The sequence below is a fragment of the Meiothermus sp. genome (genome assembly GCF_025060375.1).
Classification (GTDB): domain Bacteria; phylum Deinococcota; class Deinococci; order Deinococcales; family Thermaceae; genus Meiothermus.
The window spans coordinates 1-52,053 of sequence record NZ_JANXCG010000006.1; the positions used below are offsets into that span (position 1 = coordinate 1).

The 52,053-nt window shown below is 64.2% G+C and carries 52 protein-coding genes, 1 tRNA gene, 1 rRNA gene and 1 riboswitch; of the genes, 24 read left to right on the plus strand and 30 right to left on the minus strand.

Features of this window, described 5'->3' with window-relative positions; all coding sequences use genetic code 11:
* Positions 1–144, minus strand: a 16S ribosomal RNA gene (locus NZ849_RS00705); the annotation flags it as partial.
* Between the two features lie 91 nt (positions 145–235).
* On the minus strand, positions 236–1,369 hold the full coding sequence (locus NZ849_RS00710; protein WP_295403060.1) for a site-2 protease family protein: 1,134 nt from the start codon (positions 1,367–1,369) through the stop codon (positions 236–238).
* A gap of 81 nt (positions 1,370–1,450) precedes the next feature.
* On the opposite strand from NZ849_RS00710, the gene rsmI reads away from it, so the two are divergent.
* Together rsmI and pfkA are read left to right on the plus strand one after the other, a co-directional pair.
* Positions 1,451–2,245, plus strand: a complete 795-nt coding sequence (gene rsmI, locus NZ849_RS00715; protein WP_295387432.1) for a 16S rRNA (cytidine(1402)-2'-O)-methyltransferase — start codon at positions 1,451–1,453, stop codon at positions 2,243–2,245.
* Between the two features lie 71 nt (positions 2,246–2,316).
* Positions 2,317–3,285 (plus strand): 6-phosphofructokinase, encoded by a 969-nt coding sequence (gene pfkA, locus NZ849_RS00720; RefSeq protein ID WP_295387429.1) that lies wholly within the window; start codon positions 2,317–2,319, stop codon positions 3,283–3,285.
* Here the strand turns inward: pfkA and NZ849_RS00725 are convergent.
* The 3 genes from NZ849_RS00725 to NZ849_RS00735 are packed head-to-tail and all read right to left on the minus strand — an operon-like array spanning position 3,282 to position 5,440.
* Positions 3,282–4,424 (minus strand): MFS transporter, encoded by a 1,143-nt coding sequence (locus tag NZ849_RS00725; protein ID WP_295387425.1) that lies wholly within the window; start codon positions 4,422–4,424, stop codon positions 3,282–3,284. The genes pfkA and NZ849_RS00725 overlap by 4 nt on opposite strands.
* The gene (locus NZ849_RS00730; RefSeq protein WP_295387422.1) at positions 4,421–4,921 is read right to left on the minus strand and encodes a cupin domain-containing protein; all 501 of its coding nucleotides are present in this window, start codon (positions 4,919–4,921) and stop codon (positions 4,421–4,423) included. The genes NZ849_RS00725 and NZ849_RS00730 overlap by 4 nt, the downstream gene beginning before the upstream one ends.
* Before the next feature lie 3 nt (positions 4,922–4,924).
* Positions 4,925–5,440, minus strand: a complete 516-nt coding sequence (locus NZ849_RS00735; protein WP_295387420.1) for a metal-binding protein — start codon at positions 5,438–5,440, stop codon at positions 4,925–4,927.
* 154 nt (positions 5,441–5,594) lie between these two features.
* On the opposite strand from NZ849_RS00735, the gene NZ849_RS00740 reads away from it, so the two are divergent.
* From NZ849_RS00740 to NZ849_RS00750, 3 genes are read left to right on the plus strand one after another with little or no spacing between them, the layout of a single operon-like run.
* Positions 5,595–6,158: a TetR/AcrR family transcriptional regulator gene (locus NZ849_RS00740; RefSeq protein ID WP_295387417.1), complete on the plus strand. Its 564-nt coding sequence runs from the start codon at positions 5,595–5,597 to the stop codon at positions 6,156–6,158.
* Positions 6,155–6,649, plus strand: coding sequence for a CarD family transcriptional regulator (locus NZ849_RS00745; protein ID WP_295387414.1), 495 nt, complete (start codon positions 6,155–6,157; stop codon positions 6,647–6,649). Before NZ849_RS00740 ends, NZ849_RS00745 begins: the two co-directional genes overlap by 4 nt.
* Before the next feature lie 35 nt (positions 6,650–6,684).
* Positions 6,685–7,527: a transglutaminase family protein gene (locus NZ849_RS00750; protein WP_295403063.1), complete on the plus strand. Its 843-nt coding sequence runs from the start codon at positions 6,685–6,687 to the stop codon at positions 7,525–7,527.
* On the opposite strand, the gene rbsK is transcribed toward NZ849_RS00750, so the two are convergent.
* Genes rbsK through NZ849_RS00765 form a run of 3 tightly spaced genes read right to left on the minus strand, consistent with a single transcriptional unit; the run spans position 7,524 to position 9,798 of the window.
* On the minus strand, positions 7,524–8,471 hold the full coding sequence (rbsK, locus tag NZ849_RS00755; RefSeq protein ID WP_295387408.1) for a ribokinase: 948 nt from the start codon (positions 8,469–8,471) through the stop codon (positions 7,524–7,526). The genes NZ849_RS00750 and rbsK overlap by 4 nt on opposite strands.
* A 3-nt stretch (positions 8,472–8,474) precedes the next feature.
* Entirely contained in the window at positions 8,475–8,690 is a 216-nt protein-coding gene (locus tag NZ849_RS00760) for a CDGSH iron-sulfur domain-containing protein (RefSeq protein ID WP_295403066.1), read from the minus strand.
* A 37-nt stretch (positions 8,691–8,727) separates the two neighbouring features.
* On the minus strand, positions 8,728–9,798 hold the full coding sequence (locus tag NZ849_RS00765; RefSeq protein WP_295387404.1) for a [LysW]-lysine hydrolase: 1,071 nt from the start codon (positions 9,796–9,798) through the stop codon (positions 8,728–8,730).
* Positions 9,799–9,934: 136 nt separating this feature from the next.
* Between NZ849_RS00765 and NZ849_RS00770 the strand changes: the two genes are divergently transcribed.
* On the plus strand, positions 9,935–10,174 hold the full coding sequence (locus NZ849_RS00770; RefSeq protein WP_295387401.1) for a ferredoxin: 240 nt from the start codon (positions 9,935–9,937) through the stop codon (positions 10,172–10,174).
* A 45-nt stretch (positions 10,175–10,219) separates the two neighbouring features.
* Here the strand turns inward: NZ849_RS00770 and NZ849_RS00775 are convergent, their stop codons facing one another.
* Positions 10,220–11,173: a branched-chain amino acid transaminase gene (locus NZ849_RS00775; RefSeq protein WP_295387399.1), complete on the minus strand. Its 954-nt coding sequence runs from the start codon at positions 11,171–11,173 to the stop codon at positions 10,220–10,222.
* A 52-nt stretch (positions 11,174–11,225) separates the two neighbouring features.
* Positions 11,226–12,026 (minus strand): DUF721 domain-containing protein, encoded by an 801-nt coding sequence (locus NZ849_RS00780; protein WP_295387397.1) that lies wholly within the window; start codon positions 12,024–12,026, stop codon positions 11,226–11,228.
* A 244-nt stretch (positions 12,027–12,270) separates the two neighbouring features.
* Between NZ849_RS00780 and NZ849_RS00785 the strand changes: the two genes are divergently transcribed.
* The 8 genes from NZ849_RS00785 (at position 12,271) to NZ849_RS00820 (ending at position 20,809) form a co-directional block, all read left to right on the plus strand.
* A complete protein-coding gene (locus NZ849_RS00785; RefSeq protein ID WP_295403070.1) occupies positions 12,271–13,767 on the plus strand; it encodes an ABC transporter substrate-binding protein in 1,497 nt (498 codons plus the stop codon).
* Between the two features lie 73 nt (positions 13,768–13,840).
* On the plus strand, positions 13,841–14,788 hold the full coding sequence (locus NZ849_RS00790) for an ABC transporter permease (RefSeq protein WP_295387393.1): 948 nt from the start codon (positions 13,841–13,843) through the stop codon (positions 14,786–14,788).
* Positions 14,781–15,608, plus strand: a complete 828-nt coding sequence (locus NZ849_RS00795) for an ABC transporter permease (protein WP_295387391.1) — start codon at positions 14,781–14,783, stop codon at positions 15,606–15,608. Before NZ849_RS00790 ends, NZ849_RS00795 begins: the two co-directional genes overlap by 8 nt.
* 19 nt (positions 15,609–15,627) lie before the next feature.
* On the plus strand, positions 15,628–16,419 hold the full coding sequence (locus tag NZ849_RS00800) for an SDR family NAD(P)-dependent oxidoreductase (protein WP_295387389.1): 792 nt from the start codon (positions 15,628–15,630) through the stop codon (positions 16,417–16,419).
* A gap of 98 nt (positions 16,420–16,517) precedes the next feature.
* Positions 16,518–17,351 carry a carbohydrate ABC transporter permease gene (locus tag NZ849_RS00805; RefSeq protein ID WP_295387387.1) on the plus strand — a complete coding sequence of 278 codons (834 nt, stop codon included), beginning with the start codon at positions 16,518–16,520 and terminating at the stop codon, positions 17,349–17,351.
* Between the two features lie 37 nt (positions 17,352–17,388).
* A complete protein-coding gene (locus NZ849_RS00810) occupies positions 17,389–18,183 on the plus strand; it encodes a carbohydrate ABC transporter permease (RefSeq protein WP_295387384.1) in 795 nt (264 codons plus the stop codon).
* A gap of 86 nt (positions 18,184–18,269) precedes the next feature.
* On the plus strand, positions 18,270–19,469 hold the full coding sequence (locus NZ849_RS00815) for an ABC transporter substrate-binding protein (protein ID WP_295387381.1): 1,200 nt from the start codon (positions 18,270–18,272) through the stop codon (positions 19,467–19,469).
* A gap of 143 nt (positions 19,470–19,612) precedes the next feature.
* A complete protein-coding gene (locus NZ849_RS00820; RefSeq protein ID WP_295387378.1) occupies positions 19,613–20,809 on the plus strand; it encodes an ABC transporter substrate-binding protein in 1,197 nt (398 codons plus the stop codon).
* A 4-nt stretch (positions 20,810–20,813) separates the two neighbouring features.
* Here the strand turns inward: NZ849_RS00820 and NZ849_RS00825 are convergent, their stop codons facing one another.
* From NZ849_RS00825 to NZ849_RS00855, 7 genes are all read right to left on the minus strand, one after another.
* Positions 20,814–21,182 carry an acyl-CoA thioesterase gene (locus NZ849_RS00825; RefSeq protein ID WP_295387376.1) on the minus strand — a complete coding sequence of 123 codons (369 nt, stop codon included), beginning with the start codon at positions 21,180–21,182 and terminating at the stop codon, positions 20,814–20,816.
* Positions 21,179–22,471: a class 1b ribonucleoside-diphosphate reductase subunit beta gene (gene nrdF / locus NZ849_RS00830; protein ID WP_295403073.1), complete on the minus strand. Its 1,293-nt coding sequence runs from the start codon at positions 22,469–22,471 to the stop codon at positions 21,179–21,181. Before nrdF ends, NZ849_RS00825 begins: the two co-directional genes overlap by 4 nt.
* The gene (gene metE / locus NZ849_RS00835; RefSeq protein WP_295403076.1) at positions 22,468–24,783 is read right to left on the minus strand and encodes a 5-methyltetrahydropteroyltriglutamate--homocysteine S-methyltransferase; all 2,316 of its coding nucleotides are present in this window, start codon (positions 24,781–24,783) and stop codon (positions 22,468–22,470) included. The genes nrdF and metE overlap by 4 nt, the downstream gene beginning before the upstream one ends.
* 53 nt (positions 24,784–24,836) lie before the next feature.
* Complete coding sequence (gene nrdE / locus NZ849_RS00840) at positions 24,837–26,915, minus strand: class 1b ribonucleoside-diphosphate reductase subunit alpha (protein ID WP_295403081.1); 2,079 nt, start codon at positions 26,913–26,915, stop codon at positions 24,837–24,839.
* A complete protein-coding gene (nrdI, locus tag NZ849_RS00845; protein ID WP_295403083.1) occupies positions 26,902–27,363 on the minus strand; it encodes a class Ib ribonucleoside-diphosphate reductase assembly flavoprotein NrdI in 462 nt (153 codons plus the stop codon). The genes nrdE and nrdI overlap by 14 nt, the downstream gene beginning before the upstream one ends.
* 115 nt (positions 27,364–27,478) lie before the next feature.
* Positions 27,479–27,592, minus strand: a riboswitch (cobalamin riboswitch).
* 85 nt (positions 27,593–27,677) lie between these two features.
* A complete protein-coding gene (locus NZ849_RS00850; RefSeq protein ID WP_295403087.1) occupies positions 27,678–31,784 on the minus strand; it encodes an LAGLIDADG family homing endonuclease in 4,107 nt (1,368 codons plus the stop codon).
* Between the two features lie 185 nt (positions 31,785–31,969).
* Entirely contained in the window at positions 31,970–33,424 is a 1,455-nt protein-coding gene (locus tag NZ849_RS00855) for a glycoside hydrolase family 13 protein (protein WP_295387362.1), read from the minus strand.
* A gap of 110 nt (positions 33,425–33,534) precedes the next feature.
* Here NZ849_RS00855 and gmk point away from each other — a divergent pair, with 110 nt between their 5' ends.
* Entirely contained in the window at positions 33,535–34,203 is a 669-nt protein-coding gene (gene gmk, locus NZ849_RS00860; protein ID WP_295387359.1) for a guanylate kinase, read from the plus strand.
* A 19-nt stretch (positions 34,204–34,222) separates the two neighbouring features.
* Here gmk and NZ849_RS00865 read toward each other — a convergent pair whose 3' ends face one another.
* The 7 genes from NZ849_RS00865 to rpmF form a co-directional block, all read right to left on the minus strand.
* A complete protein-coding gene (locus NZ849_RS00865) occupies positions 34,223–34,696 on the minus strand; it encodes a GNAT family N-acetyltransferase (protein WP_295387356.1) in 474 nt (157 codons plus the stop codon).
* 126 nt (positions 34,697–34,822) lie between these two features.
* Positions 34,823–35,050 carry a cold-shock protein gene (locus tag NZ849_RS00870; protein WP_295387353.1) on the minus strand — a complete coding sequence of 76 codons (228 nt, stop codon included), beginning with the start codon at positions 35,048–35,050 and terminating at the stop codon, positions 34,823–34,825.
* A 232-nt stretch (positions 35,051–35,282) separates the two neighbouring features.
* Entirely contained in the window at positions 35,283–35,519 is a 237-nt protein-coding gene (gene acpP / locus NZ849_RS00875; RefSeq protein WP_295387351.1) for an acyl carrier protein, read from the minus strand.
* Positions 35,520–35,571: 52 nt separating this feature from the next.
* Positions 35,572–36,309, minus strand: a complete 738-nt coding sequence (gene fabG / locus NZ849_RS00880) for a 3-oxoacyl-[acyl-carrier-protein] reductase (RefSeq protein ID WP_295387348.1) — start codon at positions 36,307–36,309, stop codon at positions 35,572–35,574.
* 15 nt (positions 36,310–36,324) lie between these two features.
* On the minus strand, positions 36,325–37,239 hold the full coding sequence (fabD, locus tag NZ849_RS00885; RefSeq protein ID WP_295387445.1) for an ACP S-malonyltransferase: 915 nt from the start codon (positions 37,237–37,239) through the stop codon (positions 36,325–36,327).
* A gap of 74 nt (positions 37,240–37,313) precedes the next feature.
* Entirely contained in the window at positions 37,314–38,291 is a 978-nt protein-coding gene (locus NZ849_RS00890; RefSeq protein ID WP_295387346.1) for a beta-ketoacyl-ACP synthase III, read from the minus strand.
* A gap of 160 nt (positions 38,292–38,451) precedes the next feature.
* Positions 38,452–38,643, minus strand: a complete 192-nt coding sequence (rpmF, locus tag NZ849_RS00895) for a 50S ribosomal protein L32 (RefSeq protein ID WP_295387342.1) — start codon at positions 38,641–38,643, stop codon at positions 38,452–38,454.
* A 127-nt stretch (positions 38,644–38,770) separates the two neighbouring features.
* Here rpmF and NZ849_RS00900 point away from each other — a divergent pair, with 127 nt between their 5' ends.
* From NZ849_RS00900 to NZ849_RS00920, 5 genes are all read left to right on the plus strand, one after another.
* On the plus strand, positions 38,771–39,871 hold the full coding sequence (locus tag NZ849_RS00900) for a PQQ-dependent sugar dehydrogenase (protein WP_295387340.1): 1,101 nt from the start codon (positions 38,771–38,773) through the stop codon (positions 39,869–39,871).
* Positions 39,872–40,017: 146 nt separating this feature from the next.
* Complete coding sequence (gene glnA / locus NZ849_RS00905; RefSeq protein WP_295387337.1) at positions 40,018–41,376, plus strand: type I glutamate--ammonia ligase; 1,359 nt, start codon at positions 40,018–40,020, stop codon at positions 41,374–41,376.
* Positions 41,377–41,398: 22 nt separating this feature from the next.
* Entirely contained in the window at positions 41,399–42,907 is a 1,509-nt protein-coding gene (locus NZ849_RS00910) for a PASTA domain-containing protein (RefSeq protein ID WP_295403090.1), read from the plus strand.
* The gene (locus NZ849_RS00915) at positions 42,904–43,233 is read left to right on the plus strand and encodes a YraN family protein (protein ID WP_295387332.1); all 330 of its coding nucleotides are present in this window, start codon (positions 42,904–42,906) and stop codon (positions 43,231–43,233) included. Before NZ849_RS00910 ends, NZ849_RS00915 begins: the two co-directional genes overlap by 4 nt.
* A gap of 23 nt (positions 43,234–43,256) precedes the next feature.
* Positions 43,257–44,225, plus strand: coding sequence for an NADPH:quinone oxidoreductase family protein (locus NZ849_RS00920; RefSeq protein WP_295387331.1), 969 nt, complete (start codon positions 43,257–43,259; stop codon positions 44,223–44,225).
* Between the two features lie 3 nt (positions 44,226–44,228).
* Here NZ849_RS00920 and NZ849_RS00925 read toward each other — a convergent pair whose 3' ends face one another.
* The 5 genes from NZ849_RS00925 to NZ849_RS00945 are packed head-to-tail and all read right to left on the minus strand — an operon-like array spanning position 44,229 to position 48,886.
* The gene (locus tag NZ849_RS00925; RefSeq protein ID WP_295387327.1) at positions 44,229–45,593 is read right to left on the minus strand and encodes an acetyl-CoA hydrolase/transferase C-terminal domain-containing protein; all 1,365 of its coding nucleotides are present in this window, start codon (positions 45,591–45,593) and stop codon (positions 44,229–44,231) included.
* A 37-nt stretch (positions 45,594–45,630) separates the two neighbouring features.
* Positions 45,631–46,281, minus strand: a complete 651-nt coding sequence (locus NZ849_RS00930; protein WP_295387325.1) for a DUF502 domain-containing protein — start codon at positions 46,279–46,281, stop codon at positions 45,631–45,633.
* 57 nt (positions 46,282–46,338) lie between these two features.
* A complete protein-coding gene (locus tag NZ849_RS00935) occupies positions 46,339–47,253 on the minus strand; it encodes an LptA/OstA family protein (RefSeq protein ID WP_295387321.1) in 915 nt (304 codons plus the stop codon).
* Positions 47,250–47,819 carry a hypothetical protein gene (locus NZ849_RS00940; protein WP_295387319.1) on the minus strand — a complete coding sequence of 190 codons (570 nt, stop codon included), beginning with the start codon at positions 47,817–47,819 and terminating at the stop codon, positions 47,250–47,252. Before NZ849_RS00940 ends, NZ849_RS00935 begins: the two co-directional genes overlap by 4 nt.
* Positions 47,820–47,863: 44 nt before the next feature.
* Positions 47,864–48,886: a peptidoglycan bridge formation glycyltransferase FemA/FemB family protein gene (locus NZ849_RS00945; protein ID WP_295387316.1), complete on the minus strand. Its 1,023-nt coding sequence runs from the start codon at positions 48,884–48,886 to the stop codon at positions 47,864–47,866.
* A gap of 68 nt (positions 48,887–48,954) precedes the next feature.
* On the opposite strand from NZ849_RS00945, the gene pheA reads away from it, so the two are divergent.
* Both pheA and NZ849_RS00955 read left to right on the plus strand, forming a co-directional pair.
* Positions 48,955–49,803, plus strand: coding sequence for a prephenate dehydratase (gene pheA / locus NZ849_RS00950; RefSeq protein ID WP_295403096.1), 849 nt, complete (start codon positions 48,955–48,957; stop codon positions 49,801–49,803).
* A gap of 3 nt (positions 49,804–49,806) precedes the next feature.
* On the plus strand, positions 49,807–50,736 hold the full coding sequence (locus NZ849_RS00955; RefSeq protein ID WP_295387313.1) for a GTP-binding protein: 930 nt from the start codon (positions 49,807–49,809) through the stop codon (positions 50,734–50,736).
* A 24-nt stretch (positions 50,737–50,760) separates the two neighbouring features.
* Here NZ849_RS00955 and NZ849_RS00960 read toward each other — a convergent pair.
* Positions 50,761–50,835 (minus strand) — tRNA-Ala (locus NZ849_RS00960).
* Between the two features lie 168 nt (positions 50,836–51,003).
* On the opposite strand from NZ849_RS00960, the gene rpsB reads away from it, so the two are divergent.
* Both rpsB and tsf read left to right on the plus strand, forming a co-directional pair.
* The gene (rpsB, locus tag NZ849_RS00965; protein WP_295387311.1) at positions 51,004–51,741 is read left to right on the plus strand and encodes a 30S ribosomal protein S2; all 738 of its coding nucleotides are present in this window, start codon (positions 51,004–51,006) and stop codon (positions 51,739–51,741) included.
* Positions 51,742–51,768: 27 nt separating this feature from the next.
* Positions 51,769–52,053: translation elongation factor Ts (gene tsf, locus NZ849_RS00970; protein WP_295403093.1), on the plus strand; the 285-nt coding region annotated here is incomplete at its 3' end.

A 52,053-nucleotide genomic window follows, 5' to 3' on the forward strand; every position in this document is an offset into this window, starting at 1 on the left:
CTCCTGGTTGTCCCAGTCTTTGGGGTAGGTCACCTACGTGTTACTCACCCGTCCGCCACTGGCTGCAAAAACAGCCCGTTCGACTTGCATGTCTTAGGCATACCGCCAGCGTTCACCCTGAGCCAGGATCAAACTCTCCAAAAAAATCAACGTGGCTTAGACCACGTGAGGATCGGTTTCACTGGCCTTCCCTTGTCAAGGTTCCCCGCCGCCTTCCGGCAGCGCAACGAGAAGTTTAGCGGCCCCCCAGTGGCCTGTCAAGCCCCCCCACTAGGCTCATCTGCGCTGAGCGAAGCTGCAGAGCCCTCAGAAGGTCGGTTTTGCTCAGGATGCCGACCAGGTTGCCCGCCTCGTCCACCACCACCAACCTAGAAAAGCCCTCCTGGGCCATGCGCTGTAGGGCAACGAGGGCCTCCGCCTCTGGGCCTATTTGTGCTGGTGGGCGCATGCGCTCCAGCACCTGGGTCTGTGGGGTAGCCCCGCGTAGGTCCTCCAGGCTGATAAGGCCCAAGAGCCTCCCTTCCTCCACCACGGGGTAGCCCACATGCCGCTCCTGCATCATCTTGTCCAAAAGCTCAGCCACACTCAGGCTCGGAGGGACCGTGCTCACCTGGCGGGTCATCAAATCGCCCACCCTAAGACCTTCCAAGGTGCGGTTCAGGATGGACTGCTCCGCCTCAGCGCTGGCCGCCATGTAGACAAAAAACGCCACCAGAAGCATGAAGAGGTTACCAATCAAAAGCCCCAACAAGCCCAGGGCAAAAGCCAGCACCTTGCTCACCGCAACAGCCGTCTGGGTAGCCTCGAGGTAGGGGCGGTACAAGGCCAACAGGCTCCGCAGAATACGCCCGCCGTCCAGCGGCAAAGCGGGCAACAGGTTGAAAAGGGCCAGGCTCAAGTTGATGAAGGCTAGGTATCCCAGCAAAAACTGCCCTATCGTCCCCTCAACCAAACCCCGCAACCAGGCGCTCACCCCTGAAAGGAGAAAGCTCACGATGGGGCCAGCGATGGCAATGACCGCCTCAGCCCCCCGGGTCCGGGGTATGGCCTCGAGCTGGGCCACCCCCCCCAGGAGCCAGAGGGTTATCTCGCGGGTCCTCACCCCATAGGCCCGCGCCGCCACGGCGTGGCCCAGCTCGTGCAAAAGCACGCTCAGGAAAAGCCCTAGAGCTGCCATCAACCCCAGCAGGTAGGGCGTGGCCCCCTCAAGAAGCCATGGGGAAGGCTCTATTCGCAGGAGGCGAAGGTACAAAGGGAGCTGGCTGCCTATCAGAAAGGCCAAAAGCGGCAGCACCACCAGGAAGCTCAGATCAAGCGATAGGGGTATACCCAGTGGACGAAAGGGGAGTTTGAGGGTCCGGGAGAACATCCAGCCTATGTTACATCAGGGCATGGGAGCCTCAGAGGCAAACCCCAACGGCCGACCCCCTAGAAGCACTAGACTGGTGGTGTGCGCTTGGTGCTCGTGCCGACCCCCATAGGCAACCTCGAGGACATCACCCTACGGGCACTACGGGTGCTCAGGGAAGCAGATGTGGTGGCCTGCGAGGACACCCGGCGCACCGGAATACTGCTCAAGCACTTCGGCATTGCCAAGCCCACCATAAGGCTTGACCAGCACACCATGGGCCAGGCCAAACGCCTCTTGGAGCGTTACGGGCAGGTGGCCTACACCACCGACGCCGGCACCCCGGGCATTTCCGACCCTGGGGCTGAGCTGGTCTCCTTGGCCCTGCGGGAGGGTTGGGAGGTGGAAGTGCTGCCCGGACCCACCGCTTTCGTTCCCGCCTTGGTGGCCTCGGGTCTGCCCACCGCTCGCTTCACCTTTGAGGGCTTTCTGCCCCAAAGGCGCTCGGAGCAGAGGGAGCGGCTTTCACGGCTTGCCCCCGACCACACGCTGGTGCTCTATGAGGCCCCCCACCGCCTGCGGAGCACCCTGCAAGCCCTGGCTGAATTCTACGGCCCCGAACACCCCATTGCCGTTGCCCGAGAACTCTCCAAAAAGCACGAGGAGCTCTGGAGGGGCACCCTGCAGGCGGCGCTGGAGCGCTTCAGAGAACCTCGAGGCGAGTTCGTCCTGGTGGTGGGGCCCAAAGGGTCTAAGCCCACCCCAGAACAACCCGAGGCCACGGAGCTCGCCGCCCAGCTCCGGGCCCAAGGCCTAAAGGGCAGAGCGCTGGTCAAGGCCCTGGTGGAAGCCGGTGTACCCCGCAACCAGGCCTACGCCCTGGCTCACCTGACATAAGCGCGCGGTTTCCCGGTAAACTAACTGGCGGCTTTTGGCCTGTCGTTCCTGAGTCCTTTTGCGGAGCCTGCATGAAGCGAATCGCAGTGTTTACCAGTGGAGGGGACGCCCCGGGAATGAACGCGGCCATCCGGGCGGTGGTGCGCAGCGGGGTTGCCCACGGCCTGGAGGTCATCGGCATACGCAACGGCTACCGAGGCATGATAGAGGGCGATTTTGTGCCCCTGGGGCCGCGGGACGTGGCCAACATCCTTCAGCGGGGGGGCACCATCCTGCTCACTGCCCGCAGCAAGGAGTTTATGAGCCCCGAAGGCCGGGCCAGAGCCGCGGAGAACCTAAAAAAAGCCCGGATAGACGGGGTGATCGCCATCGGCGGAAACGGCACCTACACCGGAGCGGCCAAGCTGATTGAGGAGCACCACATCCCAGTGGTGGGCGCCCCCGGCACCATTGACAACGACCTGTACGGCACCGACTACACCATTGGCTTTGATACAGCCGTAAACACCGCCCTGGAGGCCATCGACCGTATCCGCGACACCGCCGCCAGCCATTCCAGGGTTTTCTTCATCGAGGTAATGGGCCGCCATGCGGGTTTCATCGCGCTCGAGGTGGGCATCGCCGGCGGAGCTGAGGTCATCGTGATTCCCGAGATTCCCACCGACGCCAAAACCTGCGCTGAGGTCATCAACAAATCGGCCGAAAGGGGCAAGCGCTCCTCTATTGTGGTGGTGGCCGAGGGAGGCTATGAGGGAGGGGCCGAGCAACTGGAGAAGGACGTGCGCCAGTACTCCGGCTTTGAGGGTCGGGTCTCGGTCCTGGGGCACATCCAGCGGGGCGGCAGCCCCACTGCCAAGGACCGGGTGCTGGCCAGCCGGCTGGGCGCAGCAGCGGTGGAGGCCCTGCTCCGCGGGGCCAGCGGGGTGGCGGTGGGCGAGGTAAACGATGAAATTCGCCTCACCCCCTTTAGGGAAGCCATTGAGCGGCGCAAAGAAATCCGCCATGAAAAGTTCGAGCTAGCCAAGGTGTTGGCCCTCTAACCGGCCCTGCGGGGGTGCAGCAGTCCCGCCATTGCGGCAATCAACAAGGACAGCCCCGCCACCAAAGCCAGTGAAACCCGCAAAGAAGTGGCCTCAGCGATAAGCCCTATTACGGGTGGCCCGGCCAGAAAGCCTAGATAGCCCATGGTAGCCACCGAGGCCAGGGCCACCCCGGCCGGTACCCCTGGCACCCGCCCGGCTGCGCTGAAGGTTAGAGGGAAAAGCGTACAATACCCTAGCCCCACCACCGCAAAACCCAAGAGGGCCACCCCCGCATACTCGGTCAGCAGGACCAGCCCAAATCCCGAGGCCGCCAGCAGGCCGCCGGCTCGAGCCAGGGCCACCGGGCCGAAGCGGTGGGTGAGGGCGTCCCCACTCAGGCGCCCCACCACCATGGCCAGAGAAAAGGCCGAGTAGGCCAGGGCAGCCACGGCCTCGCTGCTGCCCAGCACCTGCCTCATGAAAACCGCGCTCCAGTCGCCCACCGCCCCTTCGCCCAAGCCCGTGCAAAACACGATCAGGCCAAGGCCCAGAAGTACACCCCGGGGCCAGACAAACCGCGGCCCCCCTGTAGTAGGCCGGGCCTCCAGCAGGTGACGGCTGGCCCAGAACAGGAGGACCGCCGACCCCACCGCAGTCCAGCCAAAAAAGGCCAGGGGCCCCATCCCTACCCCTGCAGCAGCCCCACCCAAGGCTGCCCCCACCAAGCCTCCCAAGCTGAAAAAGGCGTGGAAGCCGGACATAACGGGCCGGGCCAGCCGCCGTTCCGCCTCCACAGCCTGGGCGTTCATGGAAACGTCCATGGCTGCATTGGCGAAGCCAAAGAAGAAAAGGGCCAGAGCCAGCACTCCCCCGCTGCCCGACAGGGCCAGCAGGGGCAAGGCCAGGCAGTTAGCCAGGGCCGAGCCAATGAGCACAGGCCGGCTTCCCAGGTGGACGATGAGCCCTCCGGTAAGGGGCATGGCTAGCACCAGGCCCAAGGGGGCGCTGAGCAAGATTAGGCCCAGCTCTCCAGTGCTGAGGCCCAGGTTCTGCTTGATGGCCGGGATGCGGGAGACCCAGGCAGCGACAAGCAACCCACAGACAAAAAAGACCAGGTAGATGGCCAAGCGGGCCTGCAAAAGGTGCTCCCTGTTCATCGGGTGAGCCTTTCTATAAGCGCGCGGTGCTGGGGAAAGCGGCCAATAAGGGCATGCCGTTCGGCCAGCTCGAGGTCGGCAAAGTCAAAGCCAGGGGCCACGGTGCAGCCCACCAAGGCAAAGCTACGGGGCTCCTCGAGGCTCGCCGCAAACCAGTGGCCCGCGGGAACCACGGCCTGAAACTGCTGGCCGCGCGTGGGGTCGGGCCCCAAAGAAAAAACCTTCAGCTCCCCCGAAGGGGAGATGAGCCAGAGGGTAAGGGGAGCCCCCAGGTAGAAATGCCATACCTCGTCGCTTTGCAGGCGGTGAAAGGCCGAAAAATCGGGGTGCTCCAGTAGGTAGTAAATCGCCGTGGAAAAGGGCCGGCTCCCTCCGTAACGGGCAGGCAAGGCCGTGCCGTCCAGCTCCTCAGCGGCCCGGTAGGTCTGGCGGTAGTACCCTCCTTCGGGGTGGCGGATCAGCTCGAGCCTCTCTATCCAAAACGACGCACTTCGCATAGTTCAACGGCGGCGCTTGGCCCGCCACAGCGGGCTGGGATCAGGCCAGATCCCATCGGCCAGCAGGTGCAGCCACTGGGAGGCATAATACCCCATTACCAAAGCCCAGACGACCTCCTGCGGGGGGGCCTGGACGCTCGCCCTCAGGTCCAGGCCCAGCCCCAGGTAGCCGAACAAGGCCTGAACAGCCCAGCCCAGGACCAGCCCTACCCCTCCCAGGTAGAGCAGCCGGGTGAGCGGTCCCACAACCCAGGTGTGGGAAAGACCGCGGTGGGGAAACATCCACCCATACGGCACCCAAAGCCAGCCCAGCCAGCCCCACCGGCTCTTGGAGCGCACCCTCCGTTCGGCTAGGTCCAGGTCGGGGGTGATAAGGAAGGTGCCCGCCAGGTAGCTCCCCACGAAGGCCACCGCCACCGGCTCCGGCAGGGCAAGCTGCTCCCGATAGGCCCAGTAAGCGGCGGCGGCCAAGCCCAGCACGCTTAGGTTGATGGCCTCGTGTACCCGTCCCGATGGCACAGGGCTAGTCTAGCCTCCAGAAGACAAAGCGGCCACCGGTTGCATAAAAATCGGGGAAAACTAAGCGCAGGAAACCTGCAAAAAACCGCGTACTTGGCAGATGGAAGGCCCCATCTCATCCACACCACCCGGCCCTCTGTTAGACTATATATTCGTGACCGTGGAGGCTCGGAGTGCCCCCAAGCGCGAGGCAATCCTCGAGGCGACCATCCGAGTCCTAAGGGACCGAGGGTTGTCGGGCCTAAAAATCGAGGAGGTGGCTAGGGAGGCCGAGGTCGGAAAGGGCACGGTTTACCTCTACTTCCGAGACAAACAGGACCTGCTCAAAGCGCTGGTGGAGCACCACACCTTTTCCTACTACCGCAAGGTGGAAGGCGTGGTGCGCCAGGAGGCCTCCTTCCGCCAGCGGCTGGCCGAGGTGGTGCGGCTTCGCATCGCTTGGGTGGAGGAATGGCGTGGGCTTTGGGCAGCGGTGGCGCGGGAGGCCCATCCAACCGACACCAGCGGATGGCTCCGGGGTATGCACGAACACTACCAGCACCTGCTGGAGAGGCTGGTGCGGGACGGCCAGGCCCGGGGCGAGGTGCGGCCTGACCTCGACGTGAGCCTCACCGCTGCCAGCATCGCCGCCCTGGCCTGCAGCCCGCAGCTCGAGTTTCCGCGGGAAACCTACCTCGAGCACCTGCTCGAGGTCCTTTTGAAAGGAGTGGCGTTGTGAGCGAGTACCGTCCAGGAGATAAGGTTGTTCTGCCGCCGTATGGCGTAGGCGTGGTGGCGGGGATAGCCCAACGTTCGGTGGCCGGCGCGGACAAGTCCTACTATCAAGTTGACTTTCCCGGAACCCGTTCTAAGGCTTATGTGCCGGTAGAGTCCCCCCAAAGCACCCGCCTGCGCCGGGCCTTGTCGCCGGACCAGGTAAGCGAGATCCTAGCCCTGCTGCGCGATGGCCGCCTGCCCTTACCCCGGCAGTGGGCCGCTCGGCATCGCAAAACCACCGAGATTCTGGCTGAAGGCGACCCCTTCCGCATCGCCACCCTGGCGGGCCAGCTCCGGGCTTGGGAGCTGGAAAAGGGCCTACCCGACCTAGACCGTCAGGCCCTGCGAAGGGCCCTGCACTTGCTGGCCGAGGAAATCTCCCAGGTGTTGGAGATAAGCCCCGAGGAGGCCCGAAAGATGTTTGAGGAGGCCGTAGGCGAGGGCCTCAACTGAGCTGAGCCCACCCCAAGGAGCCCCTAGAGGGCTCCTTGTGCTACTTTGGGGTTGTGCTCCTTTCGGTCTACCATCTGACCGAGTACAGCTACCCCGAAGCAGCCAAGGACTCCTACAACGAGCTTTGGCTCTGCCCAGCAGACGACCATCGGCAGGGGCTCCTCGAGTTCTGCCTCAACATCACCCCCCCTGCCCGAACCCAAAGCCGCCGGGACTACTTTCAAAACCGAGTCTACCAGTTCCACATCCCCCAGCCCCACCGGCAGCTAAGGGTGGAGGCGCGGGCCCGGGTGGTCACATTTCCTTCCCCCCAGCCCCACGAGGTAGCCCTTCAGGCCCTCCACCCGCTGAAAGGGCGGTTCTTTGACTACCTGACCCCCACCCCTCGTATCCCGCTTCACCACCCCTGGCTCGAGCTCCTGGACCTCCGCCAGCCCCACCCAAAGGAAGGGTTGCACGCCTACTTGCTCGAGGTCACCCAGCACATCCATCAGGTCTTCACCTACGACCCCGAGGCCACCCGGCTGGACACACCGCTTCACCAGGTGGTGCGGGGCCGGGCTGGGGTCTGCCAAGACTACGCCCAAGCCATGCTGGCGGCCTTGCGCAGCCTGGGCATTCCAGCCCGCTACGTCTCGGGCTATCTGGTCGGCGGGGTTGGTGCAGAGGGCAGCCACGCCTGGGTAGAGGTCTTCCTGCCGGGGACAGGCTGGCTCGGCTACGACCCCACCAACAACAGCGTGGTCGGCGAGGCCTACGTGAAGAAAGCTCATGGGCGCGACTACGACGACTGCCCGCCCCTGCGGGGCCAGCGCCGGGGCGGGGGTCTGGAGCAGCTTCGGGTCTCGGTCCAGGTGGAGGCTTTGGAGCACCTCTAGGAAAGCTGGGCCACCCCTTCCAACACCTCGGCCCGGCAGGGCAGGGCTGACTGGGCCCCCATCCGGGTGGTGGCCAGGGCACCGGCCACCACTCCCCAGCGCACTGCTTCGGCCAGATCGCGCCCCTCGTACAGGGCTGCTACCAGGGCACCCACAAATGCATCGCCAGCCCCTGTGTTGTCCACGCTCTTCACCCTGAGGGCAGGCCGGTAGCCCGAAGTTTCCGGCCCAGCCCAGACCGCTCCCTGCTCGCCCAAGGTAATCACCACGCTGGCCACCTTCTGGCTCAACTGCTGGGCCAGCTCGAGGGCCGCCTCGGGTGAGGCCGGCGCCACGCCGGTCAGACCCAGCGCCTCGCTTTCGTTGATGACCAGAACGTCCACCTGGTCCAAAAGCTTTTCGGGAAGCTTCTGGACAGGGGCAGCGTTCAAGACCACCCGGGCCCCAGCCGAGCGGCCCAGCTCCGCAGCCCGGCGCACGGTGTCCAGGGGGATCTCGAGCTGCAAAACCACCACTCTAGCGCCCTCAAACTCCGCCGGGGTCAGGTGCTCTGGGCGAAGGCGATGGTTGGCCCCGGGGGATACGATGATGGTGTTCTCTCCCTCTTCGTCCACCGCGATAAAGGCCACGCCGGTTGGAGCGGGAATGGGTAGGACGGCGTGGACATTGATCTGCTCACGCTTGAGGCCATTGCGGAGCCGCTGACCAAATTCGTCTTGCCCCACCCGACCGATCATGCGCACAAGGGGCTGGGCAGGGGCCCCGCTGGCCTTGGCGGGGGCCGTCTTCCCTAGCATCCGGGCAGCCGCCACGGCCTGATTGGCCCCCTTGCCCCCGCAGTGGGTTTCATAGTCCGAGCCCAAAACGGTCTCCCCAGGATGGGGGTGCCGCCTGACCCGCACCAACAAGTCCATGTTCAGGCTTCCTACCACCACCACGCCCATGGCCTACAGCTCAGCCTCCAACTCCATCTCCCCCGCCGGCGCTTGAAAGCCCACCCGCTTGTGGCTCCCGTCGCAAAGGGGTTTGGCACCCGACCAACCGCAGCGGCACAGGGCCAGCTTAGCCCTCTCCAATCGCCTCTCCTCCCCGTTGAGCAGGTACCGGCTTCCCTCGGGTAGGTCCAACACCAGCGACCCATTCTCCCGCAAGCGGATTTTCATACCCAAAGCCTAAGCGCTCCCCCAACAACCCACAAGTCTAAGACGAGGGTTTTCCAGCCTGCTCCGCCAAACGCACCAAGGCCAGACGCAGGACCTCGATGGCCTTGAGAAACTCGGGGATCTCCAGGTGCTCCGTGGGGGTGTGGTCAAGGGTGGAATCCCCAGGCCCATAGGCCACCATCGGTACCCTCCAGTGCGGGGCCACCACGTTCATATCCGAGGTTCCGGTCTTGTACTTAAACACCGGCTCACCCCCCACCTCGCGGATACCCGCACGGAGGGCCCGGGTCAGAGGGGTGTCCTTGGGGCCCACGTAGGGCACCTCGCGCCCCGAGAAGTCCAGGTCAAGGGTGGGGGGAGCATAGGCGGTGAGGTGGCGGATGGCCTCCTCCACCGGTAGCCTGGGCGGCAGGCGCAGGTCAAACCTCATCTCGGCGCGCTGGCGATTGTCGGGGTTCTCGATGTGGAACTCCCGCAGGCTGTACTGCACCTGGTGAAAGGGACCCTGACCTACATTCATAGCCTCAGCCCAGGCCTTGATGCTCACAAAGTAACTCACCAGTTCCTCGGCCGCGTTGGGCTCGTGGTGAGCTGAGTGGAAGTTGTCCTTTTCCCTGCGAACCCGAACCAGCAGGCGCCCTTTGTAGCCCAGGGTAATGCCCTGCCAGCCAGAGGGCTCCCCAATGACCACGAAGTCTGGGCTAAGCTTGTCCACCACGTAGCGGGCCCCCTTAGAACTGGGCACCTCCTCCTCGGTGGCCCCCACCACGTGAAGGGTCATCCGCTCCAGGGCCGAGGCCGGTAGGCTCGAGGCGGCCATCACAAAAGCCACAAAAGGCCCCTTGGCGTCCACCGACCCCCGCCCAAAGAGCTTGTCGCCCACCAACCGCACCGGCACCTCCCCCGGTACCGTGTCGATATGCCCGAGCAGCACCACCTGCAACGGTCCGGTTCCCACCTGCCCTCGGGCATTTTCGGCCTCGTCCACCCAGGCTTTGGCATAGCCCAGCCGACGCATACCCTCAACCAGGTACTCTGCCACCGCGCGCTCCTGGCCCGACACCGAGGGAATCTCCAGAGCGCCCCGCAAAAACTCCACCGCTTCCATACGCGCACACGAAGAGCGCCCAGGGGCGCTTCGTGAATCCAGTATATTGGCGCCTTGACTTTTCGCAGATTCCCCTAGAATAGGTAGCTAGGCCCAAGGTCGCCCCAAGCGGCCCGTTGCCAAAGAGGAGGAAGCCATGCCCCACGTGATCACCGAACCCTGCATCGGAACCAAGGACAAGTCCTGCGTAGAGGTCTGCCCGGTTGAGTGCATCTACGACGGTGGAGACCAGTTCTACATCCACCCCGACGAGTGCATTGACTGCGGGGCCTGCGTCCCCGCCTGTCCGGTGTCCGCCATCTACCCTGAGGAAGACGTCCCTGAGCAGTGGCGCGACTACATCGCCAAGAACCGCAAGCTTGCGGGCCTAGAGTAGCCGCAAGGCCAGAGGCGGTGTCGCCTGCGGCCTTGCAGGGCCTTTTCACACGTAGGTCAGCCAGCCCTCGTAGCGGGGGTTCATGCCCTGAACCACCTCCATGTAGGCGGCCCGAAGGCGGAGCGTGTGGGGGCCGGCTTCGCCGTTTCCAATGGGGCGGTGGTCGAGGTAGGAGATGGGGGTGACCTCAGCGGCGGTGCCCACCATGAAGGCCTCGTCGGCCATGTAGAGCTGGTCGCGGGTGGCCCGCACCTCCCGAACCTCGTAGCCCAGATCGCGGGCCAGGACTATCACCGTGTCGCGGGTGATGCCCATCAGGTTAACCGAGTGCTCGATGGCATAGAGCACCCCTCCACGGAAGAAGAAGATGTTCTCCCCCGACCCCTCAGCGATAAAGCCCTCCTTGTCCAGCAGCAAAGCCTCATCGGCCCCTGCCTGATGCGCCTCCATACGAGCTAGAGCGCTGTTGACATAGTTTCCCCCAACCTTGGCCTTACCGGGCATCACGTTGGCGGGAAAACGGGCCCAAGAGGACGTGATCAGCCGGGCCCCCTTGCGCACTGCCTCGTCCCCCAGATAGGTGCCCCACTCCCAGGCCGCCACCATCACCTCGGCAGGGTTGTTGGGCAGCGGGTTTACCCCCAGGGTATGGGCCCCCATCCAGGCCAGCGGACGGATGTAGCAGCTCCTGTAGCCGTTGGCCCGGACCACCTCCAAAATGGCCTGGTTGATAGCCTCAGGACCGAAGGGCATCTCAAAACGCATCACCCTGGCGCTGTGAAAGAAGCGCTCAGTGTGCTCCCGTAAGCGGAAAACGGCCGGGCCCTTGGGGGTTTCGTAGGCCCTAAGCCCCTCAAAGATGCTGGTGCCGTAGTGAAGCGCGTGGGTCAGCACCGAGACCTTAGCCTCCTCCTGAGGGACCAGCCGCCCGTTAAACCAAATGAGCCCCGCCTTTATCCTGCTATCGCCGCCAATTTTGGGTCGGGTTTCGGTGGACATGAATTCCTCCAGACAAGCGCCCAACAGGCTAAGCCGAGGGCGGTATGGCTCATCATATCTCCTTTAGCAAGGAGAGCACCGCCTCAGGCAGCAAGTGGCGGTAGGACCGAACTTCCTGCTGCCCTGTGCGAAGCTGGAGGTAACGGCGTGCGGTATCCCGCAGTATGGCGATGAGCTCGGGGTCTCGGACCGCCTCAGGCAGGAGTTCCTGGAGCTGGGCCCAAAGCCTTTGCTGAGCCAGGTACCGTGCCGCCTCGAGCGGCTCTCCCTCGAGCCTGGGCCGGAGCGGAAAGCAAACCAGCCGAGCAGCCTCCCGCTGCACGTAGGGCTGCGCCAGCAAGCGCCCGCAGGAAGCGCAGGGCCGCTTCGGACTGGAGGCCCCGCACACCGGGCACGGGGGGTGGGGGCTGGCCTTCTGCTTTCGGAGCACTGCCCTGCCCGCGCCCATGACAGCCTGGCGAAGCGCCGGATGCACCCTCTCCGCCAACGCCTGCAGGTCCGCCTCTTCAGCAGGGGCAATAGGCGGGAGGGGCGGGTCTTCAGCCCTGGTCTTCCCTTTGGAAACGGCCCCCACCTGAAACCGCACCTCCCGCACTACCCCGGGGAGCATTTCCTGGTAGCGCCGGACCAACTCCTCCTTTAGGTAGGTAAGCTGATGGGCCACCACCGAGTCCGGCACCCGCACAAACAACACCCCACCCTCCAACCGCTCGGCCTGGCTCATCTCGCTTAGGATGGGCCCTACCACCCGAGGCCATAGCAAAAGCACTCGGCCTCGCTGGAGGCCAGACTGAAAGGGGTTCTGCTCCAGAATTTTCTGGATGATCTCAGCGGCCGACCGGGCCTCCGACATGCCTATAGGGTAGACCTCGAGGGAAGGTCTGGCTAGGAGAAAGCCTTGGCTCGAGGGTGCTTTCCAAGGCGGGGCACCCCGTGTTATGGTTGCAATTACGAGCGAGGCCGAAGGAGGCTCTGCTGGGCTTCTTTCGGAGTGGGAAGGGTGGAGAAAACCCGACCCAGCACACCGGTGAGGCATTCGCCCACCCGCGCGGCGCGACCATAAATCGCGATTTTTCCCACTACAAGGAGGAAGCGTGATGAAGCGTTGGTTGCTCGTCGGTTTGCTGGCTCTCTTTGGGCTGGGCCTGGCCCAGCAGCGGGGGGGTTCCATCACCATCGCCCTTCAGACCGAGCCCGCGGCCTGGGACCCCACCCAGGTGGCCGGGGCTGATATCTCCCGGGTGGTGTACGACAACGTGCTCCAGGGACTGGTAAAGCGCAACCCTAAGGGCGAGATCGTGCCTTCGCTGGCCACCCGCTGGACGGTCTCGGACTCGGGGCTCACCTACACCTTCACCCTGCGCCAGGGGGTGAAGTTCCACGACGGCTCCGACTTCACCGCGCAGGACGTGCTGGCCAAGTTCAACCGGGCCAGAAACCCCGACACCCGGGCCTCGGGCCATCTGCGCCCCGACCTCTACCGCGACATCGCCGAGGTCACGAGCCCAAACCCCAACACGGTGGTCTTCCGCCTGCGCCAGCCCAACAACGACTTCCTTTTCATCCTCTCGCGCCCTGAGTCGCTGATTGGCCCGCGCCAGCGGCCCCTTGCGGAACAGCGGGTGCAGCCCATTGGCACCGGGCCCTTCCGCTTTGCCGCCTGGGAGCGGGGGGTGGCGGTGCGGCTCGAGCGCAACCCCAACTACTACCTGCCGGGCCTGCCCTACCTGGACCGGGTCAACTTCCGCTTCCTGGGGGACGGGGATGCCCAGCTTGCGGGTCTGCGGGCAGGCGACCTGGACGTGATTGCCTACGCCCTGTTGCCCGAGAACGCGGTGGTGCTCTCGCGGGACAGCAACTTCAGGGTGTTCTCCGGCTCGGCCACCGCCGAGGCGGTGGCTGGCTTCAACAACAGCCGCCCCCCCTTCAACGACGTACGGGTGCGCCGGGGCATCACCCTGGCCATCAACAAGGATGAGCTCATCCAGGGGGCCATGCTGGGCTACGGTACCAAGATCGGCTCCATGCGCTCGCCCGGCGAGGCCTGCTCCGTTGACCTCTCCAACGTCAACGCCTATAACCCCGACGAGGCCCGCCGCCTCCTAGCCGAAGCCGGCTTCACCAACCAGAACCCCCTGCGCTTCACCTTCAACCTGGCCGCCGAGTTCCCCTACGAGCGGCGCATTGGCGAGGCCTTGGTGGCCCAGCTCAACAGGCTGGGGCCCCTGCAGGTAACCATTCAAGTGACCGACTTCAACACCTGGATTCAGCGAGTCTTCACCCAGGCCGACTACGCCATGACCATCATCGGCCACGTGGAAGCCAACGACATCGGCAACTACGCCAACCCCCGCTACTACTGGCGCTACAACAACCCCCGCTTCCAGCAGCTTTTCACCCAGTACCTGCGGGCACCAAACCAGACCAGGGCCTGCGAGGCCCTGGCCGCAGCCCAGCGCCTTTTGGCCGAGGACGCCGCCAGCGTGTGGGTGATGAGCCTCCCTGCGCTGGGAGCCCATCGGGCTCGGGTGCAGAACTGGCCGGAGGGCTTCCTCTCCCCTGGCATCAGCCTGGCCGAGGTCTGGGTGCGGTAGCCAAATGAGGTAGACAACCGGTGGTCAGGCTGGTTTGGCCACCGGTCTTCTGCTGTAAGCTGCGGCTGTCCTTATGCTTTCCTACGCCCTCAGGCGTCTGGCCCTCGCCCTGGTCACCCTCTGGCTGGCTACCCTGCTGGTCTTTGGGGCCCTGCTCCTAATCCCGGGCAACCCAGCCCAGGCCATCCTCGGCCTCGAGGCCACCCCTGAGGATGTGGCGGCCTTGGAGGCCCGGCTGGGCCTAGACCGCCCCCCCCTCGAGCGGTACCTGGGCTGGCTGGGAGGGGTGCTGCGGGGCGACCTGGGCCAGTCCATCCGCTACGAGCAGCCCATCTCGGCGCTGATTGCGGCCCGGCTGGGCATCACCCTGCCCATCGTGGCGGCCTCCTTGCTCTTGGCCACCCTAATTGCTGTTCCGCTGGGCATTCTGGCCGCCCGGCGGGCAGGAAGCCTGGTGGACCTTGCGGTCTCGCTGGGGGCGCTTTTGGGCATCGTGCTGCCCTCGTTCTGGGTAGGGCTGATGTTCATCTACATCTTCATCGTCTGGCTCAAGCTACCCCTGCCCACCAGTTTCCCCATTGAGGGTTGGGGGAACCCCGAGCGGGCCCTGGCCGCGCTGGTGCTGCCGGTGCTCACGGTAGGACTGGCCAGCGCCTCGTTCCTGGTGCGGCTGGTGCGGGGAAGCGTGCTCGAGGTCTTGCAGCAGGACTACATCCGTACCGCCCGGGCCAAGGGCCTCTCCGAACGGGTGGTGCTCTACAAGCACGCCCTCCGGAACGCCTCCTTGCCTGTGGTCACGGTGCTGGGGCTCGAGTTCGCCAACCTACTCATCGCCACGGTGGTGGTGGAAACCGTCTTCGGCATTCCCGGTCTAGGCTCCCTATCGCTCACCGCGATCAGCGCCCGCGACTACCCACTGGTGCAGGGGTTGGTGTTGGTCATCGCAGCTTTCATTGTGCTGATGAACCTGCTGGTGGACTTGCTCTACGGTCTGCTGGACCCAAGGGTGAGCTATGGGTAGGAAGAGATGGCGGCAACTGCCCCTTTCCCTAAGGCTAGGGGCCTTCCTGATCGGTCTGGTCCTGCTGATGGCCCTGGCGAGCAGCCTCAACCCCACCGACCCCAACGCCACCACCCCGAACCGCCTGGCCCCGGTTTTTTCCCAAGGACACCCCTTGGGCACCGATATCCTGGGCCGCGACACCCTAGCCAGGGTGCTGGCTGGGGCCCAAAACGCCCTCTACGTGGGCCTGGTGGCGGTGGGCATCGGGCTCTCGCTGGGAATGGCCCTGGGGGTTCTGGCGGGGTATGTGGGGGGCTGGCTAGACCAGGCCCTCTCCGTGCTGTTGGAAGCCCTTTACGCCCTACCCGCCCTGCTGCTGGCCCTCCTGCTGGCAGCGGTCTTCAGCCCGGGGGTGACCACCTCCATGGTGGCCATTGGGCTGGCGGCAGTGCCTGCCTTTGCTCGAGTGGCTCGAGCCGGGGTGCTGGCGGTCAGAAACCTCCCTTACATTGAGGCGGCCCGGGCCTTAGGAGCGGGCAGCGGGCGCATCGTGCTGAGGCACATCCTGCCCAATATCCTAGGGCCCTTGGTGGTGCAGGCCAGCCTGGCTTTTGCCGTGGCCATCCTGGCTGAGGCCGCGCTCTCGTACCTGGGCCTCGGCACCCAGCCCCCCGACCCGAGCTGGGGCCGGATGCTGCGGGAAGCCCAGAGCTACCAGGAGCTCACGCCCTACCCGGTCGTCTTCCCGGGTCTAGCCATTGGGCTTGCAGTTTTGGGCTTCAACCTGCTGGGCGACGGCCTGCGGGACTACCTTGACCCTAGAAGGCAGAGCCGATAGGCCCTATGCTGGGGTGGGCATGAACTATGCAGAGATGTTCCGACTAGACGGGCAGGTGGCCTTGGTGGTGGGGGGTGGTTCGGGTATCGGGCAGGCCTCGGCCGAGGCTCTGGCTGCCCAAGGGGCCGCGGTAGTGGTGGCCGACCTAAAGGCCGAGCTTGCAAACAACACTGCGGCCAAGATCCAAGCCCAGGGCGGACAGGCAGAGGCCCAGGAGGTCAACCTCACCAACGCCCACGAAGTCCAAAGGCTCATCCAGGACCTTTGGGAAAGGTATGGCCGGCTGGACATTGCCGTGACCACCCCCAGCATCAACATCCGCAAACCTGCCCTGAGCTACAGCAGCGAGGAGTTTGACCGGGTGGTGGGGGTCAACCTTAGGGGAACCTTCCATCTCCTAACCGAGGCTGGCCGGGTCATGGCGGAACAGGGTTCAGGCGTCCTTATTGCCTTTTCCTCTATCCGCTCCTTGGTGGTGGAGCCAGGGCAGTCGGTCTACGCCATGACCAAGGCCGGTACCGTTCAGCTCATCCGTGGCCTGGCCGCAGAACTGGGACCTCGGGGGGTGCGGGCCAACGCCATCGCCCCCGGGGTGATCGATACCCCTCTTACCGCCCCCATAAAGGAAAGGCCTGAGTGGTACAAAGCTTACGCCGAGCGCAGCATCCTCAAGCGTTGGGGCCGACCGGAGGAGGTGGCGGCTGCGGTGGTGTTCTTGGCCTCCCCAGCCGCCTCCTACATCACCGGCACCGTGCTCTTTGTAGATGGCGGTTGGACAGCGATAGACGGACGCTTCGAGCCGCCCCTGTGAGCCCGGGTTGAACTTGGTTCAGGCCCTGCAAACCCCGGAGCAGGCCGCCGGTATAGTAACCTGGGAGCGTTTGCCCTTTTGGGCAGACGAGGTTGCGCATGGGTCGGAGGTCCGCCTACTGGTTCGCCCTTCCTGCGGTGGGATTCCTGGGGCTCTTTCTGCTCTATCCCTTTTTGGACGTGCTGCGCTTCTCCACCTGGGACTGGTCGGGACTTTCCGAGCCCAGGCCCATCGGCCTTGAAAACTATTGGGACATCCTCCAAGACCCCGATTTCTACAAAAGCCTGCGCATCACCCTGGTCTTCGGGGCCATGACCCTGCTCCCCTTCATCCTGCTTTCCATACTGCTCGCACTGGCCCTAGACGGCCAGCCCTACGAACGCCCGGTCAAGGCTCTGCTCTTCCTGCCTGGGCTGGTCACCCTGGGGGGGGCCACGGTGGCCTGGTACACCCTATTCAGCCCCGAATACGGGGCCCTGGCCTCGCTGGTACCGGTACCCCGCTGGGACCAAAGTCCCTTCTGGGCCCTGGTACTGGTGAGCCTCTTCACCATCTGGCGACACATCGGATACGGGGTGCTGGTGGTTTCGGCAAGGCTCAAGGCCATCCCCAAGACGCTGCTCGAGGCCGCCGCAGTGGACGGGGCTTCTCCCGCACAAACCTTTCGCTTCATCACCCTGCCCCTCCTGCGGCCGGCCATCACTTACCTGCTGGTCATCGGCACGGTGCTCTCGCTCCAGTCCTACACAGCGGTCTTCCTGCTGACCCGGGGGGGGCCTTTTGGAGGCACCGAGGTGCTCGGCTACTACCTGTACAAGACCGGTTTCGAGGTGGGCCGGCTGGGCTACGCCGCAGCGCTCACGGTGGTCATCCTGCTGCTGACCCTGTTCTTCGCTGCGGCCCAGGTACGGCTCTTGCGGGAGGAGAAATGAGCGGGCGGTCTTTGCTGCTGGACAGGAGGTGGGCCTGATGCGCTGGGCCGGCCATGCCTTTGTGGGAGTGGTGGTCTTCCTGGTAGCCCTGCCCTTCATCTGGATGGCCTACGCCGCCTTCATCCCACCCCAACTCATCTTTACCGGCGACATCTTCAGCCAGCTCGCCTTCAGCCTGGAAAACTTCCGGGTACTGAGCCAGGAAGGGTTTTGGGATGGATTTTGGGGGCGCCTCCTCTTCTCAGCCCTCCTCACCGGAGGGGTGACCCTGCTCCAGCTCCTTACCGGGTTCCTGGCCGCCTATGCCCTAAAGGAGGGAGCCCCCTTGCTACCCTTCTTCCTGCTCCTTCTGGCCATCCCGGTGGAGCTCCTGCTGGTGCCTCTCTATGGTCTATTGGCCGGGCTTCGCCTGCTGGACACGCTGTGGGCCCTGGTTCTGCCCTTCGCGGCAAGCCCCTTCATCGTCTACCTGCTCTTCCAAGGGATGCGCACCGTGCCAGAGGAGCTTTTAGAGGCAGCCAGGCTCGATGGGGCGGGCCACCGGGTACTCCTGACCCGCATCCTGCTGCCCCTTCTGCGACCCCAGCTTATCGCCGCGGGGGTGCTGGCTTTTGCTGCCCACTGGAATCTGGTGCTCTACCCTCGCATCGTGGCCGGAAGCAAGGAGCTCAAGACGGTGCAGACCTGGATTACCGACCTGCAGCGGCAAAACCCCGCCGACTGGGGCCCGCTTTCCGCTGCAGCCCTGGCCGCCACCCTGCCCCTGGTCATCGTCTACCTGCTCTACGAGCGCCGCATTGTAGAGACCTTTGAGGAAGGGCTAAAGGGCTGAGCTGGGGGGCTCGAGCCAAACAAACAGCTTTCTCATCTGCCCTATGCCAAACTTATCTGGGGCCTGAAGAGGGCCGGGAGGAAGGCATGCGTGCTTGGATAGGCTTTTTGGTGGTTTTGGGAGTGGCCCTAGCCCAACGCCCAGTGGAAATTCCCTTCTGGCACACCGCAGGACCGCCAGGGCAGGAACCGCTGGAGGAGATGATCCGGGAGTTCAATGCCCGACAACGGGAATACCGGATTGTGCCCAGCTTTGTGGGCGACTACCGGGAGGGAGGGCTGAAACTCCTGGCAGCCCTGCGTTCGGGTGGAGCCCCGGTGCTTTTTCACGCCGAGCTTTCCTTCCTAGGACGGATGGCCCAGGACAACGTGGCACTACCCCTGGATGAGTACCTGGGTGGCATACCAAACGATTTCTACCCGGGCTTTCTGGAAGCGGGTCGGTTCCGCGGGCGTACCTACGGCCTGCCCATCGGGCTCTCGGTGCCGGTCTTCTTTTACAACGCCGACCAGTTCGCCGCCCGCGGGCTGAACCCACCCCGCACCTGGGAGGAGGTGGCCCAGGCGGCCCAACAGCTGACCACCCGGGCAGCTAAGGGATACACGCTCTCCAGCGACATCTACAGCTTCAACGTGTTGGTGATGAGCCGAGGCGGGCGCATTGTGGATGCCCAGGGTCGCCCAGACTTCACCAACCCCAAGGTGGTGGAAAGCCTGGAGTTCCTGCAGGACATGGTGCGCAGGAACATCGCCCAGAGTCGCAACATCGCCGAGGCCCAGTTCTCGGTGGCCGACTTCTTGCGGACCAAAACCTTCATGGGCGTCGCCCCCATCACCATGTGGCCCCTGATTGAGAGCCGGGCTCCCATCCCCTTCCGGCTGGGTGTGGGGGCGGTACCCCGAGCGGAGGGGGGCAAGGTGCCGCTGGCCGGAGGGACCCTGGTGGTCCTGCGAGGGGCCAGCGAACCCCAGGTGCGCGGTGCGGTGGCCTTCTGGCGCTACCTGATGGAGCCGGCCAACATCGCCCGCTGGGTTCGGGCCACCTACTACATGCCCATGCGAAGGGCTGCGCAGGCCCAGCTTGAAGACTTCTACCGCGAAGACCCGCGCCGCCGGGTGGCCTTCGCCCAGGTGGAACACGCCGACATCTGGCTGCAAGACCCTGAGTTCACGATCTGGTACAGCTACCTGGAGGACGCTCTCGAGCGGGCCCTCAAAGGCAACGCCAACGCCCGGCAGGTCCTGGAGGAGGCCCAGCGCCGGGCCCTGGCGGTAGAGCGGCGCTAGCACCAAACCGACCGTTGGCCCCGGCTCGAGCCGGGGCTTTTCCCTTCAGAAGGCCCGCAGGCAGCCGAGAAGCACCCGCCTGACCCGCTGCTGACAGCCGGATGGTTTTCTGTAAAATGGAGGCTATCCGCAAGGAGGCATGTGTGAGGCGTCTTTTCCTTCTGCTTCTGCTCACCGGAACCGCCCTGGCCCAGACCGAGGTCACCTTCTGGCACAGCATGGACGGCCCCGCCGAGCGGGCCATCCAGCAGTTCGCCAACGCTTTCAACGCCTCCCAACGCAGCTACCGGGTTACCCCGCGGCTTATCGGCGACTACCGGGAGGGGGAGACCCGCCTCCTGGCCGCCCTGCGGACTGGCGGAGCGCCGGTTTTGTTCCAGGCCGAGATCCTTCTCTTCCCAAGGCTGGTGGCCGAAGGGGCGGTGCTGCCCCTTGACGAGCTGGCCAGCAGCCTACCCAAGGCCTTTACCGACGACCTCTTCGAGGCCGCCTGGGAGTACGGGCTCATCAACAACCGCCGCTACGGACTGCCCTTCAACACCTCTACCCCAGTGCTCTACTTCAACGAAAGCCAGCTGAGGGCCAAGGGACTTAGGGTGCCCGGCAATTGGCGGGATTTTGAGCAGGTAGCCCGTGCCCTGACCAGCCGGAGCGCTAAGGGGTTCATCGCCTTATCGGAGTCCTGGACCTTTGAAGCCCAGGTCACCAGCCGTGGGGGCAACCTGGTCACGGCGGAGGGACGGCCCAACTTCACCTCCCGGGAGGCCGTAGAAACCCTGGAGTTCCTCCAGCGCCTGGGGCGCGAAGGGGTGATCAGCGTGCGCAACCTTTCGGAGAGTTTTTTCGCGCAGGCCGACTTCATCCGCACCAAGGGGATGATGGTTATGGCCTCCATCGCCAACTGGCCCGCCGCCGAGAACGCCTCCTTTGCTTTCAAGCTGGGCGTGGCCCCTGTCCCACGAGAACCAGGCGGCAAGGTACCCTTGGGGGGGGCCCAGCTCGTGGTGTTGAGGGGAGCCAGCCCGGAACAGCAGCGCGGTGCTTTTGAGTTCTGGCGCTTTCTGATGGAGCCCCAGAACATCAAGGCCTGGGTGGAGGCCAGCTACTACGTGCCTTTGCGCAAGTCCGCCACCCCCCTGCTAGAGCCCTTTTACCGGGAGAATCCCTACCGCAAGGTGGCCTTCGAGCAGGTAGCGGTAGCCCAGCCCCGACCGAGAACCCCCCAGTTCGCGGTTTGGCGCAACTTCCTGGAAGAGGCCCTGGAAAAAGCCCTCAAGGGGGGCGTTCCCGCGCGGCAGGCCCTGGAGGAGGCCCAACGCAAGGCCGAGGCGGCTCGGTAAACCCCTAAAGCGGGTCCACCGGCTTTGGCCTGCCGTCCGGCCCCAGCGCCACCATCACAAAGCCGGCCCGGCAGGCCAGCAAGCGTTCCTCGCGCTCTATGGGTTCCACCCACATCTCCACCTCGAGCCGCATCGAGGTCCTACCCACCTCCTTCACCCAGGCCACCAGCTCCACAATCGAGCCCTGCGGCACCGGATGGCGGAAATCCATGGCATCGGCGTGTACCGTGACCACCTTGGCCCGGGCGTGCCGGGTGGCGGCCACAAAAGCCGCCTCATCCATCCAGGCCATGGCCGTGCCACCGAAGAGGCTGCCGTAGTGGTTGCAATCGCCGGGGCGCACTAGGTGCACGGTGCGGGTCTCGCGGCTCATGCCCCTCCTTGCCGGACCCGGGCCCGCTCCTCGCGGTAGAGGATGTAGGCCCGGGCTACCTCTGGGTAAGTCCGCATCAGCCCCTCCTCCACCAGGTCCTGAATCTCCTCCACCGAGAGGCTTTGGCGCTCAGCCCTGCGCTTGATGGGCTCCACCACACCCCGCGCAACCCGCTCCAGTTCTACCGTCACACCCACAGCAGCAGCGGCCTTCCCCACCGCCCGCACAATGCGCATCTCATCAAAGGGCACCTCACGCCCATCCCGCTTCCGCACCGGCTTCAGGTCAGGGCTTTCCTCGGGAAAGTAGAAGTCAAGGTCCGAGAGGGGCTCTACCCGGGTGGTCTTGATGTAGCCGTTGCCCTTGGTGGAGAAAAAGTCGTGGTTCTTGGTCTCGGTGCGCAGGCCGGCCAGCACCACCGGGTTCACCTCTTCGGCCTCCACCCCAAAGAAGGGCTCCAGCCCCAGGTTCATCAGGGCCTTATCGGCGTTGTAGCGGGAGAAGGTGCGCACCGCCTCCTCCAGGCCAATCGGCGCGTAGAGGGCCTGGGTATAGCGAGCCTCGAGGGCATCCAGCCGCTCCAGCAGCCCCAGCACTTCCCCTTGGAGCCTCCTCCGCTCCCCATCGCTCATCCCCGCGGCCCTTTCCTGGGCCAAGAGGCCCACATACACGCCGTGGATGGCCTCGTCGCGGAGGATTAGGCTGATGATCTCCCCCGAGCTGGTCAGCCGCCCCTGCCCGGCTAGGTAGAGAGGGTAGAAAAAGCCCGAGTAGAAAAGGTAAGACTCCAGAAGGACGCTCGCGGCCATGGCCCGGTACAGGGTAGCTCTGTCGCCAATGGTGGTGTAGGCCTCGTGAATGAGGGCCAGCTTGGCCTGCAGCTCAGGCTGGCGCCGCACCCAGGCAAAAAGCTCCTCAATGCGCTCCGAGGTGCAGAGGGTAGAGAAGATGGAGCTGTAGCTCTTGGCGTGCATCTGCTCCATGGCCCCCATGAAGGAAAGCACCGCCTTAGCCTGAAGGCTCTCCACCCCCAGAGCAATCCGCGGCATCCCCACGCCGCCCTGCAGGGTGTCCAAGAGGGTAAGCCCGGCCAGCACCTCCTCGTAGGCCCGCTGCTCGGCCCGGCTCAAGGTCATCCAGGACAGCTTGTCGTCGGCCAGGGGGATCTCTTCGTCGGTCCAGAACTGCCGCACGTTCTGGTCCCAGAACATCTTGGTATAGGCGTCATCGGGTCGGTTCCAGTTGACCGCGCTGAAGGGGCTTTGTGGGCTGGAGAGGGGTCCGTTCATAAAGACTCCTGCGGGTTGAGGGGGGATTCTGCCCGCTTCCGAAGTTGCCGGGCAGCCTCAACAAGGTTGACCAGGGCTGGCTTAACCTCTTCCCATCTGCGGGTTTTCAGGCCGCAGTCGGGGTTGACCCATATCTGATGGGGGGCTAGGCGCTCTAGGGCCTTCTCCAAAAGCTCCACCATCTCGGCCACGGGCGGCACCCGCGGGGAGTGGATGTCGTAAATCCCGGGCCCGATCTGGTTGGGGTAGCGGTAGGAGACAAAGGCCTCGAGCAGCTCCATCTTTGAGCGCGAGGCCTCAATGGAGATCACATCGGCGTCCATATCGGCGATGGACTCGATGATGTCGTTGAACTCGGAGTAGCACATGTGGGTGTGAATCTGGGTCTCATCGGCCACCCCCGAGGCGCACAGCCGGAAGCAGGCCACCGCCCAGGCCAGGTAGCCGTCCCACTCGGCCCGGCGCAGCGGCAGGCCCTCCCGCAGGGCTGGCTCGTCAATCTGGATGACGCGGATTCCGGCTCGCTCGAGGTCGGCCACCTCATCCCGAAGGGCCAGGGCAATCTGGCGGCAAACCTGCTCGCGCGGAAGGTCGTCGCGCACAAAAGACCACTGCAGCATGGTCACGGGCCCGGTCAGCATGCCCTTGACCGGCTTTGAGGTAAGGGACTGGGCGTAGCTCGCCCACTCGAGGGTCATCGGACGGGGGCGCGAGACATCGCCAAAGAGAATCGGGGGGCGCACGTAGCGCGAGCCGTAGCTCTGAACCCAACCGTGCTGGGTAAAGGCGTAGCCGCGGAGCTGCTCGGCGAAGTACTGCACCATATCGTTGCGCTCAAACTCCCCGTGCACGAGGACATCCAGGCCGATTTCCTCCTGCCAGCGCACCGCCTCCTCCACCTTGCTCTTGAGGAAGTCCGTGTAATCGGCGGCGCTCAGCTCACCCTTGGAGAAAGCAGCCCGGGCCTTGCGCACCTCGCTGGTCTGGGGGAAAGAGCCGATGGTGGTGGTGGGGAAAAGGGGCAGCCCAAGGCGGGCCTGCTGGACCTCTCGGCGCACCGGGAAAGGGCTCTTGCGGCGGGTCATCTCGGGCGTGATCCGCGCGAGGCGCTCCTGCACCTGAGGGTCGTGGATCCTGGGCGAGGTGCGGCGCGCGGCCACCGCCGCCGCCGAGGCGGCCAGCTCGTCCCTTACCGCCCCTCGCCCCTGGTTGAGGGCCCGGCCCAGAATCGAGAGTTCTTCCAGCTTCTGCACCGCAAAGGCCAGCCAGCTCTTCAGCTCCGGGTCGAGGGCGGTTTCCAAGGAGAGGTCTATCGGCACGTGCAGCAAGGAGCAAGAAGGGGCGATGATCACCCGGTCTTCCCCCCGCGCCTCCACCACCGGCTCAATCCAATCCAAGATGGCCGGCAGGTTCGCCCGCCAGACGTTGCGCCCGTCAATCACCCCAAGCGAGAGGGTGAGTTCCCCTGGCGCCTTGAGGAGAACCGCCTCGAGCTCACCGGGGGCGCGCACCAGATCGAGGTGCACCCCGGCCACCGGCAGGGAAAGCGCGAGCTCGAGGTTCTCCCCGTAACCGCCAAAATAGTTGGTCAGGAGAAGGTTCAGCCCCGGCGCCGCCTCGGCCAGGGCTGTGTAGGCCCTGCGGAACGCGCTGTGGCTGGCCTCATCGAGGTCAAGCGAGAGCGCCGGCTCGTCCATCTGCACCCACCGGGCGCCGCAGTCGCGCAAGCGGCGCAGCACCTCGGCGTAGACCGGCAGAAGGCCCTCGAGCCAATCGAGCGGGTTCAGCGTCTTGTCCTTGCTTTTGGCGAGCTTGAGGTAGGTTACCGGCCCCAGCAGCACCGGCCGGGTCTCGTAGCCCAGGGCTTTGGCCTCCAGGTACTCGTCGATGGGCTTGGTGGAGGCCAGCTGGAAGGTCTGGTCCGGCTCGAGCTCCGGCACCATGTAGTGGTAGTTGGTATCAAACCACTTGGTCATCTCGAGCGCGGGCAGCCCCCTGGTTTCGCTGCCGCGGGCCATGGCGAAGTAGAGCTCGAGCGGAACCTCCCCGCCCTTCCACCCATACACCGCTGGAATTGCCCCAACCATAACGCTGGTGTCAAGCACGTGGTCGTAGAAGGAGAAGTCGTTGCTGGGGATATGGGTGATGCCCAGGGCGTGCTGCCTGGCCCAGTTGGCCTTGCGCAGCCCGCGCCCCACCTCCAGCAGGACGGAGGCAGGAGCCTTGCCCGACCAAAAATTCTCCAACGCGAACTTCAGCTCCCGCTTGGAGCCGATCCTCGGAAAACCCAAACTGCTGATTGCAACAGGCACCGCTACTCCTTTCCCGGTACTCCGAGAAACGTTCCGCTAAGCTGTTAAGTCCATCACACCGCGCAGCTTATGCACTCCTCCACCGAAAGGTTCTTGGTGCGGGTGTAGTAGAGGCTTTTGAGGCCCTTCTTCCAGGCGTAGATGTAGAGCCGGGCCAGCTCGCGGGTGCTGGTCTCGCTGGTCACATACAACACCGTGCTGATGCCCTGGTCCACGTGGGGCTGAATCTCGGCCACCAGGTCAATCAGGCGGTACATGTTGATGTGGTAGGCCGACTTGTAGTACCAGTAGGTCTCCTCCGAGAGGAAAGGGGCAGGGTAGTAGGTGGTGGCGTTGCCGTAGGTGCGGGTCTCCACCACATCCACGATGGGAGCGATGGAGGGGGTGGCGTTTTGGATGTAGCTGATGCTGGCCGTGGGGGCAATCGCCAGGCGGTAGGCGTGGTAGAGGCCGTGGACCCGCACCTCGTCCCTAAGGCGTGCCCAGTCGGCAGGGGTGGGCAGGGCGATGCCCTCGAAGAGGCGCCGCACGGCTTCGGTGCGCGGGCGGAAGTCCTCCTCTAGATAGGGCTCGAAGTAGACCCCGCTGGCGTAGTCGGAGCGCTCGAAGCCCTCAAAGGTCAGCCCGCGCTCCCGGGCAATCTGCATGGAGCGCTCTATGGAGTAGAAGTTCACCGCGGCGAAGAAGCTCCGGGCGAAGTCGCGGGCCTCTTTCGACTCGTAGCGGATGCGGTTTTTGGCCAGGTAGCCGTGCAGGTTCATGGCCCCCAGGCCCACCGAGTGGAAGGCCCGGTTGGCCCGGCGCACCCCAGGGGCGTTCCTAATGTCCGAAAGGTCGCTCACCGCGGTGAGCATGTCCATGGCGGTGTGCACGCTTTCCTGCAGCCCCTTGGACTCCATCACGTTCACGATGTTGAGTGAGCCCAGGTTGCAGCTGATGTCGTAGCCAATCTGGTCGCCCGCGCCGTAGTCGCCGATGATGGAGGTGGTCTGGAGCTGGAATATCTCGGTGCAGAGGTTGGACATCTTGATCTGCCCGAGGCCCTTGAGCGGGTGGGCCCGGTTGGCGTTGGACTTGTAGATGAGGTAGGGGTAGCCGGACTCAAACTGGGTCTGGGCAATGCGGGTGAGCATGGCCCGGGCCGATAGGGGGCGCTTTTTGACCGCGGGATGGGCCAAGAGCTCCTCGTAGCGCCGGTCCAGGTCCATGTCGTCGAGGTGTTCGCCGAAGGCCTGGTAGACCGAGTAGGGAGCGAAGACATAGAAGTCCTCCCCCCGCTCGGCCAGCTCGAAGAACTTGCTCGGCACAATCAGCCCCAAGGAGAGGGTCTGAAGGCGGCTTTTCTCGTCGGCATTGATCTTCTTGGTGTCGAGGAACTCCTCCACATCCCAGTGGAAGATGTTGAGGTAGACCGCCCCGGCCCCCTTGCGCTGGCCCATCTGGTCGGCGTAGTTGAAGGCGTCCTCGAACAGCTTCGCCACCGGCACCACCCCCTTGGCCGCGTGGGCCACGCCCTTGATGGGCTCTCCCCGCCCCCGCAGCTTGGAGAGGTTGATGGCCACCCCCCCGCCGATTTTGGAGAGCTGCATGGCGGTGTTGAGGGTGTAGCCGATGGAGTTGAGGGAGTCGTCGAGCTCGAGCAGGAAGCACGAGACCAGCTCCCCCCGCCGGGCCCGGCCCGCGTTCAAGAAGGTGGGGGTGGCGGGCTGGTAGCGCCCCTCCATCATCGCCCGCACGTAGGCGCGGGCTTTACCCACGTCGCCCTGGGCTAAGTGCAGCGCCACCGCCACAACGCGGTCCTCGTAGCGCTCGAGGTAGTGTTTTTTATCGTCGGACTTCAGGGCGTAGTCCTTGTAGAACTTGGAGATGGCCATGAAGCTGGCAAAGCGGAAGCCGTAGCTGTAGGCCAGGTCGGAAAGCTCAAGCAGGTCTTCCTCCCGGTACAGCCGGAAGAAGTCCTCGTAGTAGCCCTCAGCGATCAGGGCCCGCAAGCGCTCGATGGGCCCGGGGAACGACCTCAGCTTCTTCTGAACCTCCTCCTCAAAGGCCTGGGCGGCCTCGAGATCCTTCTCCAGCTGGAAAAAACCATCTCTCTTGTGCAACAGGGCGCTGTTCAGCTCAAGGTAGCGCATGGTTCTCCTCTAAAGCGGCCACAGCGGCCAAAAAGCGCAGCCGGTCCTTCTCTGTACCCGAAAGCTCAAACTTAAGGAGCACCGGCAGACCGTAGCGGGCGGAGAGCAGGTCGGCGGCACGGGCGAAGTTTTGGCCCCAGTTGCGGTTGCCACTGGCCGCCACGCCCTTTATGAAGGGCCGGTTGCCCTCCACAAAGCGCACCACCTCCGGGGGTACCTGGCCAAAGCCGGTGGTGTAGGTTACCAGCAGGCAGGGCACCTCTACCCGCTCCCCTCCATCCAGAATCCGCCTTTTTGGCAGGGGCAGGCGCTCAACGAAGCGGGCCACATTGCCGGTTTTGGAAGCATAGACCAGGAGCAATTTCCCAGAAGGCACAAAACCCTCCCTCCTGTGCAAAACTGCCAGGCTCAAACCCGAGAAGGCCCCCCGCTGGCCCAAGGGGCGCATCGACCGGACGCCGCATCACACCCCCGCCTGCGGGCTGGTGGAGAGGCAAGCAAGAGCCACTCTAGTTTCTTGGGGGAGCTTTCACCTTGACCATCCTTTCCGTCCTTGACGCGAGGACTAGGAGACCCAGCCGGGCAGGTAATCGGGCTTTCACCGTTGCGCGACAGCGGCGGAATTGCACCGCACTTCCCCTGTCACCGGTGGGGAAACCACATCTTGTGGTTTCTGAGCGAAAAACTACTACATGTTGTAGCCGCTGTCAATTCCCGCGACACGCCCACGGCCTCGCGGCCGTGGGCGGCTTGAGGCTCGAGCTAGCCACACTTGCTGTACCCACAGCTGTAGCACTTAACGCAGCCCTCCTCCCGCACCAGGGCCGCCTCGCCGCACTCGGGGCAAGGAGAGCCGGGCTTTGGCGGAGGGGTCAGGGCCCGCTGCATGGCCTGGGGTACCAGGTCCTCGCCCTTGACCTCTGAAAGAGAAACCTTCCCACTGGTCTCGAGCGCCACTGCAATCAGGTCGGCCTTGCTGGTCACAAAGCGACCCTGGTAGCTGCCGTACAGCCCCCCGTTGATGCCGCGCAGGGTCCGGACCAGCTCGGCTGGGGGCACCCCGTACTGCAGAGCTTTGGAGATGATGCGGCCCAGGGCCTCACTATCAGCATTGGCCTCGTCCCCAGCCTTGCCCGAGGTAAGGATCACCTCTATCGGATGCTCACCCTGCATGTTCACCGTAACCAGAAAGCTGCGGCGGGTACCATCAGCCGCGGTAAGCTTAACCATATCGGTGTACCCCACCAGCCGACCGGTTCGCTCAAAGACGGGGCGGGCTGGGGCCGGCGCCGGGGGCACCTCGAGCAACCCGGGCTGCACGGCTACGGTCTTCTCCGTAGACTTCTCCTCCTTGCTCACCGAAAGCACCTGGAACTCCCTGGAGCCGTCCCGGTAAACGGTAATCCCCTTGCACCCCGTGCGGTAGGCTTCTGTGTAGGCCGCCTCCACGTCCTCCACCGTAGCCTCGTGGGGAAGGTTTATGGTTTTGGACAGGGAGTTCCCTGCGTAGCCCTCTGCATCAAAGGCAGTCTGCACCACCCCCTGCATCCGCACATGGTCCAGGGGAGAAACGTCGTGGGCACACTGGAAGACCTCACGAATGGCCTTGGGAACGAAGGACAGGTTCTGCACCGAACCCCGTCCATCCTTTTGGATTTCCTCCACGACCTTTTCCCAATCCCACCGCCCGCCTTTTTCGTAACCAGGAGGGGGCGGATAACCTTCCATGAGCTCCACGAAGAGGGGATGGAGAAGGGGCTTGTACTCCCCCCCAATGCGGCGCCAGACAAAGGGGCTGAAGACCGGCTCAATGCCGCTAGAAACCCCCATCAACATGCTCGTAGTGCCGGTAGGAGCCACAGTGAGCAGGGCAACGTTGCGGCGGGGACGAATGCCCAAGGAGCGGAAGTACTCCTCGTGCTCGGCATAGAGGGGGAAAACCCCCCGCTCTTCAGCAAGCTGCTCCGAAGCTGCGATGGCCTCCTCCCGCAGGGCGCTCATCACCTGGGCCACGGCCCGCCTTGCCTCGGGAGAGGCATAGGGCAGGCCCAGCTTGATGAGCATGTCGGCCAGGCCCATGACCCCTAGGCCCAACCGGCGCAGCTTCTGGCTGGCCACCCGGTTGTCCTCTAGGGCGAAGACGTTCACGTCTAGAACGTTGTCCAGGAACCGCACCGCAGTCCGGACGTCTTTGCGAAACTCCTCCATCTGGAAGGCCCCGTCCTTGACGTAAGCGGCAAGGTTAAGAGCCCCCAAATCGCAGGGTTCGCCCACGGTGAGGGGGATTTCACCGCAGTTGTGGCAAACAAAGCCGTTGGCAACAAGGCTGTGGGTCACCGGCTCGGTGAGGTCGTAAACGGGGAGCTCTCCTAAGGGCTCTATGCGCTCCACCCGCGCCACGAAGGGCCGGCGGTGGCTGCCCTGCGGGGGGTTCTGAAGGAAGCTCCGAAGCTTTGCCTGCTTCTCCTCCTGCAAGAAACCCACTGCCTCGGTAAAGCGGTCCCGGTTCCAGGCCCCCAGGACAAGCTCGTACTCCCCCGCCACGGGGTATTCCCTCGTACCACCCTGCCCGTTGGCCAAAGGCTTTTTGCCCACGGAGCGGCGCCGGCCAATTTTGCTGAAGATGCCCAGGTTCAGGAGAAGAAGCTGCACATCCTGGAGAAAGCCCAGACTGGGGGAAGCAAGGCGCAGCGAAGCACCCTGCCTGCCCTGGCTCACCTGCACCGCGCCATCGGCACTGAAGAGCCCCTGGAGGAAGCCCACCACGGCTTCCCGCGGTGCCCGGAAAATGCTTTCGGGAAGCCGCTTTTCCGTGGCCTTGGTCGCTTTCACCCCCAATGCCTGGAAGAACTCCACCGGCGTGCCTTTGAGGTGGAAGTGGTACCCGTTGAAGGGCGTTTCCTGTAGGGTACCCCCGCCAAACCAGTCCCCAAGGAGGTCCAGAAGCCAGCCCACAGCCCGGTAATCCTCCTTGGAGAAGAAGAGGCCCACCCCGTCCTCCCGTAGGTAGCCACTCCCCAAAAGCCACCCTATGGCCACACCCAACTCGCGGCTCCACTGAGTGGGGAGGTTCCCGCACCGTACCCGGACATCCGCCCCGCCCAGCCCGTCCCTCCCGCTTGCCGCAACCACCCGCTCACGCACCACAGCCAAAGCTGGGGCAGGCAAAGCCTGTTCCTTCGGGAAAAGGCCCTCCCCGCTTTGGATCAGGATCTGGTCGCCCGGGCGCAGGCTGCCGGCCTCCTTGTAGCCCTCGGGAGTAAGAACCCGGTGGTCGGGGGTAAGCGCAAGCTCCAACCCCTCCTTCGTGCTAAGGCGGATCACGGGCTTTACCCCGGTGAAAAAGGCCCTAGCCGCCCGACGCACCGTGGTGCCTCTCAAGCTTAAGGGCCGCCCAACCCCACCCAGGGGCGCCCGGTTGTCCGTGACCAGGAAGAACCCCTCGGGTCTTTTTGCCAACTCCGCAATGGGCACCAAGCCGTACTCCGTGGGCACCCGCGTGGAGCCGACAAAGCAAGGATTGGTGGAGCGGATCTGGTAGCGTTCCCCCAACCCCTTCAAGGCGGAGAGGGCGTTGATGCGATCTACGAAGATGAGCCCCGGCTCCCCCGTGGCCCAGGCGTGCCAGGCAATCTCGTGCCAAAGCCAACGGGCTGGAACCTTGCCGCCAAAGAGAGGAATGGGACGAGCCCCATCTGAGGGCCGTTCCGGTAGGTCGGGGAGTTTACCGGTGTAGGCCCCCTGGACGGGGCAGGGGTAGTACTTGCCCGGCACCTCGGCGGGCTCTACTGGCCAAAGCCCATCGTTCTGCAAGGCCTGCCAAAAGGATTCGGTAACCAGGATGGAGATGTTGAAAGTGGAGATGTCGCCCTCTGCAGCCTCACGATCCAAGTCCTTGGCGGTGAGGAAGTCCAGGAGATCGGGGTGGTCGATGGAGAGGGTGGCCATCCCTGCCCCGCGCCGGGTACCCCCCTGGCGCACCACCCGGAGCACGGGGGCATAGACATAGCGCAGCGTCGCCACCGGCCCAGCCTTCTCTGCCCCCAGGTTAGCCCACTCCAAGAAGTTGTCAAATATCTCCACCAAGAAACTCACAGGGCCGCTGCTGGTACCCCCCGAGCCCCGGATGGGAGCCCCTTCGGGGCGCAGGGCGCTGAAGTCCACGTGGGGCTCCTGGCCTCTTATTGCCAGGCCCAAGGCAGCCTGGGCGCTCTCAATAATGCCCCGCATATCATCGGGAACCACCAGGGCATCCGCGGGCTTCTCCCGCACCGTCATCACCCCGTAGCGGCGGGCCATAGCGGCCAGCTCCGGGCGCAGAAGGCCGTAGACCACCCGGGTCCAGTTGCGCACGGTAATCGGCTCTTTCTCCCCATCGGGGTTGATGGGGGGCCGCATCAACCCCCTGATAAAGTCCTCCACATCCGGGTGGGCAGCGCTCATGTAGGCGAACCCCCGCACAGTACCCCGGGAACCGGCGTTCCTGCGGGAGACGTAAGGGTCAAGGTTCACCCCGTTCCCTCCCCCCACCTTGGTGACCAGGGCCAGTTTGGCGGCCACCTCCATAATCCCCTCAAAGCTACTGGGATCGTGCTCGGTGGCCCCCTGCACAAAGCAGTTGAGCACGTTGCCGTGCTGGGTACCGGCTCCAGCCAAGACCCGTCCTCCTGGGCAGAAGCGCTTGGAGGCCATCAGGCGGTAAAACTCCTCTGCCCAATGGGCCCTCTCCCCCTCCCTTTCGGGCAAGGCCACCCAGTTGGCCACCCGGCGAAACATCCCGAAGACATCGCCATCCCCGGGCTGCATGTACTGGCGTTTAGCGATAGAGCGGGCGTGGTCGTCAAAAGTAGCCGGCTGAAAACTGCCCATAAGTCCTCCGAACAGCCTCAAAGCAACCCCCCACTGGCTACTTGCTCTACATCTGGGGGATTTCGGCCAAGATGCTACTACATGTTGTAGTTCATAAGCAAGGGCGTGGGAAAGGTGGTTCAGAATACCCGCCAACAACCGAACTGGACCCCTCCATCCCAGGCTGACCGGGCAGTAAAAACCAGCTACCCTTGAACCTGCCAAACCCCTAGGGAGAATGGCTCGAGCAGGCCGTCCTCGAGGTACCCCCCCACACAGCGCCCTTCCCTACCAGAGATTAGGTCCACCGCCCGCTCACCCCGCGACCAAGTTCCATGAAGGGGAATCTGGATGCGCCAGGGCTCAGGGGTAGCGTTGACGGCAACCACCACGCTCTCCCCACCGTGGAGGCGGGCAAAGGCCAGGTGGCCGTCCTGTCCGTACAGGTACTGGTAGCGCCCATAGCGGAGCGGGACCAGCGAGCGCCGCAACGCGGCCATCCGCTGGATGGTCTCCCGGATGGGGGTTTGCCAGCGCTCCGGGTCCCATATCATGCCCCGTCGGTTGTCGGGGTCGTGCCCCCCGGGCATCCCCACCTCATCGCCGTAGTAGACCATGGGGGCCCCGGGCAGGGTAAAGAGCAGGGCAAAAGCCAGGGAGACCCGCTCCACCTGACCCCGCATCAGGCTAAAGATACGGGGTGTGTCGTGGGAGGTCATGAGGTTCATCTGAGCGGTCACAACCTCCCAGCGGTAGCGGCTAAAGAGGTCGGCCAAGCGGTGGTGAAAGGCCAAGGCCCCCAGGGTCTCTACCCTTCCCAAACCGCTTCTGGCTGCAAGGTCCTTGTCCAAGGCCTCGCCCCCCACAAAGCCCAGAACCGCCCGACCCAGGGGGTAGTTCATCACCGCATCGAACTGGTCGCCCTGAAGCCAGCGGCTGGCGTCATCCCAAATCTCGCCCACAATGTAGGCCTCTGGGTTGATGGCCTTGACCCGCCGACGAAACTCCCGCCAAAACTCGTCATCGTCTATCTCGTTGGGAACATCCAACCGCCAGCCGTCAATACCCTGCTCAATCCAGTACTCCGCGACCCGGAACAGATAAGCGCGGCACTCCGGGCTCGAGGTGTTGAACTTGGGCAGCTCGGGGTTGTTCCACCAAGCCGCGTAGTTGGGATGCTTGGTGTAGGCGGCCAAGGGAAACTTGTAGATGTGGAACCAGTCCCGGTAAGGCGAGGCGGCCTCGTTTTCCATCACATGCTGAAAGGCAAAATGGGCCCTTCCGCAGTGGTTGAAGACCCCATCCAGGATGACCCTCATCCCCCTGCGGTGGGCCTCCTCGAGGAGGCTCTTCAGGGCTTCGTTCCCCCCCAACACGGGGTCTACCTGGAAGTAGTCGCTGGTATGGTAGCGGTGGTTAGCAGTGGAGCTGAACACGGGGCATAGGTAGAGGGCATTGAAGCCAAGCTCCTGCAGGTAGTCAAGCCCTTCTATGACCCCCCAAAGGTTGCCCCCCTTAAAGCCCCGCAGGGTGGGTGGGGCCTCCCAAGGCTCAAAAGCCCCTCGGACTGGCGTAGGTTGCCCCAAGGGCCCTTGGCCAATGCGGAAGCGGTCGGGAAAAATCTGGTAGAAAACCGCGTCTTTGACCCAATCAGGCGCCATCAGATCCCCAACAACCAGCCAGTCTATACCTTGGCGGCAAAATAGCAAGCCTAAACCGACCACAAACCCCCCTTACCAGAAAGGGCCGGGTTTGGTAGCATGCCCAAGTCATGCCGCTCGGGAACCTTTTCGTGATGACTGGGGCCTCCGGCGTGGGCAAGGGCACCATTCGAGGAAGGCTGCTGGAGTACCACCGCATGTACTACTCAGTTTCCATGACCACCCGGCCTCCCCGACCTGGCGAACGCCACGGGGTGGACTACTACTTTGTGAGCCGGGAGGAATTCGAGCAAAAGGTGGCCCAAAACGGCTTTCTAGAGTACGCCCGGTACGTGGACGACTACTACGGCACCCCGCGAGAACCGGTGGAGGAAGCCCTCAGGAAAGGCCTAGACGTGCTTTTGGAGATCGAGGTACAGGGGGCACTCCAGGTCAAGCAAGCCATGCCCGAGGCCATTCTGGTCTTCATCGTGCCGCCTTCCCTGTCGGAGCTGCGCCGCAGGCTGCTGGTGCGGGGTACCGACAGCCTAGAGAAAATACGCAAGCGCCTGCTGAGGGCCGAGGAGGAAATCCGCTTGGCCCCGGAATTCAAATACGTCGTGGTCAACGACCAGCTTGACAGAGCGGTCTCCGACTTTTCCGCCATCATCCAGGCCGAGCGGCTCAGACAGCCCCGTATGGCCGAGGCCTTGGCCCAGGCCTTGTCCAAAGACCCCAGGCTAGAGGCCGAACTAGACGAGATGGAGCGCCGGCTCCGGGAAGCCGGACATAGGGAGTAGCCCCCACCCCGCGGGGTACTTAGCGAAGGCGCTTCAGGTACCAGCTCAGGTTAGGACCGCTATCCCGCAGGTGCTCAAACCCCAACCGCTCCCAGAAGCGCTTGGCTTGCTCGTTGTGGCCATAGACCACCGCATAAAGCCGCTCCATCCGCTCCTTGAGAAGGACCTCGAGCTGCTCTACGGCAGCTTTACCCAACCCCCTCCCCTGCAGGCTCTCCTCTATCAGGAGCAGGCTGATGGTGGCCGAGTGAAGGTCGGGGTGGGCCACCTTGTAATCCAGGAAGCCCACCACCCGCTCACCCTGCCTGATCAGCACAGCCTGGCGGCGAGTATCTTGGCGAAGGGTTTCCAGCTCGCGCCTGATATCGTTTAGGCTGGGGGTCTCCCCCCCAATCAAGGCGATGTAGGTGGGGCAGCTCAGGTAAAGGCTGTGCACGGCGGGGGCCAGATCGGCGGTAACGGGCAGGAAATCGAGCTGCACGGAAACCTTCATAGGCTTGCCCTGATTTTACCGACTCCCCACGGGGAGGGGTGTAATTTCCAACCCATGGTAGGGGAGCACGGGCCATCCGAACACCGGCCCCCGGTTCTCCCGGGGGCCGGCCAGGTGAGAAAACCCTCAGTAACGCTTAGCGGGCTCCACCACGCTTACATTGGCGGCCTGGGGGCCCTTGCCGTTCTTCCCCGGCTCAATCTCAAAGGTGACCACATCGCCCTCGTTGAGGGTGCGGAATCCACGGGCCTGGATGGCGCTGTAGTGGACGAAGACGTCCGGCTCTCCCCCCTCTCGCTGAATAAAGCCGTAGCCCTTCTCCGCATTGAACCACTTGACTCTACCCTTGTGCATACTGCTCCTTGCTGCAGGCCGCCAGGAGGCCGCCTGGCCCAGGACTAAGGCGCTGAACTACCCAGAGGCTGCTCCTGGCCGGGCCGCAGACCCTGCGCAACCGAACCGGGGGCAAAACTACACGGGCCACCTTAGGAAACTCCCAGACACCCCAAGATAGCACCCCAAGGGGTCTTGTGTCTACAAGAAAAGAGGCCGGGCATAGGGCTACCCAGCCTCGCAAAAAGCAGGCTCACCGGGCCTGCTTGGATTGAATGAAGTCAATCGCGTCCTGTACTGTGCGGATTTTCTCCGCCTCCTCATCGGTGATTTCCAAACCGAACTTGTCCTCCAGACCCATGATGAGCTCCACGGTGTCTAGGCTATCCGCACCCAGGTCCTCGATGAAGCGGGCCTCGGGAACCACCTTCTCAGGGTCTACCCCCAGCTTGTCCACAATCACTTCCCTCACATCGTCTAGGATTGCCATATTAAACCTCCACGCTCAGGGCTTGCTCCACCTGCGGGATTCTACCACAGGCTCAGTGGGGGGTCAGGCCCCCATCTACGCAAAGGGTTTGCCCGGTAATGTAGCCAGCGTCCTCAGATACCAGAAAGGCCACCGCCTTGGCCACCTCTTCAGGGCGGCCAAACCGACCGGCTGGAATCTGGCGCAGGTACTCTGCCACCACCCCTTCGGGTAGCTTGGCAGTCATGTCTGACTCAATAAAACCTGGCGCCACAGCATTGACGGTAATACCCCGCCCCGCGTACTCCTTGGCCACCGAGCGGGTAAAGCCAATTAGGCCAGCCTTGGCCGCCACGTAGTTGGCCTGGCCTGCATTGCCCAGCAAGCCCACCACGCTGGTGATGTTGACCACCCGGCCCCAGCGGGCCCGCATCATGAGCCGGATGGCCTCCCGGGTGGTGTGGAAGGCCGCGGTCAGGTTGGTGGCGAGAACCGCATCCCAGTCTTCGTCCCTCATGCGGACGAGCAGGGTGTCGCGGGTGATGCCCGCGTTGTTGATCAAAACCTCGAGCCCCCCCAAGGCCGCATGGGCCTCAGCGACAAGCCTCTGCGCAGCCTGGGGCTGGCTCAGGTCAGCGCCCAACACCACCACCTGAGCCGCCCCCAAAGCCCTGGCTTCCTCAGCGGTGGCCTCGGCCGCCTGGGGGTTGTTGGCGTAGTGCACCGCTAGGGCGTAGCCGCGGCGGGCCAGCTCGAGGGCGATGGCCCGCCCTATTCCCCTCGAAGAACCTGTTACCAGCGCCTTTCGCATACCACCTCCTTGGGTTCAGCCTCTTTGGGCCAGGTACTCGGCAATTTCCTGTGGGGTGGTGAGGGCCCTGGCCTCCACCCCCTCCAGGGTACGCCCCACCAGACCGGTCAGAACCCTTCCCGAACCGAACTCGAGGTAGGCCGTAACCCCCCTTTCCCTGAGGTCCTGCAGGGTTTCCACCCAGCGCACCGGCTGGGTAATCTGCTCCAAAAGGAGCTCCCGAATCCGCTCCGGATCACTTTGTGGGCGGGCCAGCACGTTGGAGTAGACCGGGAAAAGGGGAGGCCTGAGCTCTACCCTTTCCAAGTCGCGCCTCAGCCGTTCCTGGGCCGGTTGCATGAGCGAGGAGTGAAAAGGCGCTGAAACCGGCAGCGGCACCACCCGCGCCCGCTGGGCCTTCAAAACCTCCGTAGCCCTTGCCACTCCCTGGGCTGTACCCGAGATGACCGTTTGCTCTGGGGCATTGAGGTTGGCTACCTCCACGCCCTCGATGGGCGCAATCAGCTCCGAGATGGCCTGGGCCGGCAGCTTGAGAACCGCGGCCATAGCCCCAGCCCCCACCGGAACTGCCTCCTGCATGTACTCACCCCGTTTGCGCACCAACCGAAGCCCATCTTCTAGGCTCAGGGTTCCAGCCGCTACATGGGCCGTCCACTCTCCAAGGCTGTGCCCCGCAGCGTAGCCTGGCTGAGGACCCCGGGCCTCCCGATAGGCCAGGAAGGCCGCGTACCCCACCGCCAACAGCGCGGGCTGCTGGTTGGCGGTGAGCCTGAGTTCCTCCTCGGGCCCTTCCCACATCAGCCTGAGCAGCCCCGGCAGAACCGCCTCAGCCCGCTCCAAGGCCTCCCGGGCTGCCCGGGAGCCTTCGTAAAGGGCTTTTCCCATTCCAACTTCCTGCGAACCTTGGCCAGGAAACAGCGCTGCAACCACGCCCACCTCCGTCAAAAATCGCCCTCCAGCCAGGGGCTACCCTAGCCCACCCACTCCGGCTCGAGCCCCACTGCCTAGTCTGGCTGCCACCAGGTCAGCACGCTGGCCGCCCAGGTGAGCCCAGCCCCAAAGGTCACAAGGAGAATGTGGTCCCCATCATGGATCTTCCCCGCGTCTAGAGCTTCCTGCAAAGCGATGAGCATGGAAGCGGTGGAGGTGTTTCCGTAGCGGTCCACATTCACCCAAACTTGCTCGGGGGGCAGCCCTAACCGCTCCCGGGCCGCCTCAATGATGCGGGCATTGGCCTGGTGGGGAATCAGGTACTTGATGTCCTGGGGCCTAAGGCCCGCCTTCTCAATGGCCTCTAGCGTGGCGGTGTTCATCACCCGCACAGCAAACTTGAAGACCTCCCGGCCGTTCATATAGGCGTACTGGCGCATGGGTGTGCCATCGGGAAGACTAGGGGCCAGACAACGCAGGTTGAGCTCCTTAGCCCCCGAACCATCAGCACCCAGGACAAAGGAGCGAAAACCATAGCCATCGGGTACCGGCCCGATCACCGCTGCTCCAGCTCCATCCCCAAAGAGCACCGCCGTGGAGCGGTCGGAGAAGTCCAGAATTTTGGAGAGGGTCTCCGAACCGATGGCTAGCACCTTTCGGGCCAGGCCACTTTTGACCATGGCGTGGGCCTGGGCAACGGCGTAGCCCCAACCCGGACAGCCCGCCAAGAGGTCGTATGCGCCCGCCTTCAGACCAAATCGGTCCTGTACCAAAGCCGCCGTGGCAGGAAAGAGCGCGTCGGGGGTGTTGGTGGCCACGATGACCAGGTCCACCCCCTCCAGAGCGCTCGGCCCATGGCGGCGGAGCAGATCCTCCACCGCCTTGAAAGCTAGATGAGAGGTGTACTCCCCCTCGGCGGCCAGCCTGCGCTCGCGGATACCGGTGCGCGTAACAATCCACTCGTCTGAGGTATCTAGAATCCTCTCAAAGTCGTGGTTGGTCATGACCCGCTCGGGGGCATAGCAACCCAGCGCCAGGATACCGGTGTTCAAAGCAGCCTCCTAAAAGACCCCATGGTGGGGCACTCCCCCAAAGATAACACCCTGACCAGGTCAGGCCCAAGCCACCCTGCCCCGAAAGAAGCGCCTCCGGCGCACCCGAAAGCGGCCGGAGGGCCTTTTCGTGAACCGAGTTCAAACAGCAACGTCCGGCCTAGGCCTTGACCTCCAACACCTTGCGGCCTGCGTAGTAACCGCAGCTGTCGCAGACCGTGTGAGGAGGAACCTTAGCCCCACAGTTTGCGCACTGGACCAGGGTGGGCGCCGTAAGGGCAGAAACCACAGCCCGGCGAATGTCCCGGCGGGACTTGGAAACCTTCTTCTTGGGTACGGGGTGCTTGGCCATCGCAGCTCACTTCCTTGCAGGCATTCTTTGCCGTCTTAGCTACCGGCAAACCGCTCTCCAATCTACTCCCTGCCGGCCCAAACGTCAATCACACCCAACCTAAATTGTTCCAAGCTAGACTTGACCCATGCGCAGCTTAAGCCTATTTTTGCCCCTCTTCTGCGTAGCCTCAGCGCAAAGTCTACAGCTCATCCCCGTAGTGGGCAACCTTAGCCGCCCGCTGTTTCTGACCTACGCCCCTGACAACAGCGGGCGGCTTTTCATCGTAGAACAAGGGGGCACCATCCGCATTCTGCAGGGAACAAGGCTCCTTCCCGAGCCTTTCCTGGATATAGCAGGCCTAGTCTCCTGCTGCGGGGAGCGGGGGCTTCTGGGCCTGGCCTTTCACCCCCAATTCCGCGAAAACGGCCTCTTCTTCGTCAACTACACCAACCGCAACGGCGACACCGTGGTCGCCCGCTACCGGGCCAGCGGCAACCGGGCTGACCCCAACTCAGCGCAGATCATCCTCACCATCAACCAGCCCTACGCCAACCACAACGGGGGCATGATCGCCTTCGGCCCGGACGGCATGCTCTACATCGGCACAGGGGACGGAGGGGCAGCGGGCGACCCCCTCAACGCAGGACAGCGGCTTGATACCCTGCTGGGGAAAATTCTGCGAATTGACGTAAACCGCAGTGAAGGGGGGCGTCCTTACGCGATTCCCCCGGACAACCCGGTGTTGGGCGGGCGCCGCTCCGAAATCTGGTCGTATGGCTGGCGCAACCCCTGGCGCTTCAGCTTTGACCGGGAAACTGGCGATTTGTGGGTAGCCGATGTGGGCCAGAACGCGGTAGAGGAGGTAAACCTTCAGCCGGCCAGCAGCAAGGGGGGCGAGAACTACGGCTGGCGGATCATGGAGGGCGACCGCTGCTACAACCCCCCGCAGAACTGCAACCGGGAAGGCCTGGTGATGCCGGTGATCACCTACACCCACAGCCAGGGGCAGTCCATCACCGGCGGCTACCGCTACCGAGGCCGTGCCATGCCGGCCTTCCAGGGTGCTTACTTCTACGGTGACTACGTGAGCGGGCGCATCTGGATTGCCACCCTTCAAGGAGGCCGCTGGCAAAGCCGGGAACTCCTGAAAACCGACCTCAACATCAGCTCCTTCGGCGAGGATGCGGAGGGGGAGCTGTACGTAATAGACCACCGGGGAACGGTCTACCGTCTAGCGCAACGGTGAGAGCCGGCAAGACCACTCAGCCTCTGCAACCCTGGCTCTAGCAGCGCCAAGGTCCTGCTCGCGAACCCCCCTGGCGTGCAAAAAAAATGCCTGCCAGCAATCCAGGCGGCAAAACCCCCTTTGGGGGTACTGGTATCTTAGTGAGGATGGCACGAACCAAGCAGGAGATTCTAAGGGAGCTAAAGGAAAGACAGGTGCGCTTTTTGCGCCTTCAGTTCACCGACATTCTGGGCCTGAACAAGGTGGTTGAGCTCCCCGCCAACCAGTTCGAAAAAGCCCTGGACGGGGAGATCATGTTCGACGGTTCATCCATAGAGGGTTTTGGGCGGACGGAGGAAGAGTCGGACATGCTCCTCAGGCCGGACTATCAGACCTTTCTGGTCTACCCAGAGGACCTCGAGCCCACCACCAAAGGCCCCATCGCCCGCCTTATCTGCGACATCGCCTACCCCGACGGCAAGCCCTTTGAGGGCGACCCGAGGCAGGTGCTCAAGCGGCAGGTCGAACGGGTGAAGAGGTTGGGGTTTGACAACCTGTATGTCGGCAGTGAGGTGGAGTTTTTCCTGTTTGTCCGCAGCCCCGAGGGCCAGCCCATCCCCCACACCCCTGACCGGGCCGGCTACTTCGACCTAGCCCCCACCGACAAAGGGGAGGAGGCCCGGCGGGCCATGGTGGACATCCTCCAACGCATGGGGCTACCCATAGAGGCCGCCCACCACGAGGGAGCCCCTGGTCAGCACGAGATCGACCTCAAGTACACCCACGCCCTGGAGGCCGCCGACCACCTCACCACCCTAAAGTTCGTGGCCAAGCGGGTAGCCATCCACTACGGCCTGCACGCCACCTTTATGCCCAAGCCCATTGCCGGCCTCAACGGCTCAGGGCTACACTTCCATCTCTCGCTCTTTAAAGAGGGTGCGAACGCCTTCTTTGAGCCGCAAGGCAAGCTCGAGGTCTGGCCCCACCAGCTCTCAAAGACCGCCCTCAGCTTCATCGCTGGGCTTTTCGAGCACGCCGAAGGGCTGGCCGCCATCACCAATCCTTTGGTCAACTCCTACAAGCGCTTAACCCCTGGCTATGAGGCCCCCACCGCGGTCTCCTGGTCCGTCTCCCACCGCAGCGCCATGATCCGGGTCCCCAAGCGGCGGGGGACGAGCACCCGAGCCGAGTTCCGCCTACCCGACCCTTCCTGTAACCCCTACCTAGCCCTGGCGGTGATTCTAGCCGCAGGGCTGGATGGTCTGGAAAACCAGCTCACCCCCCCACCCCCTATTGAGCGCAACGTCTACGACCTCTCGGTGCGCGACCGGCGCAAGTACCGGGTAAGCGAGATGCCCGGCACCCTACGGGAGGCGCTGGAGGCCTTGCAAAAGAACCGGGTAATCCGGGCGGCCCTGGGCGAGCAGGTCTACAAGGACTTTCTCAACGCCAAGCGGGTGGAGTGGGGTTCTTATCGAACCGCCGTACACCAGTGGGAGCTCGAGCAGTACCTGGCCGAGTACTAAAGCGGGGTAGGTATAATCGCTTGTGGTGCCACTGTTGGACGAGCAGTTCAGCGTCCTGGCTGAGGTAAGCCGCCAAGGGTTTGTGCGGCTTTATCAAGTGGAGGCCTCGGGAGGGCAAAAGGGGTGGCTCTTCTGGTTTGAGGTGCACACCCCCGAGGCCCGTACCGCCTTCCACCGCTACAAAAACGCCATCCGAAGGCTCGAGACCCAGGGGTTTTTGCCCGAAGGGGTGGTGGTCTCGGCCAACCCCGGGCGCTACTACGCCTTCTGGCCGGAGCGACCTAAGGGCCTCCTCAAGACCCGGCGGCTCAAGCCCGTCCTGGAAATCCTGAAGCCCTTCGGCTACAGCGAAGCCGACCTTGAGCTGGGCGAGGAGAACGGCCAGGTACGGGTAGTGCGGCTTTTTCCCCAGGTGGGCCATCCACCTTCCTCACCCCAAACCCAAACGGAAGCTATGCCCCCCCCTGCACACAAGGGAGCTCAGCCTCCCGGCGCCCGCAGGCGCTGGATAGGCTGGCTACCGGGACTCCTAATGCTGGCCTTGGGCAGCCTGGCCCTCCTTGAGGCGGCCCATCGCTACCTGAACCCCCCCGAGTACGTGCTGCCCGACCTGGTAGGTAAAACCCCCCGGCAAGCCCTGGAAGCCGTGCGGGGCTTCGGCCTCCAGGTGGAGTTCGCCGAGGGAAGCGACCCTTCCCTGCCCGAGGACCGGGTGCTGAAGCAGACCCCTGACCCCGGCACCCGGGTTAAACCCGGGCGGAGGCTCGAGCTGGTGGTGAACAAGCCCCGTCTGGGCAACGTCCCTACCGTGGTGGGCCGCTCTTTGGAGGACGCCCGAAGGGCCCTCGAGGCCGCTGGCTACCGCGTCGCCGGGGTTACCCGCATCGCTAGCGGCGATACCGCTGACACCGTGCTCGCCAGCATTCCCCGCGAGGGACAACCCATCCGCCCTGGCGAGGGGGTGCGCCTCCTGGTCTCCAGCGGCGCCCGCTCCCCTATCCGCGAGACACTGGTGCCCGACCTAAGCGGCCTCACCGAGGAACAGGCCCGCTACATCCTGGCGGTGGCCGAACTCCAAGCCCAGGTAACCCGGGTCCCCTCAGGCGCCCCTGAGGGCAGCGTTATCGCCCAGGAACCCAGCCCTGGGGCAACCCTAGCCCGGGAGTCAGTGGTCCAGATCATCGTAGCCACCCAGCCAGGCGCCAACCTACCCAAGACCTCTCCCTTCCCCCCACCCCGTCTAGCCGCCCCACCTCCCCCAGAGCCTCCCCCATCCCCTGGGTCAGGGACTCAAACCAACCCGACCCCCCCCGGCCCAGCAGAGCGCCGGGTAGTGGTGAGCTATACCCTGCCCGAAAATCTACCCAACGCGGTGGTGGTTATTACCGTGCAGGACGAGGTTATCGTCAATACCCTCTTTGAGGGCCCCGTGGAGCAGCCCTGGAGCTTCAACCAGGAAGTGGTGGTCCGGGGCAGCGCAATCCTGCGGGTGGTGGTCAACGGGCAGTTGGCGGTGGAGAGCCCCTTATGAAAGGGGATTGGGCCGAGGCGCTGGCTTGTCGGTACCTGCTGGGCAAAGGCTACACCCTGCTTGGGAGGAATCGCCGCACGCCCTACGGGGAGATAGACCTGTGGATGCAAGACGGACCGACCTACGTGGCGGTGGAGGTTAAACAGCGCCGCGATGCGGCCTTTGGCACCCCCATAGAGGCCCTAACCCCGGCCAAGTACCGCCGCATCTACCGCTCGGTGCTGCACCTCCTGGGACGGGACGACGTCATGGTGCGGTTTGAGGCAGTCTTGGTCTACGGCACGGAGGAACGCCACCGCCTTGAGCACCTTCGCCTCGAGCCCTAAAGGGCTCGGGTATGCTGAATCGCATGAAAGCCATTCTGGTAGAAAAGCCCGGTGGTCCCGAGGTTCTCCAGCTGACCGATCTTCCCATCCCCCGGCCTGGCCCCCAACAGGTACGCATCCGGGTGGAGGCCGCAGGGCTCAACTTTGCCGACATCCTCTACGTGGCGGGGGAGTACCTCACCCGCACCCGCTACCCCACCGTGCCGGGGATGGAGTTTGCCGGGATAATAGAGGAGCTGGGCGAGGGAGTAAAGGGGCTCCAGGTAGGCCAGCGGGTAGCCGCCCTGGGCAGCGGTGCCTTTGCCGAGCACGCCTTGGCCCCGGCCCAGGCCGTCTTCGCCATACCCCCCCAGTGGAGCTCCGCCGAAGCCGCGGCTTTTCCCGTCTCCTACCTGACCGCCTTTTTCGCCCTGGTCACTCAGGGGCGGGCCCAGCCCGGCGAGTGGGTGCTCATCCAAGCCGCCGCCGGCGCTTTGGGAACTGCCGCCATCCAGGTGGCCCGGGCCTTAGGGCTTAGGGTGGTGGCCCTGGCCAGCCGAGAGGAGAAGCTGGAACTTTGCCGCCGCCTAGGCGCCGAGGTGGCCCTCTTGAGCACCCAGGAAGACCTGGTCGAGGCGGTGAAGGCGGCCACCGGTGGTCATGGGGTGGACCTGTTGATGGAGGTGGTGGGAGGCGCTGGCTTCGCCCAAAGCTTGAGGATGCTGGCCTACCGCGGCCGCCTGCTGGTGGTTGGTTCGGCCTCCCGCAGCCTGGCCCAGATGCACCCGGTTGCACTGATGAAGGGCAACCAAAGCGTGGTAGGGGTCTGGCTCACCCCCTTTCTGAACGACCCGGAGGCCATGCGGGAGGCTACCGACTTCCTAACCCCCCTTCTCACCTCCGGTCGGCTCCGCCCCATCGTGGGGGAGCGCTTCCCGCTGGAAGAGGCTGCCCGGGCCTTTGAGTTCATCCTGAGCCGAAGGAACACCGGTAAGGTTATCCTCGAGCCATAGCCCTCAAGAAGCCCCAAAACCTGGGTAGACCCGGGGCAGCAACCCCCGCTCAAAAGCCGCTCGGCTAAGCTCCTCGCGAAACCGGGGGTGCGCGATCTGGATGAGGGCCTGGGCCCGCTCGCGCAGGCTGCGGCCGAACAGCTCGGCCACCCCGTACTCGGTCACCACGTAGTGCACATCGGCCCGGGTGGTCACCACCCCAGCCCCAGGCTGCAGCAGGGGGACAATCCGGCTCACACTACCGCCTTTGCCGGTGCTGGGCAACGCGATAATGGGTTTGCCCCCGGGACTGGCCGCAGCCCCGCGGATGAAGTCAAGCTGCCCCCCGAAGCCCGAGTAAATCCGGGTGCCGATGGAATCGGCACAGACCTGGCCGGTGAGGTCTACCTCCAGGGCGGAGTTGATGGCCACCATGCGCTCGTTGCGGGCGATTACGGAGGGGTTGTTAACCCAGTCCGCGGGGCGCATTTCAAAGAGGGGGTTGTTGTGGACAAAACGGTACAGCCGCTCCGAACCCAGTACGAAGGTACCCACCACTTTGCCCGGCAGGAGGGTCTTGCGCTGCCCTGTCACTATACCCCGCTCCAAAGCCTCCATCACCCCATCCGATATCATCTCCGTGTGAACCCCAAGCTCCTGCCGGCCGGTGAGGTGGACCAGCACCGCGTCGGGAATGGCCCCGATGCCGAGCTGCAAGGTAGCCCCGTCGTCAATCAGGTCGGCCACGTACTGGCCTATGCGAGCCTCTACCTCACTATAGGGCTCGCGGGGGAGTACCGGAAGGGGAAAGTCCACCTCCACGAAGGCCGCGAATCTGGAGATGTGCACAAACGCGTCACCCAGGGTACGGGGCATGCGCCGGTTGACCAGAGCGATGGCCCGCCGAGCGGTCTCGATGGCGGCCTTGGTGGCAATTACCTCCACCCCCAGGCTTACAAAACCAAACTCGTCCGGGGGAGAAACCTGCACCAAGGCGTAATCCAGCGGCAGCACCCCCCGCTTGAAAAGCCAGGGAATCTGGTGCAGCGAGATGGGCACGTAGTCGGCCCTCCCGCTGTTGACCGCTTCCCGGTCAGCCGGACCCACGAAAAGCGAGCGGCGGCGGAAGTGGCCCTCCATCTCCGGAGCCAGAAAGGGGTCAGCGCCGAGCTGAAGCACGTGGACCAGCTCCACCCCCTCCAGCTCGTCCTTGCGGGCCGCCAGGGCCTCTAGGAGTGGGGTGGGGGTAGCAGCATTGCCCGAGACAAACACCCTGGAGTGGCTTCGCACCAGCCGTGCCGCGGTCTCGAGGTCGGCCAGCCTGCTTCGGTACAGCTTCTCCACCTCGCTGCGGCCAAGGGCCTTGCCGGTTCGGGAAAATCGCTTCATGCCCCCATGCTACCCCCACCTGTAAGACCGGAGGTCCTCAAGACTGGGTCTGCTCAGGGTGGGCCCAAAGCTGCCGAGCCCGGCTTTCGGGGAGGATGAACCCTGCCGAAACCACGTATTTGAGGGCGTCCTCTATGCTGATGTCCAGCGGAATCACATCCGCGGTGGGCACGATGATGGCCATCCCCGAAGCGGGCACCGGGCTGGTGGGCACCAGCACCACCGTATAGCCCTCCGGCAGGGGGGAGAGCCGCCGGCCCACCTGGGGGCTGGCGATAAAGCAGAGGGTGTAGAGTCCTTTTCGGGGATACTCGATCAGGGCCGCCCGCTGAAACTGCATCTCGGGCTGGCCCAGCAGGGTCTGGGCGATCTGCTGCACCGCGTTGTAGACCTCCCGCACCAGGGGAATGGTCTTTATGCTCCGATCCAAGGCTGCAAACAGCACCCGCCCCACGTAGTTGTTCGTCAGCATGCCCACCAAGGTCACCAGCCCCAGGGTTGCCACGATGGCCAGGATAGGCAAGAAGGGCATCATCCACCGGGCCGGCTCCGCATCAATGGCCCGCAAGATACCCTCAATGATGCCGTTTGCCCAGTTGTAAACCCAGACCAGGACATAAAGGGTTACCGCGATGGGTAGAGTAGAGAGCAGTCCTGCAATGAAGTAGCGGCGAAGTCGGTTGCCCATAGGCCCTACGCCCAAGTTTACCGGTTAGGGCGTGGGCTCGAGCCAGGTGGGGGCTGGCTACGGCTCACCCTGCTTACGGAAATCGTCCATCGGCAGCCTGGGCACCTGGGCCAGCACCCGCACCTGGGATCGGTTCACGTTGTGCAGGAGGGCCCCTCCCGAGAGGGTTGCGCGCTCTTTAGCGTTCACACTGCGCGCTGGAACGTTCTGGTTGCCCAGCCGCCCCCCTACCACCGTGGCCTCCCCGGTGTTGTCGTCGTAGACCATTCGCACCCCCGTGGTGGTGATGTCCCCGTCCACCAGGGTCACCCCGCCCGTAGCCAGAAGCCGCTTCTCCTCGGTCAGGCTGCGCACCTCCTTAGCCCGGATGACGAGGTCTCCTCTCCCCTCCCGGCGGCGGACCAGCACCACCTCCTTCTCGTCGCTAAAGACCGCCAGACCCCGGTCCTCCTCGTAGTAGACCTGCTGCGACTGCCCTTCCTGGCGGCCATTTTTGAGGATCACACCCCCTTCACTGGTGGAGATGTTGGTGTCCACCTCAAAGGTCATGCGGGGTGCGGTCACCTCCACCGGGTCGTTGCCCTTCTCCTTGGGCTCCTGGCGCATGCGCGCCCCTCCCTCCAGCACCCCCCGGCCGTTGCTCTCGCGGTAGACCAGGCGTGGGCCGCTCGCAACCATCCGGTCCCGCTTGACGGTCACGCCCCCCTCGAACGAGGCCACCCGCTCTCCCTCGGCCTCCTGCATGGTCTTACCCTGGGGGGCCTCGAGGGTGGCCCTATTTGCGCTGATCTCCAGGTCCTTGACCCGCCCGATCACCCCACCGGGCCGGCCCGCCTCGTAAACCCAGGGGCCCATCCGCAGGTTGCCAGAACGCTGACCACCCGGGGCTTCAATGGTAATGATGCGCTGCTCTTTGGTCTGGGCCAAAACGGCTAGGGCCAGGAGGAAAAGCAAAAAGCCAAGGCGTCTCATGAACTACCCCCTTCGATAGGGCAAGGTGGCTGCTCCCCCCCGGAGATGAACCGCTCCACGGGATCGCGCCAGCTCGGGTTTTCTATGCCAAAGTCGCTTCTGAAGTCTTTGCCCCTCACCTCCAGGCTGGGCGCGGTGATGTGGACGCTGGGCGCGCGGAAGCCCTCCCGCTGGTCTATGACCACCGGCGGCTCCCCTGGACTCCCCAGTTGCACCGTGTAGCATCCCCTGAGAATCTCCACCCGGGCGTAGGGCAGGTGCAGGTTGTCCGAGCGGTCTATGGTCACTTCCGGGGCGTAAAGCCGCAGGTCCAGCCGCTCCTCCACGAAGCGCCTACCCGACTCCAAGCCTGTAACCCGGGCCTCGCGGGTTCCAGGGTCCTGCTCAACCCGCCGCGCAGCAAACTCCCAGCGAGACCGAGGGTCTTGCTCCGGGTAGAGGGTGAGCCGGACATTCTCCAGCCTAACCCCCCGCTCGGGGGCGGCAGGCGCGGGCAGTGGGCGGCTAGCCAGGTAGAGCGAGAGCAACAAAACCACCGCCAAAGCGGCAACGGAAGCACGAACCACGGCTAGAGGGTAGGCACAGGCCAGCTAAGAAGCGTGAAGTAGGGCTAAAGGACGTCCCGCAGGGTTCCGCGGGTGCGGTAGTTGATCCAGCTCTTGCGCAGCCGTATGGCCCTGGTAAGCGGCGCGTACAGGGGCGAGAGGGGCAGGTCATAGGCGGGGAAGCGTACCCGCCGACCCCCAAACCCCTCCTTGAAGCTATCAATCCCAGCGGCGTGGCTGCCCTCACGCCTGCGGGGCACCCCCCAGAGGTCGTAGGTGTGGCAACCGTGTTCCACACCCCAGAGCATAGCCCTCCAGTGCATCCCGTTGGAGGCCTTGGCATGGGTGTGCTCGCGGGAGCTACCCCCATAGAGGTAGTCAACCCTCCCCGCAAAGGCCACGAAAAGCCCTGCGGCCAGGGCCTTCCCCTCTAGGCGGGCGATGGAGATGAAAGCCCGCCCCAGGGGCTGGTTCATCTCCCGGAGCACAGCCTGGTAGTAGCTCTTGGCGTGTTGCAGAAGCCTGGCCCGGCGGTTTGTCTCCTCAAAGAGAACCCAGAACTCCTCAAAGGCTTCCTCGCCCTCTATGCGAGCAACCACCCGTTTCTCGGCTAAGCGGGTGTTGCGGCGGTGCATGCTCTCCATCTGGGCCAGCAATCCCTCCCGACCCAGTCCAAGCTCGAGCCATATCGAGTACTCGGGCTGGATGGTCTCGCCCAGGCGCAACCCAGGGAAAACCGGGGCTGGCTCCGAGGCTGGCTGGCCGGTCTCGGGCTCGAGCTTCACATAGGCCGCCCCCCGCGCCACCTGGCGCAGCGCCTGGGCCACCCTGGGCAGGTCTTCCACCCTCCGCAGGGCCGGACCCCGGGGGGCGTACAGCATGGAAAAGGGCCCCACCAACCGGCGGCGAAAAAGCTGCACCGCGGCCACCAAGGTACCCCCTTCGTAAAGGGCCAGGCGCTCGGGCTGCCAGCCCGAAAGCCGCTTGACCTCCCCCCAACCCCACGACTGCAGGGCGCTGGTGATGGGCAATGAGGCCACCAAAGAATTCCACTCCTCGGCACAGGAAACCGGCTCAATCCGCAGCACGCCTGATTATGCCTGAGGCCGCAGGCCCCTGGTCAAGCCCGGGTATACTGGCGGGTGTGGCAACCGTGATGCGCATTGCCTTCCAGGGCACCGAGGGCGCCTACAGCGAGGAGGTCTCCCTGAAGGCCTTCCCAGGTGCCCAGACCATCGGGATGCCCACCTTTCACCAGGTCTTCTCCGCCGTAACCGAGGGAGAGGTTGACCTGGGGGTGGTTCCGGTAGAGAACACCACTGCCGGTATCATCAACCAAACCTACGACCTCCTCCTAGAGACCGACCTGCACGTGGTAGGGGAGCTGGTCTTGAAGGTGGACCACTGCCTGCTAGCCCCACCTGGAACCCGCCTGGAGGACGTCCGCAGGGTCATCAGCCACCCCCAGGGTCTGGCCCAGTGCGATGGGTTCATCGCCCGGTACAAGCTCGAGGCCATTCCGGTCTACGACACCGCAGGGGCGGCAAGGGCGCTGGCCGAGAACCCCGAGCCAGGGCTAGCGGCCATCGCCAGCCGTCGGGCCGCGGAGCGCTATGGCCTGGTGGTGCTGGCCCAAAGTATCCAGGACTTCATCGGCAACTACACCCGCTTTTTCGTCCTCTCCCGGGAGGACTGGCCCCGGCGGGAGGGCCCTTACAAGACCTCGGTGGTCTTCACCACCCGCCACCGTCCGGGCGAGCTTCTGGCGGCGCTCAAGGCTTTCGCCGACCAGGGCATCAACCTCACCAAGCTCGAGTCCCGCCCCCGCCGCAACCCCGACCGGCCCGTCTCCCCCATCTTCTACGCCGACTTTGAGGGCCACGCCGAAGACCCCGGCCCCTCCCAAGCGCTTCTGACCCTCCTGCGCCGGGCCTCCTTCGTGAAGGTGCTGGGCTCCTACCCAGCGGTCACAAGCTGGGGCTTCCTGAAGGACCTGGAGGACTAGTCCATGGCAGAAGCGCAAAAGCGCACCCCGGTGAGCGTGGTAGGTGGCTTTCTGGGCGCAGGCAAGACCACCTTGGTCAACCACCTTATCCAAACCGCCAAGCGCCGCTTTGGCATCATCGTCAACGAGTTTGGCGAGACCGGCATAGACGGCTCGCTCATAGAAAACGTGGACGCCGACGGGATAGCTGAGCTAGCCAACGGCTGCTTGTGTTGCGTGGGGCGCGAGGACCTGGTCTCGGCGCTGTTCAGGCTTGTGGACCGGAAGGAGCGACCCGAGCACATCCTGATTGAGCTTTCGGGGCTGGCCGACCCGGTGCCGGTAGCCCAGGCCATCCTTGACCCCTTCGCCCGCACCCGCTTTGAGCTGGACGGCATCATCGGGGTGGCCGACGCGCGAAACCTCGAGCGCACCCTAGGAGAGGTTCCCGAAGGAGCGGTACAGCTCGCCTACGCCAGCGCGGTGGTGCTGAACAAAACCGACCTAGCCAGCCCCCCCCAGGTGGCCGAGGCCCGGGCGCTGGTCCAGAGGATAAACCCCCTGGCCAGGGTCTACCCCACCGCCAAAGGCCGCCTCGCCCCCGAGCTGCTCCTGGGGCACCGGAGCTTTCACCCGGACTGGACCCCCCAGGGTCACCACCACCTACACACCCCCCACCTGCAAACCTTCACCCTAAAGGCCACAAGGCCCCTGGAACGCCAAAGGGTCAACGCCTTCATCGACCGCTACCTCATCGGTCGGCCAGACGCAGTCCTCCGCGCCAAGGGCTACCTGAGCGTAAGGGGCTTCAAGCGGCAAATCCTCCTCCAAACGGTGCGCGAGATCTTCAGCTTAGAGGAGTCCAGCCGCCCGGCCGAGGCGCCTTCTGAGCTGGTGGTCATCGGACGGGGCTTGGACCGAAGGGAATACGAGGAGGCCTTCCAGGAGCTCTGAAGCCTGGAAAACCTTGGGGAGTTCTGGTGGAGGCGGGGGGATTTGAACCCCCGACCTTGTCCTTGCAAAGGACCTGCTCTCCCGCTGAGCTACGCCCCCGCAAGGGGGGAGTATAGCAGTCCCTTGGGCTTCCGTAAAGGGCAGCTTTGGGCTATACTTCCCCTTTGGGTGCGCCGAGAGCGGCCCCGGGGGGTAGGGAACGGTGCCCGGGGGGTCCGCCAAGGCGCCAAAGAAACGCCCACTCCAACCGTCCCGTTAGGAGAACACATGGCTGTGAACGTATCCATCAAGGAGCTTCTGGAAGCCGGGGTGCACTTCGGGCACGAGACCAAGCGCTGGAATCCCAAGATGAAGCGCTACATCTACGCTGAGCGCAACGGGATTTTCATCATTGACCTGCAAAAAAGCATGCTCGAGCTCGAGCGCACCTTCAAGTACGTGCAGGACCTGGCCATGCGGGGGGCCACCATCCTGTACGTGGGCACCAAGAAGCAGGCCCAGGAAATTGTCCAGCAGGAGGCGGAGCGGGCCGGTATGCCCTACGTGAACCAGCGCTGGCTGGGGGGGATGCTCACCAACTTCCGCACCATCACCGCTCAGGTCAACCGTCTGGCCGAGCTGGAGGCCCTTTTTGAGTCGGAGGAGATCAAAGAGCGGGTCAAGAAGGAACAGGTTCGGCTCAGGCACGAGCTCGAGCGGCTGAAGAAAAACCTGGGGGGCTTTCGGAAGTTGCGCCGCCTGCCCGATGCTATCTTCGTGGTAGACCCTACCAAGGAGGCCATCGCGGTCCGGGAGGCGCGCAAGCTGGGCATCCCGGTCATCGCCCTGGCCGACACCGACTCCGACCCCGACTTGTGCGACTTTATCATCCCCGGCAACGACGATGCTATCCGCTCAATTCAGCTCATCGTGAGCCGGATGACCGACCTGATTGTAGAGGCCCGAGGCGGTGGCCGGGAGGCCACCTCCCCAGAGGCCGAGGAAGCCCCGGTGGCGGAAGCCTGAGCCCTGGGGAGAGTTAGGGGAGAGACTATGAGCCAGCTCGAGCTAGTCAAAAAACTCCGCGAGCAGACCGGCGCAGGCATGAGCGATGTGAAAAAGGCCCTGGAGGACGCGGGCTGGGATATGGAAAAGGCCACCACCTTGCTGCGCGAGCGGGGAGCCCTGAAGGCGGCTAAGAAGGCCGACCGCGAAGCCCGCGAGGGCATCATCGGCTACTACATCCACCACAACCAGCGGGTGGGGGTGCTGGTGGAGCTCAACTCGGAAACCGACTTGGTGGCCCGCAACGAGGAGTTCCAGCGCCTAGCCAAGGAC

Coding starts and splice junctions, on each gene's coding strand:
- NZ849_RS00855 (WP_295387362.1), bottom strand. CDS start 33,424: ATGGCGCCTGATTGGGTCAAAGACGCGGTTTTCTACCAGATTTTTCCC.
- NZ849_RS00815 (WP_295387381.1), top strand. CDS start 18,270: ATGCGTGCTTGGATAGGCTTTTTGGTGGTTTTGGGAGTGGCCCTAGCC.
- NZ849_RS00775 (WP_295387399.1), bottom strand. CDS start 11,173: ATGTCCACCGAAACCCGACCCAAAATTGGCGGCGATAGCAGGATAAAG.
- NZ849_RS00825 (WP_295387376.1), bottom strand. CDS start 21,182: ATGAGCCGCGAGACCCGCACCGTGCACCTAGTGCGCCCCGGCGATTGC.
- NZ849_RS00805 (WP_295387387.1), top strand. CDS start 16,518: ATGGGTCGGAGGTCCGCCTACTGGTTCGCCCTTCCTGCGGTGGGATTC.
- NZ849_RS00810 (WP_295387384.1), top strand. CDS start 17,389: ATGCGCTGGGCCGGCCATGCCTTTGTGGGAGTGGTGGTCTTCCTGGTA.
- rpsB (WP_295387311.1), top strand. CDS start 51,004: ATGGCTGTGAACGTATCCATCAAGGAGCTTCTGGAAGCCGGGGTGCAC.
- NZ849_RS00790 (WP_295387393.1), top strand. CDS start 13,841: ATGCTTTCCTACGCCCTCAGGCGTCTGGCCCTCGCCCTGGTCACCCTC.
- nrdI (WP_295403083.1), bottom strand. CDS start 27,363: ATGCGCCCCTTGGGCCAGCGGGGGGCCTTCTCGGGTTTGAGCCTGGCA.
- NZ849_RS00865 (WP_295387356.1), bottom strand. CDS start 34,696: ATGAAGGTTTCCGTGCAGCTCGATTTCCTGCCCGTTACCGCCGATCTG.
- NZ849_RS00920 (WP_295387331.1), top strand. CDS start 43,257: ATGAAAGCCATTCTGGTAGAAAAGCCCGGTGGTCCCGAGGTTCTCCAG.
- NZ849_RS00930 (WP_295387325.1), bottom strand. CDS start 46,281: ATGGGCAACCGACTTCGCCGCTACTTCATTGCAGGACTGCTCTCTACT.
- NZ849_RS00795 (WP_295387391.1), top strand. CDS start 14,781: ATGGGTAGGAAGAGATGGCGGCAACTGCCCCTTTCCCTAAGGCTAGGG.
- acpP (WP_295387351.1), bottom strand. CDS start 35,519: ATGGCAATCCTAGACGATGTGAGGGAAGTGATTGTGGACAAGCTGGGG.
- NZ849_RS00900 (WP_295387340.1), top strand. CDS start 38,771: ATGCGCAGCTTAAGCCTATTTTTGCCCCTCTTCTGCGTAGCCTCAGCG.
- gmk (WP_295387359.1), top strand. CDS start 33,535: ATGCCGCTCGGGAACCTTTTCGTGATGACTGGGGCCTCCGGCGTGGGC.
- fabG (WP_295387348.1), bottom strand. CDS start 36,309: ATGCGAAAGGCGCTGGTAACAGGTTCTTCGAGGGGAATAGGGCGGGCC.
- NZ849_RS00770 (WP_295387401.1), top strand. CDS start 9,935: ATGCCCCACGTGATCACCGAACCCTGCATCGGAACCAAGGACAAGTCC.
- pheA (WP_295403096.1), top strand. CDS start 48,955: ATGCGCATTGCCTTCCAGGGCACCGAGGGCGCCTACAGCGAGGAGGTC.
- pfkA (WP_295387429.1), top strand. CDS start 2,317: ATGAAGCGAATCGCAGTGTTTACCAGTGGAGGGGACGCCCCGGGAATG.
- NZ849_RS00730 (WP_295387422.1), bottom strand. CDS start 4,921: ATGCGAAGTGCGTCGTTTTGGATAGAGAGGCTCGAGCTGATCCGCCAC.
- NZ849_RS00710 (WP_295403060.1), bottom strand. CDS start 1,369: ATGTTCTCCCGGACCCTCAAACTCCCCTTTCGTCCACTGGGTATACCC.
- rbsK (WP_295387408.1), bottom strand. CDS start 8,471: ATGGGCGTGGTGGTGGTAGGAAGCCTGAACATGGACTTGTTGGTGCGG.
- NZ849_RS00765 (WP_295387404.1), bottom strand. CDS start 9,798: ATGGAAGCGGTGGAGTTTTTGCGGGGCGCTCTGGAGATTCCCTCGGTG.
- rpmF (WP_295387342.1), bottom strand. CDS start 38,643: ATGGCCAAGCACCCCGTACCCAAGAAGAAGGTTTCCAAGTCCCGCCGG.
- NZ849_RS00760 (WP_295403066.1), bottom strand. CDS start 8,690: ATGAAAATCCGCTTGCGGGAGAATGGGTCGCTGGTGTTGGACCTACCC.
- nrdF (WP_295403073.1), bottom strand. CDS start 22,471: ATGAACGGACCCCTCTCCAGCCCACAAAGCCCCTTCAGCGCGGTCAAC.
- nrdE (WP_295403081.1), bottom strand. CDS start 26,915: ATGCGCTACCTTGAGCTGAACAGCGCCCTGTTGCACAAGAGAGATGGT.
- NZ849_RS00915 (WP_295387332.1), top strand. CDS start 42,904: ATGAAAGGGGATTGGGCCGAGGCGCTGGCTTGTCGGTACCTGCTGGGC.
- NZ849_RS00725 (WP_295387425.1), bottom strand. CDS start 4,424: ATGAACAGGGAGCACCTTTTGCAGGCCCGCTTGGCCATCTACCTGGTC.
- NZ849_RS00925 (WP_295387327.1), bottom strand. CDS start 45,593: ATGAAGCGATTTTCCCGAACCGGCAAGGCCCTTGGCCGCAGCGAGGTG.
- NZ849_RS00780 (WP_295387397.1), bottom strand. CDS start 12,026: ATGTCGGAGGCCCGGTCGGCCGCTGAGATCATCCAGAAAATTCTGGAG.
- NZ849_RS00785 (WP_295403070.1), top strand. CDS start 12,271: ATGAAGCGTTGGTTGCTCGTCGGTTTGCTGGCTCTCTTTGGGCTGGGC.
- NZ849_RS00955 (WP_295387313.1), top strand. CDS start 49,807: ATGGCAGAAGCGCAAAAGCGCACCCCGGTGAGCGTGGTAGGTGGCTTT.
- NZ849_RS00800 (WP_295387389.1), top strand. CDS start 15,628: ATGAACTATGCAGAGATGTTCCGACTAGACGGGCAGGTGGCCTTGGTG.
- glnA (WP_295387337.1), top strand. CDS start 40,018: ATGGCACGAACCAAGCAGGAGATTCTAAGGGAGCTAAAGGAAAGACAG.
- NZ849_RS00850 (WP_295403087.1), bottom strand. CDS start 31,784: ATGGGCAGTTTTCAGCCGGCTACTTTTGACGACCACGCCCGCTCTATC.
- NZ849_RS00870 (WP_295387353.1), bottom strand. CDS start 35,050: ATGCACAAGGGTAGAGTCAAGTGGTTCAATGCGGAGAAGGGCTACGGC.
- NZ849_RS00935 (WP_295387321.1), bottom strand. CDS start 47,253: ATGAGACGCCTTGGCTTTTTGCTTTTCCTCCTGGCCCTAGCCGTTTTG.